Source organism: Nostoc sp., from assembly GCF_036919615.1.
Classification (GTDB): Bacteria; Cyanobacteriota; Cyanobacteriia; order Cyanobacteriales; family Nostocaceae; genus Nostoc.
This window is the reverse complement of record NZ_JBALCN010000042.1, coordinates 1-57,671: the sequence shown is the minus strand read 5'-3', so window position 1 is coordinate 57,671 and position 57,671 is coordinate 1. Positions and strand designations below refer to the sequence as shown.

Below are 57,671 nucleotides of genomic sequence, written 5' to 3'. Positions count from 1 at the left end.
CGGGCTGAAGCTATACCCAAGTTATATGCACTTGCCGTTTTACCCTCTTGGCTACTGGTGCTAGTAATCAACACCACTTTTAAGTTTTTGCCACCAATCCGGCGCAAATTACTGCGGAATTTCTCATAAAATTCTAAATAAGGAGAATCCGCAGAAAGTAACACTGGCACTGCTTCAAGATCCAAATCATTAACCAGCATTAAAGGCAATTCTCCCAACAGTGCCACTTCCCGTTGCTTGAGGCTCTCGCGGATATCTTCCCTGGTTTTGAAAGTACCTTCCAACGCTCCCAACAAAAATATTACCCCACCACCAATCACCAGACCTAAGAAACCACCGACAGCAAGGGTAATAGGCACACTCTTGGGAGGTTTGAGATTGAGCGCAACTGTGGGACGTCTGGCAATGCTGAGGCTGCTTGTAGTTTCTGCCTCTGCAGTTTTAGCATCGGTTAGCTTCACCTGCATTTGATCATAGACGGTTTTTTTGAGTCCAACCTCCTGTTCTAAACGCGATCGCTCTAATTGCTTATTAGGTATCAGAGAATACTCTCGCCGGAGTTGCGCTTCTTGTTGGATTTCTTGAGTTAGTTGTTGTTGCAGTGTCTCCCGTTGAGTTTGCAACGCCACCATTTGGTTTGCCAACTCTTGGCGGGCTGGATCTAAGCTACTTTGGGTGCGAATACCTGTAATGCTACCCCGAAGCGGAGCCGCCGTCCCCTCACCACCTAACACCTCCGCAGCCCGTTGTTGCAGCAATTCCTCAGCAGCTTGTTTCTGACGCAGCAACTGAATCATTGTTGGGTGTTCAGGTCGCAAATCTTTTCTGAGTACGGCGATTTGCGACTCACTTTGATAAATTTGTGCTCGCAAGTTACCAATAATTGGATCGGCACTCAAAGCAGAAGAAATATAAGCCTGTCCGACTGTTAAGCCTAACTTATTTTGTAAACTGCGAACTTGACCATCAACCCCAGAAATAGTTAATTGAATTTGCCGTTGGAGATTTTGGCTAGCAGTAATGGCGCTTAACAAACTGCCATTCTCCGCTGCCAATATTGCCGTTCGCTCTACGCGATCGTACTGTTCCAGCTTCTTTTCAGCAACTTGCAATTCCCGTTTAACTTGTGGTGTGCGATCGTTAATCTTTTGAATAATTGCTTGTAATCGCCCAGTATTGATATCACTGCTCAACTTGATCATTGCTTGCATCAATTCCGCCAAGACCTGTATAGCTCGTTTGGCGTCACTATCTACATATTTCAATTCTAAGATACTAGATTCCAATTCTCCACTCCTAGCATTTTTTTTAGGTAGAGAAAGAACGACACTGTCACCGAGCTTTTTCGGTTTGACATCGACTTTCTCCGCCACTGTTGCAATTATCTGGTTTGATAGTAAAACTTCCTCATTCAGTTCTTTTCCTTGCTGTTGGATTTCATTACCAGTTGCAGAGAAAGAAACTGGTGGGCCACTATAGGTAAGTGCGGCAGATGCTATATAGCTAGTAGGTGGCTCTGGTTGCATAGCCACCACAGTTGACCCTGCTACAATTAAAGCAAAACTAGCTAGTCCAATCCACTTGTACTTATCAAAAGCAATAAGATAACGTTTAACAATTGGTGGGGTCATGGTCGCTTCACTCCAATTTAAAATCACCGTTGGCGCAGCGTCTTTGATAGGAGAAGTTCAGATGCCTGCGGCGGGCTGCACCAACGCCGTCAGCCGGCGCTCTCTTGGAAAATTGCTCCTCTTGGGGAGACCCCAAGACAGTATTTTCCGCTCTGACTTCTCTCAAAATTCAAAATTCAAAATTAGGAAGCACCAAATTAAAGATAGTGGCTTTGATACAAGAACGCTATCAACTTCCTACTATATATCTCGGTTAATTTATTTAAGATTTTTCCATTAATGAATTCAAAGATAAGTTGGAGATATGGCTTCCTCCACTCCCAACTATTTCCAGTTTGCATCCTTGTTCTAAAGTTACTAATTTGAGCGACCGCCGAAGTCGTCAAAAAACCGGAGAAAGGATTGGACGTTGAAGAAAGGTTGGGTAATAGTAGTCAGTAAATTAGTAATCTTACCAATGAGGTTCCGACCAACAACAATAACATCATTATCTTGAAGCGCCACATTTTGAGACGCATCACCGCCTAGAGCTTTTTTAGCATCAAGTTTTTGGGTAACAGCTTTACCTTGTTCAGGATCAAAGCGAACCAGAGCGATATCTCGGAGGTTAGCGGTATCGAGATTTACTCCTCCCAAAGCATCTACAAATGTACTACCATTAGGCAAAGCTTGAGTGGAAATACCTCCTGCAGCGTAGTTTAAAACTCGGACTCTAATCTGTGGTACAGCTAAGGATGAATGTGCCACCAAATTGCGGTCATAGCCGTCATCATTACCAACTTCACGACGGGGCACGAGTATCGCATCTCCATCTTGTAAGCGTAAATTAGGAATTGAACCGCCATTTTGCAGTGCTGCATATAAGTCAATAGTTTGTGAAATCACAGAACCATCGATTAACTTCCGGCGTACTTGCACTCGTCGCAGATCTGCATTCAACGTTGAACCACCAGATGTTAGTAAGGCATCAGCAACGCGGGGTGTTGATGAATTAATCGGATAAATTCCTGGTCGAAATATTTCCCCACTAATGGTAACTTGAACTGGTCGCGCCCCTGCCAAGGATACTATCACGATTGGATCTGGTAAAATGCGACTCAAACCCAAGCGAATTTTTTCTTGAGCTTCTTCCAAGGTTAAACCTTGTAATGACACCGTTCCCACTTGCGGCACTATGATGTTACCTTCTGGACTAATTACAGCTTGAAAACTTAAGTCTTGACGCTGCGTTGCTAAGGCTAAAACTATTACTGGATCAACTACATAACGATTTAAACCCAAGCGAATTTTTTCTTGAGCTTCTTGCAAAGTTAAACCTTGTAAGGAGACTGTTCCCAGTAACGGCACCACAATGTTACCTTCTGGGTTGATTAAAGCTTGAAAGCTTAAATCTGGAAAGCGCTGAACCGCAACACTAATTCCATCTCCTATTCCTAAGCGGTATGGGCCAGGCGGACGCTGAAGCACAACGCCAATTGTATCTCCTGGCCCCAAGAGGTAGCGGCTGAGTTGGGGGGAAATTTGATCATTAGCACCTGGAGGTACAACCTCAGTACCTGGCACAGGCGAGGGGGGTTGCCCTGGTGATTGTCGTTGCGGTGGAAGAGGCTGGGCAACAACAAGTTGGATAGGTGTTGTTAAGAAAACTCCTACTTGAAGACTGACAAAACACAGGGCGCTGAATGCACGCATATAAGAACTGGGATCTATAAACATCGGTGCAGGAAAACTGATATAGGAATTAGTCGCGCCGAGTGGTTATTTTACTCTAAGAATGTCCTAAATGTCTCTTGTATCTGCAAGTATTTACCAAGATAAAAAGAAGAATTTTGCTAAATTTAATTTTTAACTTCATATTGTTAACATCTTTTAGCTGAGTTTCAGCCTGAACACAATTTATAGAGATACTGTTGATAAATCTCTGCACAAAGGTATCTATAACAGACTCTATAAAGGGCCTGCCATCAATACAGCTTGCACTGTTTCTCCGATAGACTGCGCTAAAGACCAAGATGTTTCTACCTGCCCCAAAGGTTCCATTGGAATTAGAATGCTCACACCCACCCAAGGAGTGCGTTGCTTACGCCACTGTGCCAATTGATCCGCCAAGAACCAGTGTAAAGGTGATGGATTTCCGCCGTCTGGCATAGCGTACCATTGCAAGACAGCGAAGGTTTGCTGTGGTGTGGAGGCGCGAAAGAACTTAGCTTCTACTTTAGTTTCGACATTAGATGTCTTTGCAGGTGGTTTCACAGTAAATTCAGCAGAGCGATATTGGGCTACATCCCACTTTCCCCAGCGTGACCTTCCCCAGCCGTTAACGTCTGTCCACTCTACCTCTGGTTGATCCATAGGCCCATTTTGTGGCAGCAAAAGCAGGATTGCCTGGGATTCGGAACCTTCTTTTTTAATTACCTGCAAAGACCATTTATGTTCGCCAATTTGCTGTTGTGCTTGTTCAATAGTTTGCCAACCAGCAAGGGCTAACCCAGTCTTGCGGATCTGTTTTAACTCGTTGAGGGTAGTAACAGGTGGCGGCTGTTTCCATTGCCAGTGTCCTGTCAAGTATCCGGGAACCCCTCCCATTGCCAACAGCAGTAGTAATAGCAAAAGTGCTGCTACCTGACTCAATTGATTTTCTTTGAAAAACTTGGAGAAGGAAATCATCAGTAAAATTCATAATACTTAGGCAAAATTTTACTTTATAAAATCATACTGTGAGTTCAGTAATATTTAGGACTTGGGCATCAGCAACGAAAAGTTCAGAGACTAAGAGTAGAGAAGAAGCAGGACAGCAGGGGAAGAAGAACTATTGATTATTAACCCATGCCCAATGCCCAATGGTTCTAACTTTCTCCTTTTTGCTCAGTTTCTGGAAATGCAGAGAAATAGCTATTAATCCAATTCAGTAAGGGCACTAATGACACCAGCATACAAGCAGAGTAGAGGTCACCACCCCAACCCTCATGGAGCCATTTAAAAGCCGCTTCTTGACCTGTGCCGTGAAAGAAAGTCAGTAAAGTATTACGAATAATATTGGCAGTAGTACTAACAATCGCAGCAACACATAAAAACGATATAGTTGTGCGGCGTGAAGACAAAGCGTCTGTCCAATAAAGCAGCATCAAGCCTACGTAGATAGTCGTGAACAGCATTTTCAGCCCCGCACAATAAGGGGCAACTTCCACAATCCGTCCTCCCACGTAGAGATTTGTCTCAGAGACAGTTACTTCCATACCAAATTGATTCAGTATGAAGCCTGCGGTGCCAGCGATGAAGCTTTGGAGAGGCAAGGTATAGGGAGCAATGAGATAGGGTACTGCTGTTGGGGTTGCCAAAAATACTAGTAGCAGGGGGAATCCTTGCAATCGCAAACCTGGTATTCCCTTAAACCACAAGCATAATCCTGCAAGGATAACGGGCAAGGAAAGGTTAACCCACTCTGTAACACCGCTAAGATAAAACACTGCCCCTAATAACAAGAAAACAGCGCCTAAAGGATGGATCGTATCTGGTAAACGTGTCCACCTTTTCCGGTTCATCCAGCCCAGATAAGCCGCAAATGGTAAACCAATAATCCCGTGGCTGAAATATTCGTGTTCTGTACTGATATTTTTGTGCAGCCAACCATCTACCCAGTGTAGCAATATAGGAGCATAAAGCAGCAGCAAAACGCCTAAAATAACTAGATTTAATAAGCCTGATGCGTTTATATTTTTAACCTGTTGCCGGAGTGCCATGATTTTAAGTAATTCAAAAACTGTCAGTAGTCGCTGGTTAGATTTTTTGCCATTGAATTAACTTCAAGCTACCACGCCCTCAAGTTCAGCAGGAGATAAGTTATCTGCCTCATAACTCATTGAGACTGCATTAGCGATCGCTGCTACAACTTCTTTGATTTGGCTACTGCTCAAACCAGGATACATCGGTAATGATAATATTTGCTTTGACAACTTCTCTGAAGAAGGAAAATCTCCAGGCTGATAGCCTAAGTTGGTGAATGCTGGCTGGAGATGACAAGGAATTGGATAGTGAATGCCAGTTTGAATTCCTACTGCTGTGAGTTTTTCTTCAAGTTGCTGGCGTTTTATTAGGCAAGAATCATCTACTTTAATCACATAAAGATGATACACATGTCCTTTACCACTTTGATTTTCCATAGGGATAATGCCAGCAGTTGCTAAGGGTGCTAGTTCCTTATCATACTGCTGGGCAATAGTCAGGCGATCGCGATTCCACTGTGGCAAATATGGTAGTTTCTGGTGCAAAATTGCTGCTTGTAAAGTATCCAGGCGGCTATTCGTACCTGGTTCAGTATGAAAATACTTTTGCGATGCACCATAATTTCGCAAGCGCATCATCTTCTGGGCTACATCTAAATCTCGGGTCAGCAGCATTCCTCCATCGCCAAATGCTCCCAAATTTTTGCTGGGATAGAAACTAAAAGCTGCTGCTATTCCTACTGAACCAGCGTGATATCCGTCTCTTTCGGCGAGGTGTGCTTGTGCTGCATCTTCAAAAATTAGTAGTTTGTAGGTATCGGCAAAGTTCAATAGTTCACGTGGTGATACCATCTGACCATAGAGATGCACAGGGATAATTGCTTTGGTATCAGGCGTAATTGCCTTTGCTGCTTCTGTTAAGTCAATTAAAGCTGTTTGGCGATCGCAATCTACCAGAATAGGCTTGGCGCCAGCGCGTAGCACCCCAATCAATGTCGCTACAAAAGTGTTTGCTGGTAAAATCACTTCATCGCCAGCACCAATATTACACGCTTGCAATCCGAGAGCGATCGCATCTGTTCCTGATGCCACACCAACTCCATACTCTGCCCCAGACACTGCTGCAAATGCTGCTTCAAAATCTGAGAGTGCTTGCCCTAAAATAAAATCTCCCCGTTCCAATACAGATTGGATTGCATCTTGCAATTGCGTTTGAATTGGTTCATGTTGTAACTTTAGGTCTAAAAAAGGAACTCTAATAGTCATTTTATTCATTACCAGTTGTCCTTAAAAAGAGATTTATTCGTATCCAAAAAATAGAAAAGCCTGCACAATTTTCAGCGTGAAATTGTAATAGATTCAATCTATCGGATGGAGAGTTATATAAACTATCTAGGATTGTCAGCCATCGATGCTAGCTGTTATAAGTAAAAATGGCTATAAAAATTACATAATTATAATTATTATAAGTAAATTTACGTTGAATATTGCCAAAGGAATTTCCCCTTCTGTAGATAAAGAATGACAGACCTTTGGTATTGTATCCTTAGCATTAGGTTACCCTGACTGAATCCAAATCTAACGCAGTCTGATTGCAAAATCTTAAGCAATAGAGACTGCATTAGTGCTAAACAGAGAACATTCAGCACCAGTAAATAGTAACTAGTAAAGACCGCGTTGCCGACTTAATGGAAGGAGTAAAAAATTTTTGCCGCAAATTTGTTTGTCAGAGGCAAAATTAGGGAATGCTTAAAAATAGCAATTGATAACCTAGAATTAGGACTTGTATCAATTACAGGATTGAGAAAATATTAAGGTAGCAGTGGCAATGGTAGAGCCTGAAAACAAATTATTTGCCCTAAAGGATGGTTGGGATTCTCCTGAAACGAGAGAACAACAACGCCTCAAAGCTTTGTCAGATTTAGGTTTGCGGCAACCAGAAACGATTCCGGTTTTTGAAGAAGCCACACAGACTGCTGCCCACTTTTTGGAAGCACCAATTTCCATATTGGGATTTGTGGATCAAGAACGTCACTGGTTCAAGTCGGCAGTGGGCTTATCTAGGCTGGGACTAATGAATCATTTGGCACAAAGCCGCCAACTGTCACGCCAGGAATCCTTTTGCACTCAGGTAGTAGAAAGTTCTCAAATATTTGAAATTCATGATACACATAAACTTACAGATCCAGTCCTTGCTAGCAGCAAGTTGGTGCAGGATTATGGTATTCGTGCTTATTTAGGAGCGCCATTGATTGATGCTGAGGGACATTGTTTGGGTGCATTGGCGGTGATGGATTTAGTGCCGCGCAATTTTACACCCCGAGACATTGAGTTTTTACAAATCATAGCTCGTTGGAGCATGAGTGAATTTGAACGTAACCGACTCCTGCAAGGGAAAATCGACTCAAGGACTTCCAAGAGCGCTCCGATATTTTCACTCAATGACGAACGTAATGCTGAGATTAAAATTACCCCAGCCACTAAAGATAGTGACTCTATTTCTACCAAGCAACTGAAACTGGAACTTTTGGGTCAGCTAACTCAGGAGTTACGCACGCCCTTAACATCTGTACTCGGTATGGCAAGTGTTTTAGGACGTGAGATTTATGGGCCTTTGACAACTAAGCAGAGAGAATATTTGGAAATTATCCAACACAGTGGTCGGTATTTACTTTCCCTAGTAAACGAAATTACCGAACTAGGAACTATGGATGAAAACTCTACTGTGCTGAATATAGCTCCTGTGGATATCGAAATGCTATGCCAACAAGCTATCAATACCTTAGAAGAAGTGGCTAATCGCCGCGAGCAAGATATTCGCCTTTCTATAGAACCGGGACGCAATCGCATTTTGCCTTTAGATAAAGACAAGGTGCGGCAAATCCTCTATCACCTAGTTTTTAGTGTAATTCAACTTTCGGCTACAGGTAGTGTTGTTCGCATTCATGTCTCTTACAAGGAAGATACGCTCAACATTACTATATGGGTTTCCCATCCTTGGCTTGGGGACGGCATAACTGAAGTTGATCCCTACTTTCGTCTCAATTCTTTGTCGCTGCTAGAACTTACAGGTGAAGTAGCAACTTACACTACTCGTGCAGAAAGCCAGCAGCAGCCCGATACTTCATCAGTAGCAGTAGACAATTCAAAAAACTTGAGTGATTCCCACTCAAAATTCTTTGCTGCTAGTTCAGGTATAAATTTAGCCAAATCACATGGAAGTCTTTCTCGTGAAAGCTTGGGTCTATTGCTAAGTTGTCAACTGGCAGAGTTGCATAGTGGACAAATTCTGATTCAAGGTTCACCAGAATCAGGATATCGTTATGTGCTTTCTTTGCCACTGCAACTGGCGACTCCCTCACAAGTAATTAGCGATGTCTGATCACAATCTATAGGGGACAGGTGACAGGTGATAGTGTATTGGAACTAGGGAGTAGGGATTGGGAAAGAGGTATTTTCATCTATTTGTTGTGTACTAAGTACATGAAGAGCTATCTTAACTTAGTATTGGCTGAAGTGGTTTTGGATTAAATTAGTGGCTGATGGCTAGGAATAAGAGTACTATCACGCAATGTGCAATTTCTGTTATTACCTTTTTATAGCCATAGGCATTATGATCAATTCCAAGTTCTGCGTCGGCAGGCTAATTGATCGCAATGTTTTTTATGAATTTAGTCTGGCAACGATTTACTTTATCATCTTTACCGCTCAAAGAATATCTTGCTACCAGTTACGTACATCGTTCTCTGGTCGGGCTGTTAAGTTCTTGGCGGCAAACAAGCGTCTTACTCCAGTGGGGAGATGCGAAAGCAGCTGCTTTACTCAGCTTAGTATATGCGCTTGCACCTTTTGCTTCAAGTACATTGGTGGGCTTGTTGCTGATGGCATGTGTCGGATTTTGGCTGTTGTTGACTTTATCTGATGAAGTAACACCAGCAAATGTCTCGTCAGTCACTCCCATTCACCTGCTGGTATTCTTTTACTGGGGAATTGCCGCAATCGCAACAGCATTATCACCAGTAAAAAAGGCGGCACTTAACGACTTGGGAACGTTGACCTTATATTTGCTACTATTTGCCCTTTGTGCCAGGGTACTGAGGTCACCTCGCCTCCGGTCTTGGATTATCATCCTTTACCTGCACGTATCGTTAATTGTCAGTATATATGGATTGCAGCAATGGTTTTTTGGAGCCACAGCACTGGCAACTTGGGTTGATCCTGAATCTCCTCTGTCTAAAACTACAAGAGTCTACAGTTATTTAGGCAATCCCAACTTATTGGCTGGATACCTCCTACCAGCAGTAATTTTTAGCTTAGTGGCAATTTTTGCATGGCAAAGCTGGCCCAAAAAAGCCCTAGCATTAACAATGTTGATTGTCAATACTGCCTGCCTGATCCTGACTTTTAGTCGTGGTGGTTGGATTGGACTTGTGGTGGCAGTTTTGGCTGTAATGGCATTGCTAGTTTATTGGAAAAGTGTGGAAATGCCTCGTTTTTGGCGTACTTGGTCACTACCGATTGTCTTGGGAGGTTTGATCGGAGTATTAGTGCTAGCGATGATATTTGTAGAGCCAGTCCGGGTACGGGTGTTCAGTATTTTTGCTGACCGCAAAGATAGCAGTAATAATTTTCGCCGAAATGTGTGGGATGCTGTCTTTCAGATGATTCGGGATCGCCCGATTTTCGGCATTGGCCCCGGTCACAACTCTTTTAATAAAGTTTATCCCCTCTACCAACACCCTCGTTACACCGCTTTGAGTGCCTATTCGATTTTGTTTGAGGTGACTGTAGAAACTGGCTTTGTTGGTTTAGCCTGCTTTCTATGGCTAATAATTGTCACATTTAATACGGCATTTCTACAAGTGCGACGATTGCGACAATTCAGAAGTGGAGAGGGATTTTGGTTAATTGGGGCGATCGCTATTTTGTTGGGTATGCTAGCTCACGGCACCGTAGATACTGTCTGGTATCGTCCTGAAGTCAATACCCTCTGGTGGCTGATTGTTGCCTTAATTGCCAGTTACTGGACACCTTTAGCTCAAAACCAGACAAATTCATCTAACTCAGAACCAGCAGTAAACTAACATCAATAAGTTGTCAGTTGTTGTCTTACTGAACAACTGACAACTTTTAAATTTTGAATTGTCTAATTGTCTAATCTCTGTAGTTAGTGGCACTTGGGGCATTAGGGTCGCGATAAGCAGTCGGTTGAGGATCGCGCTTTTTGCCAGCCAACCCAGCTAGACCAAATAAACCAATCAATCCTAGCCAACCCCAATTAAAATCGTTGCGCTCATTAGTGGTCGTTGTTGGAGCAGTAGTGGCCCCGGAGTCATTAGTTGTCTGAGCTTGTGCAGATAGAGTTAAGGGTAAAATTCCCATACTCAAGCTAAGAACGCCAGCCCCAACAAATGTAATGAAATTACCTTTCATAAATCTGAAAATTCCTGATGCCATCCGAAGTTACTCACCAGTGTATCGAGTCTCAACCTTAACAAAATCAATCTGCGGCTATAAACTAGGCATTTTCATAACTCACGCTGTGGATATACAACATGCTTTGACAGCAATCTATTTCTCACTCTGGTGTGGTAGTTTGGCGACACCGACCCTTAATAGTTTTTCATTGCCCGTTGAATGTCACGTTGGTCTTGGCGTCGTTTCAGATCTTCTCGCTTATCGTGGAGCTTTTTACCTTTGCCAAGGGCTATACTCACTTTTACCCAGCCTCGTTTGAGATACATTTTCAAAGGGATTAAAGTTAAACCCTGCTGCTCTACTTTGCCAATTAGCTTGCGGAGTTCTTGGCGATGCAACAGCAGCTTGCGTGTACGCCGTGGTTCATGATTGAAATATTGTCCACTAGCGTTGTAAGGCGAGATATGCACATTGATCAACCATGCTTCACCATTGCGAAGCAAAGCATAACCATCTTGGAGATTGACTTTACCCGCACGAATCGACTTTACCTCGGTTCCTGTCAACTCAATTCCAACTTCGTAAGTTTCCAGAATTTCATATAAATAACGGGCTTGACGGTTGTCGCTAATAACTTTGTAACCTTCGTTCTTGTCGCTCATTGATAATTTTGTGTGCTTTAAATGTACCTAAAAAATTATTTGGATTGCCTTATGAATTATAGGGTGTATCTTAGAACCGCTATAAATGCTGAACTGTATATCACTAATTTAGCTTTTCTAAGTTCGTAATTAAGACTTTTCTGGCAAATTCTAAGTTACCTGGGGCCAAGAATAAGCGTGCCTAATGGTTTTGAATATCCGAGAAAGAAGTAGCAATAGATACTATTACTGATTGCAACTAGCTGTCCTTGATATTGATTTCCTTAGTTAATTTAGCAATATCATAGCGTAGGCGCAGCCAGCCGTAGGCATCGCTGCTGCAATGTCTTAACGATATGGTGCATGAGACATTCCTTTGCCGCGCTTTTCTGGCTGCTTGGAAAACATATCCTCAAACAACTTCCATTCTCGGTAGCTCAATCCTTTCCTGCGGAAAACTTCGCGAACAAAACCTCCAGCCATCAAGTGATACACTCAACTCCGATGGGAAGTAGATTACCACATTCTAGTATTAATGGGATAGATTCCTCTATTTCCAAGAGAAGGCAGTTCTTGCTGAGGACAGTTCGAGCTTGCAGAAACAAGTATAAATTATCCAATCTTGTAAGGTAGGGATCTTGCCCACCTTTGGCTACGAGCACTCGTGTCGCTCACCCCATAATAAGTAAGTAGTCGTAAAAAATTAATTACACAATGTCATTGCAAGTGTCACGTACTCCTACGATGAAGCAAGCTACGCAAAGCGTCTCGTAGATAAGCAATTAGCTTGCGGTTTAGGATTGCAACTTTATCTAGACGCTCGGCTAGCACTTCATACCCAACGGGTTCTTCAAAGGAGTATGCAATGACTGTAAATATTTTTGTCCAGCTACTTAGTTGAGTATTTTTTTATTTGAAAGTTGTTAACCCTCTTTTATTATTATCATCAAATAAAATTTTAAACCCTATTTTCACATTAGTTGGTCTCTGTGGACTAAGCCTGTATAGCTGCAACTTCCAGTCGCCTCGATTGTTCTTTTTCCAGAGTTATTAAAGAGCAATAAACCAAGATAATTGTCCCAAATGCAACCCCTTTTTACCCAGGTTTAATCGAGTAAACTTACAAAAATACCTCTATGCTCTTTACAATCGCTTATTGAAAAGTTAACATTATTTTAGCCATTTAAAAAGAAGTTTAAGATAAGTTTTCTCCCATCTCTTTACCCTCAAACAGATGCTTGAATTTTTACGTTAAACCATAGACTGCAACTATGGAATCGTCTGTCAAGTTTATCTTAACTAAGGCTGGTTAGGATTAATTTTGAGTGATTCATTCATAAGCTAATTTTATAACTAATCCCAGGTAATTAGCTTTTGTGCAGTCTCCAAAAAACGATATCGTAAATAATATTTTTTAGCATAGGTGTAGCTATACTTAGCGATCGCAGAACTTTTCGGTCTACTAACAATGAAATTCAATGTGTTTTCATATTGCTGTAATTATCTACATACATATATCATCATGAGAAATAAATTAGTTGGTCTTGGCGTTGGATTGACCATGCTACTGACAGGGAACGGTAGTATGGCTGGAGTAATTACTATTTTGTGGCTGTATCTCTAGCATTTATTATTAACATTTTCCGATTAGGATTGATGACATTACTAGTGGCAGACTCAATCATCAAGGATTTGAATACTGGTATGGGGAATCTGGAAGTCAAATATTTTCTACAATTTCAATTTTAACTTTCGGGTTTGTCTGTCATTGGATACTAATAGAAAAGAAACCAACATGATTAAACTTACTCAATGAAAAAAAGAAATGAAATTTTTGGTAAATATCCGAATATCATTGCTAGCTGTAACTTGTATTGATTTTTTTTATTTTAGAAAAGTTAATATTTGATACTAATGCTGCTAGTCATCAAGTTAGCAAGTTTGTATTTCCAGCCAATGTCTTATTAATAGACGGTAAAATCTTAGAAAGTCAATTATTAATTGATAAACTGGTACAAAAATCAAGAAAATATGATGCTGTGATTGCTGGTAGGCGCTATCGATATAGCTATAACAGCATTCCTGTGGATATAGAGATGCGTTATGTGGTAGGTACATCAGGGAACACTGAAGAATTAATAATAAATAATACGACTATAAATTTGCCTCCTGGTATAATTAACTTAATAATAATTTACATTAGAGTGAGCATTTACTCTACTTATTTATGAGTTGTTACAAATTACAAAGCTCTCTGTGCCTCCCAAGCAGAGGGAGTTAAAGGTGAGTTACACTTCTTTAACCTTCCTAAGGATTTAAGATTATCTTCATAAATTAACTCTGAAGGCATTCATTAGCTGGTAATCCTGTCATAGTATGAAACATAAGAACACTATTCTTGCCTGTGTTCACTGATGAAGCGCGTAGAAACAAATTTCTGAGTAAAAAAATGCTAGGGGTGTATTGTTCATGCCCTTGACGATCCTTGTAGTGGATGATGATTTGGGCACTCGTCTGTCTGTTAGCGACTATCTTGAACTGTCTGGCTACTCTGTGATCACGGCTAATGACGGTCAAGAGGCTTTGGTTATGGTGGATGAGTATCATCCTGATTTGATTGTCACGGATATCGTCATGCCACAGATGAATGGCTATGAACTGGTGCGTCGGGTGCGTCAACAACCAGTGTTTCGGTTATTGCCTGTAATTTTATTAACAGCCCGAACTAAGACCCAAGAAAGAATTATGGGTTACCAGTCTGGGTGTGATTTATACTTGCCCAAGCCTTTTGAACTTGAAGAGTTAGCAGCAGCAATCCGCAATCTTTTGGAGCGATCGCAAATCATTCAATCGGAGTACCGCTTTTCTTATAAAGAAAATTTGGGCATTTCCACCTCCACAAAAGCGGTGGACGCCCATAATTCTCTGTCCACTCAAACTCAGAAATCCCACTTGCACTCATCCCTAACCCATAGAGAACAGGAAGTCTTAGAGTTATTGACTCATGGTCTTTCTAATGCCGAAATGGGTCATCAGCTACACCTGAGTCCTCGAACAGTGGAAAAGTACGTTAGCAGTTTATTGAGAAAAACCTCAACCAGCAACCGAGCGGAATTAGTGCGTTTTGCGATTAAGCATGGTCTGGTGGAATAAAAAAAGTGAGAAGTTAAGAGTGAAGAGTGAGGAGTTAACAAGAGAAAAGGTAACTCCTGTAGAGACGCGATTAATCGCGTCTCTACTCCTAACAAACGCAATTAATCGCGTCTGTTAACTCCTAACTTTAGCTTATTGGTTTTTGGCTGGTAACGTATGTGAGTAGACCTTCACAAGCATCGAGCAGTAAATCAATAACCTGATTAAATCCCTGTTTACCACCGTAATAGGGATCTGGAACTTCCTTTAGAGTGTGTCGAGAGCAAAACTCGCACATCAAACGCACTTTATGCTGATATTGCTTAGTTTGATCAAGAGTGAGGATGTTCTCATAATTCTCTTGATCCATCGCTAAAATTAAATCAAAGTCTTGAAAGTCTGACTTTTGAAACTGGCGTGCTCGACCCCGCAGTTTAATTCCCAACTTTGTAGCAGCTGCAGCACTCATGCGTCTGTCAGGTTGGCTACCAATGTGATAACTAGATGTACCAGCAGAGTCACAAAGGATGTGTACGCCTTTGGCATTGGCACAGCGATCGCTCAAGCCAGCCTGCTCAATTAGATTATTCATAATGTTTTCTGCCGATGGCGATCGGCAGATGTTACCTAAGCAGACAAACAGCAACTTGTAAGGCATAAATATTCCGCTTCACAGAGTCCATAGCCCAAAGTCAGACAATTTTGGATCATGGAAAAGCCTATTTTGGATTGACCCCGACCACTTTGGGTAGGGGCTTGAAGATTTTAAATTTTGGATTTGTTCCGTCCAAGAATGGACAGGGCATGAACCAAAATAATTTTTAACACTTCGGCTACTTCGACTACGCTCAGTACAAGTGCGCTCAGTGTTAAAGCCGAGCGGAGTCGAGGCTTTAATTCTTCAATCCAAAATCCAAAATCTAAAATCTAAAATTGGCACAGTCAATAATCCAGAGCAATTGATTTTTTGACTCCTGACTTTTGAAGATCAGCTGCTTCTCCTGTTCAAAGACGCTCTTGCTAGCAAGCTTAAAGAGTAAGAGTACAGTTGGGCATCACCCGCCCACCGCACTGGCTACTCTTGACTAAAATCCAGGTAACTCCAACCCACTGGTTAATTCTTCCATACGTTCCCGCATTGTTGCAGTGGACTTGTTGTAGGCTTCTTTCATTGCCACTGTCACAAGATCGGAAAGTACTTCTGCGCCTTCGGTTAAAGCATCTGGAGAAATTTCCACCCGCTTAGGTTCTTGGTTACCACTGACAATCACCTTCACCAGACCACCGCCAGATTCTCCTTGAATCTCCATTTGCTCCAATTCTTCTTGGAGTCGCTTTGCGCCTTCTTGAACTTGCTGCGCTTTCTTAAAAGCTTCTGCCAGTTCCTTCATTTTTCCTAAGCCAAAGCCAAATCCCTGTCCTTTTCCTGTCATAATTATTTGTACGCGTGCGCGTTGAATAACAAATCAAATTCAATTATAGATGCGGTAAGTAATTTGCCTCTTTTTTTACCAATAATTAATGCATTCTGGAATTGGACACTTGTACTGAGCGGCGTCATAAAGCCTGCGGCATAGCTTCGCTTAAAGCGCAGCCTAAGAAGAGAAGTATTGGGTATTGGTTACACCCTATCTCCCTCATCTCCCCAGTTGCCAATCCCCAATGCCCCATTTCTGAGATTGAAAGTTTCAACAAGCACCTTGAAACTCTCCGAGCATTTTGACTTCTGGCTCTAACCGAATAGACCAACGTTCTTGTACCTGATGTTGGATGTGGCGAATGAGACAGAAGATGTCACTAGCTTTTGCCCCACCACGGTTAACGATAAAATTAGCATGAAGTAGTGCTACTTGTGCGCCACCAATTTGGTAGCCTTTCAGCCCAGTTTGTTCAATTAACCAGCCAGCACTGTAAGGTTTGGGATTGCGGAACACACTACCACAACTGGGGAAGTTGTATGGTTGGGTGCTCAACCGATGCTTTTTGTGTTGTTTGGTGATTGCCACAACTTTTGCTGGGTCGGCACCTGGTGCGAGTTGTAAGGTGACTTGGGTGACTATGCGTTGGCAACGTCTCTCTGTTCGCGCAGTATCTTTGCCAGGAGAAGGAGACTCGCCAGCTTGCAATAATGAAGTCCGGTAGCTGTAACCTAACTGTTCTGGAGTAATAGTTTCCAGCGTCCCATCGGGTGAAAGTACCTGGGCACTAACTAACATATCTGCGATACAGCTATTATGTGCCCCTGCATTCATCACCACGGCACCTCCAGCTGTTCCAGGGATACCAACAGCCCACTCCAATCCTTGCCACCCTAATTCTGCTGCCGCCCATGCCAAGCTAGGAATTGATTCTCCAGCAGCAACAGTTAATTGACCTGTATCTGGGTCAAAGTTGCTGAAGCGGAGATGACGAGTAGCAATGACTAAGCCTGATATACCGCGATCGCTCACTAGCAAGTTAGAACCGGCTCCCAGTGTTGTCACCTTTAAATCACGTTCTTTTGCGTATTTAAGACTTGCTTGCAGTGCTTCTAAGTTTCGGGGGGCAACGTACCAATCAGCGGCTCCCCCAACTCTATAGGAAGTAAACGCTGACAAAGAAGCCTGGGGCTTAATCACACAATCAGTACCGGGTAAGTAAATTACTTCGCTCTCCACCGAATTAGTTGTTTGGTGTTTCTTTGTATTCAAAGCAGAAACTGTGCAGACGTTTCCAGCTGCCTGGGAAATTGTCATCTTTACTTTGTATTGGTAAAATTTTTACATTTATTTACCGCAAAGATACGGTAATAGAGTTAAACTATGGAACCGTTGCTAGAGGGGCGCTTTGCTCAGAAATAAAACTTCGCAAAGTCTCCACTTAGGATGTGGCTTTAGCAGGTTCGCAAAGTGTCGTAATTACCTCAGGAATCACTTGATTCAAGTTCCCAGCCCCCAAAAACAGTGCCAAGTCGCCTGGGCGTAGTGTTTGCAGCAAAAACTCACATACTGAGGGTAAAGTTGGTTGATAAACGACTTGCGAATGCTGTTTAGCAATTTCCGCCGCTAGATGTTCACTATTAATTTGCCCTAAATTGGGTTCGCCTGCACTGTAAATATCAGTCAGCACAACCAAATCAGCATGAGTAAAAGACTCAGCAAACTCTTCTAAAAAGGTGAGTGTCCGGCTATAGCGATGGGGTTGGAAGATGGCAACCACTCTTTGCCCTGGTCTTGCCTGTAAACGTGCTGCAGCGAGAGTAGCGCGAATCTCGCTGGGGTGATGAGCATAGTCATCGATGAAGGTAATACCATCAACTTCACCTCGGAACTCAAAGCGGCGTCTTGCTCCTTCAAAGGTGGCGATACCTTTGGCAATTTCTCCAAATTCTAAGCCCAAGGCGCGACCAACAGCCACTGCTGCTAAGGCATTGCTGAGATTGTGCCGACTTAGCAACCGCAACTTCAACACACCCAAAGCTTTGCCTCGTTCCCAAACTAGAGCCGTGGTACCATCAGCACGATAATCAATATTAGTAACGGTGTAGTCAGCGTCGGTATCTGAGTATAAGCTGTAGCTGATTGTAGGTTGTAAGCGATCGCGCACTGTAGCACAGTCAATGCTACCTATTAAAGTTTTACAACCCTCAGCAAATGTCTGGAAGATGTCAATGACTTCTTCTAATGTATCGTAATGGTCAGGATGATCGAGTTCAATATTGGTGATGATGCCAATTTCTGGAGCGTGTTTTACCAAAGAACCATCAGATTCATCTGCTTCGGCCACCAAATATTGGCTTTGTCCCAATCGAGCATTACCTTCCCAAGCATTGACTTCGCCACCCACTAAAATCGTGGGATCTAGACCTGCTTCCAGAAGCATATAGCCAATCATGCTACTGGTTGTAGTTTTGCCGTGTGTTCCTGCTACTGCAATACTGTAGTAATCGGAAATTAAAGCGGCTAGTACATCTGAACGATGTAAAATTGGACAACCTAATTCCAGCGCTGCTTTGTATTCTAAATTATTCGTGTTAATTGCTGTTGAACAAATGACTTGAGGTAGTTTTGACTTAGTAGCAGTAGGTAATTGTTCTTGTGAATTTAATACTACTGCATTAGCCAATACCTGAGGGCGAAAGAATTCAAGATTGCTTGCCTCTTGTCTACCAAAAATATGAGCACCAATAGATTCCAATTTGTGCGTAATGTGGTTTGGACGAAGATCCGAACCCGATACTGGAAATTGACGCTTGGTGAGAACGTATGCCAGAGCAGACATACCTATGCCGCCGATGCCAATAAAATGAAATGGTCTACCACTAAAATCTACAGAATTACTCATTTATTGCTCCTCTTACACCACACCACACCATAATCACAAATGACACGCGTATCATAACAGGAATTTGATTTTTACCGTAACTGCTCCTATATCATGTTTATGTTTAATGCCTAGATGTTCTTTCCGCTCTAGTTTTCCTTGTTCAGAATGATTTTACCTTGCTTGGAGGTTTTTGCTATTTCTGCACTGTTCTTAGAATATTCTGAAAATTTTGGCCGCATCGGGAAAGAAATTCTTGTAATGTCAAATACATATTTTTGGCTACCTTACTGGAATTGGCTACATAATACATTGTTTAGTGAAACTGATTTTAAATTGCATCAAGTCTAGGCGTGAATTGACTACAATAGTACATTGGTAATGAAACTATTTTTCAATTGCATAAAACCCAGGCATAACTGGATGCAGCAATTAGCAATTTTTGGTGGCACATTTGATCCAATTCATTGGGGACACCTGCTCATAGCCCAGACAGCTTTGCATCAAGTATCCGTTGAAAAGGTAATTTGGGTGCCATCTTTAAATCCTCCTCACAAAGAAGCAGCTTTGTTTGAGCATCGTGTGGAAATGCTGAAATTAGCCATAAAAGATAACCCAGCATTTACTGTCTCACTAGTGGAGGCAAATCACTCTGGGACTTCCTATGCCATTAACACCCTGATCGACTTATCTGCTTCTTACCCAAATACTCACTGGTACTGGATTGTGGGCTTGGATACTTTCCAAACCTTACCCCATTGGTATCGTGGACACGAACTAGCACAAATGTGTGATTGGTTAATCGCACCCCGACTGCTAGGTGGTGAGACTATAACTCAAAGCAAATTAATCTGCAAGCAAGTGGAGCAACAATTCAGGGAGCAGTCACACACCATTCACTGGCAACTCTTAAATACACCTTTAGTAGGAGTTTCGTCAAGTCTAATTCGCAAATTTTGCCGCCAAGGCCAGTCAATTCGTTATTTAGTCCCGGAATCGGTCAGATCATATATCACTAACAACAATCTCTACTCGAACAAATCTGAATAAATTATGTGTTTTTTTATTGATCTAACAGTTTATGGTTATAAGTGCTCCCCCCCTTTGCGATATGATTGGGGTCAACGATATCAACATATAAGCATAAATACAGAGGGCAAGACACTGTGATTAGAGTTGCAATCAACGGTTTCGGGCGGATTGGACGTAACTTTGCGCGTTGTTGGGTGGGTAGAGAGAATAGTAAAATCGACCTTGTGGCTATTAATGACACGTCAGACCCTAGAACCAATGCTCATCTGCTGAAGTATGACTCAATGCTAGGGAAGATCAAGGGTGCTGAGATTAGTGCCGATGATAACTCTATCATCGTTAACGGTAAGACCATTAAGTGCGTATCTGATCGCAACCCAGAAAAGTTGCCCTGGAAAGATTGGGGAATTGACCTAATTATCGAAGCAACGGGGGTGTTTACTAGCAAAGAAGGAGCGCTCAAGCATGTGAATGCTGGAGCCAAGAAAGTTCTGATTACCGCTCCTGGTAAAAACGAGGATGGCACTTTTGTGATTGGTGTGAATCATCACGACTATGACCACAACAAACACCACATTATCAGTAATGCTAGCTGTACTACCAACTGCTTGGCACCGATCGCCAAGGTGTTGAATGATAAGTTCGGGATCATCAAAGGTACGATGACCACCACCCACAGCTATACAGGTGACCAGCGCTTGCTAGACGCTTCTCACCGGGATTTGCGACGGGCGAGGGCAGCAGCGATCAATATTGTACCCACCTCCACTGGTGCAGCAAAAGCAGTGGCACTGGTTATCCCAGAGCTTAAAGGCAAGCTAAATGGTGTTGCTTTGCGCGTACCAACCCCGAACGTCTCAATGGTAGATTTCGTAGTTCAGGTTGAGAAGCGTACTATTACTGAAGAAGTTAACCAAGCTCTCAAAGATGCTGCCGAAGGTTCACTCAAAGGCATTTTAGACTATAGCATACTAGAACTGGTATCGTCTGATTATCAAGGTAGTGATGCTTCTTCGATTGTTGATGCCAACTTGACTTTTGTCTTGGGTAATGACCTAGTGAAAGTTATGGCCTGGTATGACAACGAGTGGGGTTACAGCCAACGAGTCTTGGATTTGGCAGAATTGGTAGCCGAGAAGTGGGTTTAATTAAAAAGTTAAGGAGTGAGGAGTGAAGAGTTAGGAATAAGGAGTAAAGAGTGGGAAATTAACACTCATAACTTCTAACTTCTAACTCCTAACTTCTAATTTTTGAAGTGTTGAAATCCCTGACTAAGATTCAGAATTTGTCCAGGAAATTTTTTTTGTTCATCGTGCAAAAGTACTGTTGAGCCCGATGTAATGCTGCCCACGATCGCAGCAGCTTCACCAAGATGTTGTACGAAGGCTGATGCTAACTCTTGTGGCAAGCACAGCACTAATTCAAAGTCTTCGCCACCGTATAAAGCATATTCTAGCGCTTGGTCTTGTGGCAACCAATACTTAAAAGCTTTTGGTACAGGAATTTGTCTGCGTTCTAAGACAGCACCAACGCCACTGGCGCGGCAAATTTGGATAATAGCATCTGCCAAACCATCGCTGCTATCCATACCAGCGACAGGAATTTTGGATTTTGGATTTTGGACTTCGGCAACTCTTAGAGACGCTGTGCGTAGCTTGCTTCTCCGTAGGAGTACGCTCAGTCGAACGATTTTGGATTGGGAATCTAAGATTTTCCAGAGTACTGGTAAGACATCTAATCGTGGTTGTGGGCGCTGGTGTGCGCGGATAAAAGCTGTGCATTCTGCATCTTTGAGGTTTTGTCCCAATTCGGGATGTAAGAGTAGTTTTAAGCCAGCGTGGGAGGCTCCATGAACGCCTGTAACAACGATCGCATCTCCGACAACAGCAGCAGAACGGCGGATAATTCGATTAGGCTGAACTTGGCCAAAAGCGGTAATTGCCAGAGTCGTCACAGGCGATCGCACAATATCACCCCCGACAATTGGGGTATTGTACTGTTGGAGGCATTCTGTCATTCCCTGATATAGTCGCTCAACCCAACTCACCTTAACTTCACCAGGGAGTCCCAATCCGACAGTGATTCCCAATGGGGAAGCACCCATTGCCGCTAAATCTGATAAATTGGCAGCAGCAGATCGCCAACCAGCATCTTCTGGGGAAGTGGTGACGTTGCTAAAATGTACACCATCAATCAATACATCTGTTGTCACCACCAAAGATTGCTCTGGTGCAGTCACAAGCACTGCTGCATCATCGCCAATAATTTCTGGAGGACAGAAGCGCTGCAATCTTTCTAAAAGACCTTGTTCTCCAATATCTTTTACTTGTAGAGAAGATAACTCACTGTTCACAACCAGTTTTCCGTGTTGCAAAATTACTAATAAAACTATGGATTTTACGAAGAAACAGTTTTTACCGCTACTGAGCAAATTGAATCACGGACTTTTCTAGAATTAGCAATTGCAGTTGATCAGGTATTCACTGCTGGGAATGTGAGTCAGGGGAGTTAGAAGGTAGAAGTTAGAAGTTAAGAGTTAGTAATTATTCTCCGTCATCTTCCTCTGCTCCCCCTGCTCTCTTTTTATGCTGCTTGCGGCTCAACTAGATTTTCTATTCCCTGAACCACAGTTGCCGATTCAATTTTGTCACCCGCCTTCAGTTTATCCAAAACTTCTTTGCCTTCGCTGAGATAGCCAAAAACGGCATAACGACCATCCAATAGGTTTCGTCCGGCGGGGGTGAGTTCTGGTTCAAACAGGAAGAAGAAAAATTGCGAAGAACCTCCATTCACTTCACTTTCGGGACGAGCCATCACCACTGCACCAAAGGCAGAGAAAGGCAGAACTGGCATATCAACGTAACGACCAGCTTCTTCGAGAGTAATGCCATAGGTCGGTGCTTTATCGCCCTGAACTAAGATTTCTAAGGGAATAGCGCGATATTTACCTGTGTTTGGATCAATGAAACCCACCTCTTTTCCAGCAGGATCTCCAGTTTGCAGAAAGTAAGATTCTTCAGAACGGGTAAACTCTAAGCCATTATAAAAACCCCTCTGTATCAAATCTACAAAATTACCAGCAGTGACAGGGGCGCTGTAACCGTCTACTACGAGGGTCAAATCGCCTTTGTTAGTTTTGAATTCTACAGTGGCACGACCTTTAAGTTGTGGCAGATTACTGTACTGGGCAGGCACTTCAAAGGGGAATTGTTTCACCATTGACTCTTCTATCTGAGTGACGAGATTCAGCAGTTTAGTTCTCTCTTGCAGAATTTGTTCTTTATCTTTGCTGTTCGCCAATTCTTCCAGTTTACCCACCCCCGATTTCAACTCGGTAATCCAAGCTTCAGCTTGGGGTTGGCGTTCTTCAAGAACGCTTGTTAAGATTTGAGAGGGTTTATCGAGAATGCGGGATGCTTGGCTGATGTCTTTGGAAATAGCACCCCACCGCCGATTCGCTCGCAGTTGGGCAGAGATGTCCTCTAAACTGGCTTGTAATTGCCGTACAGGTTTGTTATCTATCGGGAGTGCATACCGCAACAGAGCCTTGCCGTCGGTAATTGCGTTGCCGGCTGGCAGCGCGGCGCTACTAGAGGGAGTCCACCCAGATGTAGTTATGCCTAAAAATATTGTTACCAGCAATATTGCCATTAGGCTGTTCTTCAGCCAGGATTTTAATAAGTTAAGCATGGGATAACTCAAATGCAGCATTAAATTGTTGACTGGACGTAACCCATCAATAATCTTCCCACGTTAGGTGCTGAGTGGAGCAGAGGGGTAGATGGGTGGAGGACTAATGAATAAATGACAACAACTAATGACAAATGCCCAATGACAACCCTAGAAGGGTACAATAAATGCCGATTGTCTTCCAAAATTTGAAAGTTTCATGATCTCCAGTAACGACTTTCGACCCGGTGTTTCAATTGTATTAGATGGGTCTGTATGGCGAGTGATCGAATTCCTCCACGTTAAGCCAGGCAAAGGTTCCGCCTTTGTAAGAACCAAACTGAGAAATGTCCAAAGTGGGAGCGTGATTGAAAAAACGTTCCGAGCAGGGGAAACGCTGCCGCAAGCCACCCTAGAAAAAAGCACGATGCAGCATACCTATAAAGAGGGCGATGAGTTCGTCTTTATGGATATGGAAACCTACGAAGAAGGCAGATTGACCCGTGCACAAATTGGCGATCGCGTCAAATACCTCAAGGAAGGTATGGAAGCCGAAGTGATCCGGTGGGGCGAACAGGTACTGGGAGTAGAATTGCCTAAGTCTGTGGTTCTGGAAATAGTACAAACAGATCCAGGTTTAAAAGGTGATACTGCCACAGGTGGCTCAAAACCAGCAACTCTGGAAACTGGTGCAGTTGTGATGGTTCCTTTGTTTATTTCCCAAGGAGAACGCATCCGAGTTGATACTCAGGAAGATAAATATATCAGCAGGGAATAACTTTCATCTCTACGGAGATGCTTGCTCCCGATTTAAATCCCTACATAGGGATTAAATCCCTGCCACACTTAAGATGCTAATTTACGGATAGGTCGAGGTAATAAAAACTGTGCCATTGGACTTTAATGAAATCCGCCAACTACTGGCAACTATCGCACAAACAGATATTGCAGAAGTTACGCTCAAAAGCGATGACTTTGAATTAACAGTCCGTAAGGCTGTGAGCATCAGCAATCAGGTGTTGTCGGCAGGTCAAACGACCTTAGGCGGTGTGGTAGGTTCGAGCTTGACATCGGGTTCATCTTTGGGAAACCAGGTGGCCCCAAGTCAGGTAACGGATGTGTCCACAGGTCGCGTGTTTGAGAATACTGGGACTGGCACACAATTGCAGTTGTCAGTAAATCCTCCCTCAAGTATTGACCAGAGATTAGTAGAGGTGCCTTCCCCAATGGTGGGAACGTTTTATCGATCTCCTGCGCCGGGTGAAGTGGCATTTGTGGAAGTGGGCGATCGCGTCCGCAAGGGTCAAACAGTCTGTATCATTGAAGCCATGAAGCTGATGAATGAAATCGAAGCCGAAGTCTCCGGACAGGTGATGGAAATTCTCCTCCAAAATGGTGACGCCGTAGAATATGGTCAACCTTTGATGAGAATTAACCCTGATTAAGTATTAATGTATATATGAAATGAGTCATCGTTAAAACTTTCAGTCCTTGCGGGTTAATCCTGATGAAACAAACGTTGCCTTTACCACCAGAAGTGGTGCAACAAGTAGCTGAATACTTCAGCCTGTTAAGTGAGCCGATGCGCCTGCGGCTACTCCACTTACTACGGGATGAAGAAAAATGCGTGCAAGAGTTGGTAGAGGCAACACAGACTTCTCAGGCGAATGTGTCAAAACACCTGAAGGTAATGTGGCAAGCAGGTATCCTTAGCCGCCGCAGTGAAGGAACTTGCGCCTATTATCGGGTGGAAGATCAAATGATTTTTGATTTGTGTAATCGGGTTTGCGATCGCCTCGCCACAAGGTTAGAACAGCAAGCCCGTAACTTTCGTGTGTTAAATGGTAATCGGTAAGCTTAATAAAAGTTATGAGTTATGAGTTATGAGTTAAAACTTCTCACTCCTGCACAGACGCGATTAATCGCGTCTCTACTCCTAACTTTTTTAAAGCGGATAATTTTTCTGAAAGCTTTCACGAGTTAGTGGCTGTTCTAACTCTAGACCCTCACCACCTAAAACATCCAACGGTTTGCCGTTCACGTCAATGTACACCTTGGCTTTGGGATTTAAAGTTGTCGCAGTATAAACAACTTGTCCCACGCGACCCATCATTGAGGTGCTACCACCACCGCTGGTAAAATCTTCGGATAAATTAACGTGAACCTCATCATTTTCTGCCTTCAGCCCTAACAGCTTGGTTGCTTTAGGGATGGTTGTTGAATCTGTCCCTCCTGTTTGTGGGCCTGCTAACAAACTTTGGAAAGCTGATTCTAAAGCCTGGTTGGGTTGTACAGAAGCTACTTTAACAGGCTGGGGAACCAAAGCAACATTTTTTTCTTTTGGTCTTAGCCAATAAACGTTAGGGGTTTTCTCATTACCTGGTTGCCTAGTTGATGGCTGTGCTGGTTGAGCGATTCGCGCAGAGGGATTTGACGGTGTGGGAGTATTGCTGGAGTGGGAAGTAAACCAAGCCACACCACCACCCACCGCTACAACCGCTGCTGAGACGGCTGCAATTACGCCTGAAGAAATACGATTAGATCCTTGTTGGTCTTTCATGTTCAAAACCTTCCTAACTGAGGGCTGATATGGTAGTTATGTGAGGAGCAGCCTGGTTAAAGACGATACTTACAAGTGAAGAGTTTCCCACAACCTGGAGAAGACTTTATGCCTCAAAATGCAATTATTTTTAATTATGCGAGTCCCTGATTCAATTTTAGAATTTTTACTTCCAATCCGTCACCTGCCAAATTATGTAAATCTCATTCTTTCTGGAGATGATTAAAGATTAAATTTACAAAGCAAAGGAACGCTGGGTATTTCTCACAGAAGTCCCTCCGCAAACCCTGTGCTTGCCTTTACGCCCCTAGAGCGTTTCATCTTTATCCTTTATTGCTGCGGTAATCCACTGTTTAAGTGTTGTTGTAACTTCATCAATGACAATTTCTTGAGATTTACGGGTAGCTCTTTCTACAACTTCGACTTTGCCATTAGCGATCGCTCGCCCGGTTACAATCCGATAAGGGATACCAATTAAGTCAGCATCTTTAAATTTCACTCCCGCCCGTTCATCGCGGTCATCTAGTAAAGTTTCAATTCCCGCTTGATTGAGTTCTGTATAAAGTTTTTGGGCGATTTCGACTTGTTGAGCATCCTTAATGTTAGGAATTGTGACGATCGCGTGATAAGGTGCGATCGCAACTGGCCAAATAATCCCATCTTTATCGTAAGATTGCTCTACAGCAGCTTGTGCTAGTCGTGACACACCTACGCCAAAACAACCCATAATTAGTGGCTTTTCTTCACCCTGTTCATTGGTATAAGTTGCTCCCATCACTTGGGAATATTTAGTACCTAATTGGAAGATGTGACCTGCTTCAATTCCACGGGCGCTTGCAAGAGTTTGTTCTGGGTTATGGATGGCGTGATCGCCTGGTTTTGCTTTCCGTATATCTATTACTTGCTCTGGTAACTTAAATTGCTCACCCCAATTAGCACCAACTACGTGATAGCCAGCTTCATTTGCACCTGTAACAAAGTTTTTTAAATCAACGACTGTTTGATCCACCAAGCGCAAAAACTTGGGATGAATCTGTTTATTGGCGGTAATATACTCATCTGCGATGTCAGGTGCAATGTAACCTAAAGGTAAAGATTTAGCTGTCCATGTTTGCTGCGCTTCAACATTTGGTACATTCAAACTAATAATAGTTTTAGCACCATACTCAGGAGCTAATTTGGTCAATTCATTTTGCAACTTGACCTCATTAATTTCTTGATCGCCTCGGATGTTCACCAGAACCAACACCGTTATCCCATTATCATAAACTGTCTGATAAAGGACGTTTTTCACTAATTGAGTGGGAGAACAGTTGAGGAGTTGACAAACCTTTTCAATCGTTTCTGTTCCAGGTGTATCGCGTTTCTCGTAGGTTGTAAACCGTGAGATTTCAGCATCAATCGGTAAAGAAACAGCCTTTTCTACGTTAGCGGCGTATTTACCATCCTCAGTGTAGAGAACTTCATCTTCACCAGCTTCCGCCAAAATCATAAATTCTGTGGAACCAGAACCACCAATTGCCCCAGAGTCGGCGTCCACTGCCCGAAAAGCTAAACCAGAACGCCGCAGGATATTGCTGTAGGCTTTATACATATCCTGGTAAGTTTCTTTGAGGCTGGCTTCATCGGCATGGAAAGAATAGCCGTCCTTCATGATAAATTCCCGTCCACGCATCAAACCAAAGCGGGGACGAATTTCATCGCGGAATTTAGTTTGAATTTGATAGAGGTGCAGTGGTAGTTGGCGATAAGAGCGAATCATATCACGAGCGATCGCGGTGATTACTTCCTCATGAGTTGGGCCTAATCCTAATTGTTGCTCACGGCGATCGATTAGGGAAAACATAATCCCCTCAGCTTTTGTGTAAGTGTCCCAGCGTTCCGATTCCTTCCATAAATCAGCAGGTTGTAATTGTGGTAGGAGACATTCTTGTGCGCCTGTAGCGTTCATTTCTTCCCGCACAATCTGGGAAACTTTTTGCAGTACCCGCCACATCAGTGGGAGATAAGCATAGAGACCACTACCGATGCGACGAATGTAACCTGCACGGAGTAATAATTTATGGCTGGGAATCTCGGCATCAGCCGGATCATCCCGCAGTGTAACGAATAACATTTGTGAAAGTCGCATCGTTTATTCCCTTTCCAGAATCTCTAATTTGTTTATAAACCACCGGGCGATTAAAATCTCGGTCAGACAAACTCTCGTCCGCCTGGGTGGACTAGGAAGGTATCCTAGTTTTTGAACCTGCGTGGTGCACAAAGCGCAGCGCAATAGGCAGGTTTTGTCTATGTAGCCGAGACTTCAGTCGCCAGGGTATCTTACAGCCGTTAAGATATCGCATGATATAATCTTTGCAACTATTTAATTCTAGGTCTAGGTTATGAGTCCTTTGACATTAAAACTAGACACCGTTCACCTGAGTGACGAACAATTTTATCACTTATGTCAAAATAACCGCGAATTGAAATTTGAACGAACTGCCAAGGGAGAATTAATCATCATGTCCCCCGTTGGAGGTGAAAGCGGCAATCGAGAAGCAGATTTAATTATTGATCTGGGAATCTGGAATCGGCAAACTGGCCTCGGTTTTACCTTCAGTTCTTCTACTATATTCAAATTACCCAATGGTGCTGATCGTTCTCCAGATGCCGCTTGGATTCAACAAGAACGTTGGCAAGCACTTACATCTAAACAAAGACGCAAATTTCCCCCCATTGCACCCGATTTTGTTATTGAATTAAGGTCAGCAACAGATGATTTAGAAATGTTGCGTTCCAAAATGCACGAATATATGGATGCAGGCGTGCAATTGGCATGGTTAATTAACCCCCAACAGCAGCAAGTAGAAATTTATCGCCAAAACCAAGATGTGGAAGTGCAAAATCTGCCCACACAATTATCAGGTGAAAATGTATTGCCAGGATTTAGCTTGAGTCTATCCTGTTATTAAGATTTGCAAGTGCTGCTAAACCTCCACTATCTGCCCATACTTTCCATTGCAGTAGAAAATACTTTATAAATCTGCGTAGGTGCGGTTGATTAAAATAACCTGCGTAGACCGACTAAGAAGGTATCCTAGTTTTTGAATCTGCATGGTGCGTTCTGGGCAGTGCCATAGGCAGATATTGCCGCGACTTCAGTCGTCAGGGCATCTTACAGCCGTTAAGATATCTTAAAAGAAATAACCACCAGGTGATAATAAATCACGGCATTTTTAGGAGAAACTACTTTGGCAGATGTAATTTATCAAGCACAGGCACCCTTAGAATTTATTCCTCCAGCGTTTAACCCTTTATTGCTACGAGTTGTCGATCTGTTGCTACCCAGTTGGATAAACTGGCAAACAGCTATTACCCAAATTGAAGCAGACAACGTAGAGGTTCTGGTGGATCTCTATCGCCAGTTTCAGGAGGGTAAGATCCGTTTTATGCTGGCATTTCGCCATCCGAAAACAGACGATCCACTTTGTTTAGGTTACTTGCTGTCTCAACTCGTACCAAAGGTAGCACGATCGCAAGGTACAGCGTTAGAACTTCCGATTCACGCTCATTTTATCTACGATCGCGGCATTCCTCTATGGGCAGGTGCCCATGTTGGCTGGATTGCTTCTCATTTAGGTGGTACTCCGATTCAACGGGGTAAAGCTGACTGGACGGGGTTACGTTCGGCGCGTGACTTGTTTGCCAATGGGAAATTCCCGATGGCGGCTGCGCCAGAAGGTGCTACCAATGGTTTATCAGAGAATATTAGCCCCTTAGAACCTGGTATCGCCCAATTAGGCTTTTGGTGTGCCGAAGATTTGCACAAAGCTGGACGCGATCAACAGGTTCTAATTGTACCAGTTGGGATTAAATATAGTTACGTTGATGCTCCTTGGGATGCGATCGCCAATCTTTTAAGTGAATTGGAAGCGGCTAGTGGTTTACCTGTGAATCCACCAGAACATGCTTCTGTAGAGTCGCTTTATCCCCGGTTATTGACTTTGGCAGAACATTTACTTTCGCTGATGGAACAATTTTACACGCGCTTTTATCATCAAAAGCTGCCGGATGCCAAAACAGTAGCAGGAGAAATCGAAGATAGAAATGAAGCGTTAGCAGTTCTTTTGCAAGCTTTATTAAATGCAGCGCTACAAATATCAGAACAGTATTTTGACTTGCAGCCAAAAGGGAATTTGACTGACCGCTGTCGGCGAGTAGAACAAGCGGGTTGGAATTATATATTTAGAGAAGAATTTAAGGATGTAAAAGGAGTGTCTGCTGTAGAAAAAGCTTTAGGCGATCGCGTTGCGGAAGAAGCAAATGCGCGGATGTGGCATATGCGTTTAGTAGAAAGTTTTGTGGCTGTTTCTGGTAATTATATTCGAGAAAACCCAACGGTAGAAAGGTTTGCTGAGACAACTTTAATTTTATGGCAGATGATCGCTAAAATCAAAGGTGATAAAGCTGTACAGCGTCCGCAATTGGGTAAGCAAAAAGTCAAAATTACTGTGGGTGAACCCATATCTGTTTCTGAGCGCTACCCCGCGTATAAAGAAAATCGTTTGGGTGCTAGACAGGCTGTTGCTGAAGTAACGAATGATTTACAACACGCGATGGAAGGATTGATTTGATTAGGAAGGTTGCATCTTTAGCTAGGAACCAGAATAAAAGTGTCAGTCGTCAGCAGGCTGATTGATTTCGACCCCTAGCTCCTGACTCCCTTAACTAGCAAGAGTGCAATGTAAATGCCCAAGTGTTCATCCGAATCGGATATTACTTTCTAAAGTAGATCAAAAACTTTCGGAAACTGACGCAATCATGAGGGTTTCAGGCATCGTGAATTTGGGGGAAGCAGCGTTAGTTTCAAGGCGATCGCTTTGTGTTAATTCCGAATGTCGCCGGAAACGCTGATTAATCAGTTATTTTATTATATCTAGCTGTTTTGTTGAAATGCCCATGTGGCAGGGGTTCTAAAAAACGTTGTGATCTACTGAATGTAGAAAAAAACTTCTAGCAATCGCGGGTTTAGATGCCCTGTACGGAGATGCTGACGGGACATGGTTTATTAAGCTTACACAAACCCAAAAGTTTTTCAAAACTATCTAAATAAATGGATGCAGAAAATCTTAGGCTACTAGGTCTACTTGGCTTTGCTACGATTTCACCTTTAATACAATTAGGTTAGTTAAAAGCAATTTTAACTAAATATGTAATTGGTTATTTGAGTTTTATAAAATTACCGTTAAGTTATCCAAATTAGATTTTCAGAAGAATCACGCTTTTTTATTTTTGGAATTCAAATTACAAATAGAGAAGTCCAGGAAATTGTGATTCCCTAAATCAATCAGGTTATAAATAATGAAAACTCAGAGCTTATTCAATTTACTGAAGATTGGCATTACTACTTTTGGAATCTTCTTTGTAGCTGGTCAAGGAGCATATGCCTCCGACTTAAAGGGAACAGCATTTAGCATATCTTTGGAGTGTCTGAACGACACTACCGGTCTTTTTATGGGTCAAACCCCCACTGATACTAGTGGCTGGCAGTATGCACTTGATTCAAACACAGATGGGATGAACGGGAATTACTGGGTTGGTGCTGCGCCAGGGAAAGTAAATCCTTACGATATCTCTGGTATGGCTATCAAAGAAACTGCTACCAGCGTCATTGTGGCAATCAATGGCAATATGAAGTTAACAGGAGAGGCTGAAGCGGGTGCTAGCGGTGGTCAGATTGGATATGGTGATTTGTTCTTCAACATGGCCGGTAAGACCTTTGAAGATGCTATGAGCAGTGGAGATTTGTTTGGTATTCATTTCTCCTCAGTGAATGCTTCCGGGGTACAACAACTAGGTGTTTATAGTGGTGTTCAGGCAAAGACAGTTGCTGATAGCAAAGAAGGCTACAGTGTTGGATATGGTGGTTTGACAGGAGATGGATGGATTTCTTACGAAACTCAGGTAAAACAAGGTGGTGGTGTTGTCGGTTATGGTGATTTGACCAGTAGTTACTTTACCAATAACGGCAAAGACAAGACATTTAATCTTAATGTCATCAACTCTGGAAATTATCTTAATGAAATCTCGTTTATAGCAAAGGGTGATGTAACGCAGCAGTTGCTAACCACTGGCTATGATGCCAACAAATTCAACGGCACACAAACCATTGCATTTGAATTTAAGAAATCTACTATTCTCAAATCGACTCCTGAGCCTGCTAGTCTTGCTGGTTTAGGAATCGTCGGTCTGGCCTTAGCTGGCAGTAAACGGCGCAAGAGGTCTATTGTAGCAATTGGGTAGGGACTATTTGCAATAGAACTTGATTTATCTTCAGTGATTATGGACACGAGAAAAGACTACATTTTTCTCCAAAAAATGATCGCCTGAGTAATAGAATTTTGGATAAAGGTTAAGCAAAAAGTATCCCAATCTCTATAGATTTCGCCACTCAACATTAAATAATTAAATTTCAATGCTCTTACTTTCTAGTAAGAGCATTTTTTATCTCAGAGACTGAGGGTTTAGGCATACTTGACAAATTAGCACTTAATATTATCGCTAAAACTGCATTTTTATTGAGAATTAACGACGAACTAATCAGGGTTAGAAAAAACAAGAGCGATCGCTCTCACAAATGTTAAGAAAGATCCGGGTAATGGATAGACTACAAAGAAAGGGGGAGCTAAACTCCCCTCTCTCGAAGAGGGGTTGGGGGAGAGGTTCTTCTAGGATAACTGAATTGGTGTTCTAGCAGTGCAGCAGGTATAACTTAGCCGATCGCAGTTTGACAAGGGTGCTACACAGACGATACCAACAACAAATAGGGGTAAAATTTTACCCCTACAAAATTGTGTATTATTTTAAGAATAGCTAGAGAAGGTTATTACTCTTGAGTTAAGTGACTTTCTAGCAAAGATGCGATCGCTTCCGGTTGAATATTCTTGTATTTCTTTTTACCAAGTTCTAAAACACAGTTGGGGGCGCTGCTACAGCATTTTTGGCAACCAGTATGTTCAATGGTAACTTTGTCTAACAAACCGCGATCGCCTAAAGTTTTTTCTAATTCTGATAAAAACCCTTTACCACCACGCTTGAGGCAACCGGACTTTTGACATACCATAATTCTCGCTTTGGTTTCAGGCGGTAAATCTTGATTTGGACACGCATCAATTGGTGTCACCCGATAGGCTTTGATTTTAATTTTACTTGTGCGTGAGTCTACCTTACTATGACCACAAACGCGAATTTGCTGGCCAGGAACTAAAGATGAACTTAGAGAACGGCGCAACTCTTTAGGCAGTTTAATTTCCACATTTCCAGATGGAACTGCCAATTGCAAGTATTTATATTTTCCTGGATCACCACCAACAAAACCTAGTAACTGTCCCTCAAGATTCAATTCTGATAATGTCAGATACTTGTTACCCATGATTGATAAAAATTTAGGAGTAGAGACGCGATTAATCGCGTCTGTGCAGGAGTTAGGAGTTAAAAGTTATGAGTTAATAATTATAAATTATCATTCATAACTCCTAACTTTTTTTTACGAGAGGCGTTTAGCTTCTACAGTTTGCGGTAAATTTGCTGTGTCTGGCAAATCACGAAATTCCAATTCCCAACCATTTGCTAGGGTGAGAATCTTGCCATCATTTCCATCGGTTTGTTTGACTACTTCTTCTTCAAGGTCTTTTTTAGCAACGTAAACTACTAAGGTACCGGCGTCATTCATGCGTAGCATTACTTTCATGAGATTCCTCAACAGATTCTAGTTCTTTTTTCATACAGCCGACGACGAACCCTGTTTCTAGGAAATGCACAGCATAGATATATGAACTCTGCAAATATGTGCCTATACTTGCTATGTAGCCGATATCTCCTTTGTTCACTAAAACTTGCCCGACTTCTTTACCAGGAAAGGTCCCATCGTTTTTTAGCAGTTTCCGAACTCTTACTTTTTCACCAATTTCAAAAGCAGGTGGCAAGTTTAGTTCTAATTCATCGCGTTGCATGAGAGTACCTCTGTTCTCTGACCAAATTCAATAGTTCTTCTGTCGTCAAACTGCGTTTTTTCTGTACGGATTGATGGCGCACTGCGTCTAAAACAGACTGGGTTTCTTGGGAGTTCAAGAAAATGCCATGCTGCTCTAGTAAGTTTGAAACCAAATGCCGTCCAGAATGTTTACCTAAGACTAAACGCCGTTCCCAACCAACTTCTTCGGGAGCAAATGGTTCGTAGGTAATGGGGTTTTGCAGTACTCCGTGAGCATGAATGCCAGATTCGTGAGCAAAGGTATTTTCGCCGACGATCGCTTTCCAGGGTGGTACATCTGCACCTGATGCAACTGCAACTAGTTGAGACAGTTCCAGCAAACTGCGAGTGTTGATGCCCAAATCAACGCCGTAGATGCGTTTGATAGCCATGACAACTTCTTCTAGAGCTGCATTTCCCGCCCTTTCACCTAATCCGTTGACTGTGGTATTCACTGATAATGCTCCAGCTTTTATACCTGCAAGGGCGTTGGCAGTTGCCAGACCAAAATCATTGTGGGTATGGATTTCTAGGGGAATCATCAAAGCTGAAACCAGCCGTTTGACCTTTGTGTAGGTTGTGAAAGGGTCGAGAACTCCTACGGTATCGCAGAAGCGGAAGCGGGATGCACCCCATTCTTGAGCATAAAGTGCTACATCTAAGAGGAAGTTTTCATCAGCTCTGGAAGAATCTTCTCCGCCGACTGCTACCCAAAGACCTTGATCGACTGCGAAACTGATACAGTCTTTGAGTTTTTGCAAACTTACTCGCCATTGACCGTGGAATTTGGCGGCGATTTGGATACCAGAGACGGGAATGGCAATATGCACCCGGTTCAGACTACAGGCTATGGAAGCCTTAATGTCTGAGATGACAGCGCGGTTCCAGCCTAGGAGTTTTGCTTGTAAACCCAAGTTACAAATTGCTGCGATCGCTCGTGTTTCTTCGTCACCCATTGCCGGTATACCGACTTCTAATTCGGGAACACCAATGGCATCGAGAAACTTAGCGATCGCAACTTTTTCTTCTAGGTTAAAGGCAACACCTGCGGCTTGTTCGCCATCACGTAATGTAGTGTCATTAATGATGATTTGATTCATTGCAAATATCCCTCTCTTGGAAGTATTCTTAATATCCTTTCTCTCTACAATCCCCAGCGATGGCAAATGCTAAAAATATCACAATTCATAATGTAGGATACATGATCCTTAATTATTGACCGATTTGTAGCATCACATCTGTATGGCAAGGAACTAAAACCATGTATAATTTACTAATCGTTTTTACCAAGGTTGGTTGAATTTTGGTCGACTAGCAATGAACTAATATAACTATTAGCAAATCCGGAACAAAGTAAGACACAGAATCCAGCAATTAAGGATGTAATCATCTTAGTAACCTCAGATTTTCTAGAGCATTGGGGTGTAATTTAGGCAGGTAATGCTACTCAAAGGTAATGGGTACAAATTAGCTAACTTTGTTCTGCTAGCCAGTCAAAAATCTTTCCTAGCTGCTCCAAGTCAACTAAACCATACTGCCAGAGGAGCATCGGTAGTGGGCCATTTTCTAATTCACGGTGTCGCAGAGCCACAGCAATATCGGCATTTGAAAGTTCAAGTTCATTGTGCAAAAAATTGAGGAGTTTTATATTTCTGTTCCGAGTCGCCATAATCGAACTTTCAATTTCTTAATTTGGGAAATAATTAAAAATCAGAAATTACAATTTTTATTTGGTAATTTCGCCTTCTTAATTGTCGCTAGATGTCAGGGAATTTTTAGATTTAGCAGACTAAACAAAATCTAAAACTCGGCTAATCCTTCTCAGTCTGCAACAAAATCTGCTAGCGCACAGTAACTTCAACTTCTAAACATCGAATAGTTTTGTGCATCTATGAACAAAAAGTATGAAGTGCAGTGCTTGCGTCATGAATTCAAGATTAATAGTGTCTGAATTAGGTCTGACAAAAACAATTCATTTTTCATCACTGTAATGCCAGCAACGCTCTAGCCACTCTAATAATTCGTGACGAGAAGCAAGAAATTGCATAACTGTACTGCGAATTAGAATTACTTCTAGCAAATTGTTCACTTGCACTCGTAAAGAACCATCGGGGGGACAAGAGCTATTAATTTTTAACTCTTGCAAACGGTGATAGATTCGCCAGCGATCGCTCAAAGGAATCTGCAAAACTTGATCACCTAAGGGGTCGGAACTAAGTTGTGAGGCGTCTAATTTTCTCATATTGGCAAAGGGGAGTGGGGTAGATGAGGGAGATGGGGGAGATGAGAGAGAATAATTACTAACTCCTGTACAAATGTGATTAATCGCGTCTCTCCTGTACAGACGCGATTAATCGCGTCTCTACTCCTAACTCCTGTCTTAAAGTTTGCAGTTGTTTTTCGAGTTGCTCAATGCGTGAGAGCAAAGAACGAATCACGGTTGCTTCCACATCGGGTAGCTTTCCATGCTCTAAAGGAGAAAGGTTGGCGCTTTCATTCCGAGAAATAATTCGACCGGGAACTCCTACCACAGTGGAATCGCTGGGGATATTCTGTAAGACAATGGAACCTGCACCAATGCGGACGCGATCGCCAATTTGCAGATTACCTAAAACTTTCGCACCCGCCCCGATCACTGCATTTTTGCCCACTGTGGGATGACGCTTACCACTTTCTTTACCAGTTCCGCCAAGGGTAACGCCTTGGTAAATCAGTGTATAGTCGCCGACGATCGCAGTTTCGCCAATGACAACACCCATTCCGTGGTCGATAAACACACCTTGACCAATCTCTGCACTTGGGTGAATTTCAATTCCGGTCAAAAATCGTCCCAAATGAGAAATAAACCGGGGGATAAAGCCTACACCTCGACCATGTAACCAGTGAGCAAGACGATGCAAACAGAGTGCGTGCAATCCGGGGTAGCAAAACACCACTTCTAACCAATTACGTGCTGCTGGATCGCGCTCAAAGATAATGCGAAAATCACTCAATAATGGCTCAAAAAAAACGCCAGAGAGTAAATTTTTTAGCATGGATGTATGTGCAGAATCCTGCGTTTTGGTAGTCTGGGAATCGCTAATACTGTCTAAAGACTGTTGCATCGGTAATGTCTATCTGGTAAAAAGAGTCATCTGCTATTTTTATGCTTATATCAGGTGACTTCCAACTCGATAGGAAACCCAATGCTGATTGGATTTATTGGATTGATTAAGATTGTACTCAAACGCCGAAACCCTGACTTAAGATAAACTTAAAATATGTCTTGGGGTAGGGGCGCTAGTATTTAATCATGGGGGTACTAGTATTTTTGGGGCAGGGGTTAAGAATTTCTGTACTCGCTACAAGAAACTTTACCTGTAAGCGTTTGCTAAGATTTAGTCAAGATATTTTGCAATATATTAAGCTGTACTCAGATGCACTCAAAGATCAGTTAGATGAGGCTACAAATTGATTTTTTGTATATGTTACTACTATTAGTATCCTATTATTTAGTTAGGCGAAAGACAAGTTTCTTTATTTTCTTTTAGGATTTGCTGTCTGTATGTACATATACGTTTAAAAATATAGTTATAGCTCATATTGACTATTTTATTATATAGATGTGTTGAAGTTGCGATGCCTTCGGCAAGCCGCTTCTCTACGAGAGGCTACGCCAACGCGTCTACGCCAAAACTGAGCATTTAAATTTTCGAGACTGATTCATCCAGTTCAAAGACTCGGCCACGGAGTTCAAAGGTGGATTCATCCAGTTCAAAGACTCGGCCACGGAGTTCAAAGGTGGATTCATCCAGTTCAAAGACTCGGCCACGGAGTTCAAAGGTGGATTCATCCAATTCAAAGACTCGGCCACGGAGTTCAAAGGTGGATTCATCCAGTTCAAAGACTCGGCCACGGAGTTCAAAGGTGGATGAACAAAGTAAGGGTGTACATCTGTACGCCCTTAAAGCAAATTTATTTATAGTGCTTCTGTGTTGAGTGCAATAGAGACCTAACCCCCAACCCCTTCCCTACAAGGGAAGGGGAGTAAGATTCAAAGCCTCTCTTCTTTTAGGAGAGAGGAATGGAAGTGAGGTGAAAGTGTATTGGATACAAACGAGAAGCCCTATATTACAAAGATTTTTGAAAATGATATCAGACTCGCCGATGAGTATTAATTTATCAAGAGACGGGAGTTTTTGCAGATTTACCTTTACTAATAGCTTTAAAGCGTTCGCCCAATTGTTCAGCGACAGTTTTTAAGCCTGGAGTCTTTTTTGATGCTGTCTTGACGTAATCATAAACAGTCAAACTGCTAGTCATAGCTTCACTACCGACTGCCATTAGAGTATCATCAACCTGTTCACTGAGTTGCTGGATTGAGATTAAAAGTTCGGTGAGCGCAGCGGCTAATTGATAATCCCGAACAAGTTCCTCAACGTCAAAAGTGGCTGGAAGGATTTCGGGGTTAGACTGAGCAGCGGTGACGCTATTGTTCACAAAGGCTAGGCTTTTGTCGCCCATTTTTACCAACTTCCGCCGTTCTTCCGTGCTGAGAGTAATCAAGAAGGGGAGCTTTTGTTGGACTTTCTGTAGCGCCGCTTTAACTTCTTGGATATCTTGTGGCGAAAGGGAGGCTACAATATTTTGATAGGCCATCGTATATTTACCTTAGGAGTTCTAGTGGTTAAGTAGCAAGTTTTGCTAAATATAGAATTCCCATTAGTGGATGCGATCGCACATCATAACCTATTTATTTATCTGTTTTAGCGCCGATGCTGAGGGATACTGACCAGATGCAATCAAAGCTTGTCGTTCTAGAATTCTTTCATCGCCGTTAAAATCTAGGATGCGTGCGGTGACTTCACCGATGTCTGTTTTATGCACAATTACAGCTTCATCTAGTCGAAAATGCTCACCCCAAAAGTCTCTGCGTGGGTTAAAAAACCGCACAAGTTCGCCAGTTTGCCAATTAATTGACCCCAAATCCGTCCCCTTTTGCAGGTTACAGAAAATACAGGTATAGCAGAGATTATCTGCTGTTGTAGCGCCGCCGTGTTTGACACTGATGATATGGTCAACTTGACAGCTTAAGCCCTCTACTTCTGGATATAAACAATACTCGCATAGATAGGCAGCGCGATCGACAACTAAACGCCGCAGTTCTGCATTAATATATAAACGAGACATTTTGAATACTTACTTAGGCTTAATGTACTGATGAGCTTTTGCTTTTGCCAACCTCATAATATGCTCTAGCGTGAGGAAATGATCTAACTCTCGCTTATCGCTTTCTGTAAGACCTTCAGTTTTTGCGCGGTAAACGAGATCCTCTAAACGGTCTTTGGCTGCATCTGAGAGTTTGAAATCGATAACGCTTTGGGGAGTGGTGCCAGCAGCAATAAACTCTATAATTTCATCGTAGACTTTGGCTGTATTTACAGATGTAGTCATGAGATTACCTCTTTTTATTTAACTTTGAGAATCTTGCTTGCTTTGATTTGCTTGCTCAATGCGTTGCCTAATCGCTTCTTCTGCAATGCGAATATTTTCTTCTATTGGCGTACCATCTTCAGCTACCATTGGCCCGTACCATGTTGCTTCTGAGTCAGGAGTGCGGCGGCCATACAAAACACGCAAAGGCTCGACATCTTCCCGGTGTGCAAGTGCGTAAGCTATTAGTTCTTTGTTAGTCATTGCTTCAAAATTCGGTCGCATTTAAAAACCTCCAGTTTCCATTAGCGGGTACAATGATTTGGAGTTCTTCATTGACAAAAATAAATACAACTCCGGTTTGGTCATCAAAGCGAAATAGCTCAATACTCCGATAGGTATTAGATAACATCTGGCAGACACGTAGACAGGCTATAGCTTGTGCGTATGTTGGGTAAATCGTCTGTTCCTCAATTGTGACATGGATAATAGTAAGCCTTTCTTTTGCGGTTTCTACTGTGAATAGTAAATCAGCTTACATTTATCCTTCCAACTGCTTTAACTTCTTCTGAGCAAATTCCCGCACTTGCTCATCTGGGTCATTTTTGGCGCGATCGCGCAACAGTGGTAAAGTTTGGGGATGCTGAGGAAATTGCTTGATAATTATCTCTAGTGCAATATACCGAGGATTAGTTTCATCCTTTTCCTTGCGCTCAAAGGGGTCATTAATAGCGCAGTTGTGGTAGATGTCAAACAACTCAGGCTGATATTTAAAGTATTTAGCTAATTTTTGGACTGCTACACCTCGCACAGTCCAGTGCTCATCCTGGGTAGCGTGTTCTTTGAGGATGGTTTTGGTGTCGGGGTCATCTTTGAAGTGATTCGCTAATTCTTGGACTGCTGCAAATCGGACTACGCAGTTATCATCGTGGGTAGCGCATTCTTTGAGGATGGATTTGGTGTCGGGGTCATCTTTGAAGTGATTCGCTAATTCTTGGACTGCTGCACGTCGCACATTCCAGTTATCATCGTGGTTAGCGCGTTCTTTGAGCCAGGTTTTGGTTTCGGGGTCATCTTTGAAGTTGTCCGCTAATCCTCTGACTGCTGTACTTCGCACATACTCATGATCATCGTGGGTAGCGCGTTCTTTGAGCCAGGTTTTGGTGTCGGGATCATCTTTGAAGTTGTTCGCTAATCCTCTGACTGCTGTACTTCGCACATACTCATGATCATCGTGGGTAGCACGTTCTTTGAGCCAGGTTTTGGTGTCGAGATCATCTTTGAAGTTGTTCGCTAATTCTCGGACTGCTTCACCTCGCACATCTTCGTGATCATCCTGGGTAGCGCGTTCTTTGAGCCAGGTTTTGATGTCGGGATCATCTTTGAAGTTGTTCGCTAATTCTCTGACTGCTGTACTTCGCACATACTCATGATCATCGTGTGTAGCGCATTCTTTGAAGAAGGTTTTGATATCGGGATCATCTTTGAAGTTGTTTGCTAATCCTCTGACTGCTTCACCTCGCACATCTTCGTGATCATCCTGGGTAGCGCGTTCTTTGAAGAAGGTTTTGGTGTCGGGGTCATCTTTGAAGTTCTCGGCTAATGCCCAGACTGCTTCACCTCGCACATCTTCGTAATCATCCTGGATAGCGTGTTTTTTGAGCCAGGTTTTGGTATCGGGGTCATCTTTAAAGTTCTCGGCTAATGCCCAGACTGCTGCACGTCGGACAAACCCGTTATCATCCTGGGTAGCGCGTTCTTTGAGCCAGGTTTTGGTATCGGGGTTATCTTTGAAGTTTTGGGCTAATGCCCAGACTGCTGCACGTCGGACAAACCCGTTATCATCCTGGGTAGCGCGTTCTTTGAGCCAGGTTTTGGTGTTAGGAGATTCTTGCCAGGTCGTTGTAATTGCTGTGACTGCTTGAGTGCGAATTTTCCTAACTAGCCAAGTTTCTTCTCTATATGGCTGGGGGTCGTAATAGTACCAGAGGTCATATTTAGTTAAGTCTTGTAGCTCGTTAAATAATTTAGTAGCTGTTGACGCAATTACCGAGCGATTTCTCACCTCTACAAGACACTTAGCCGCTAAAAAGAGATTGACAAACTTTTCCTCTTCGTCATCTTGCGCCATTAAATAATCAAGAATCTCCCCAACAAATCTTGGCTCAATCATTCCCGCAATTAGCAGCAAGACTTCATGCCAACTTTCATCTTGCCAGTGTTTGCCAAAAACTTCATCCTTAAGTTCCTCAATAGTCAGCGTTTGCGTTTCTTTAAACTGCCAGACAAACTCCCAAGCACAGAAATATTCTAAAAATGTCCGATGTACAAAAGCATAATAATCTGCACCCAGGAAACATAACATAAAGTTGCGAGTCCGCAGTTGATTAATTATCACCCGCGCCACTTCTCTGGGTTTATCAAATTCTATGGTTTTGAGATAATCAATTAAAATTTTGACTAAATCATTTTCATTAATCAAATTACCTGCCAAATCTTTCTCACCAGTTTGCATCAGATAAGCAACCTGACGCAGCATCGCTTGCTTATCTTTATAATCAATAGTCTTGGGGTCTAACCTCTGATCTTCTATCAAAGCGCGTTCCACATCCCATTGATGCAGCAATACCCGCGATGCTTGATTATAAAGCTCGGCTCTATCTCTTGGTAGCTCTTGATTCCGATTAAGAATTGCCATCATCGTTAACAGCAGAGGATTTCCCGCCAATTCTGTAATAGATTTGGAAGCTTCAATTCCTCTTTGTAGCCGTTCCCGTTTTCTCACCTTATCTACTGCATCGGTAAAAGTTAACTCATGCCAACGGTTGATAAAATCCTGAATTTGTTCTGAGTCTAAATCTTGTAATATAAAGTGGCGAAACTCAGCATTAAGCAATCGTTGCGGTTTATAGCCAATAATTCGAGAAGTGACAATTACCTGCACATCAGGATAGTCATTAGTAAAGCGATGAATATCAGTAATTACATCCTCTCGCTTACCAGGGTCAAATACCTCATCCAAACCATCAAACATCACTAAGGCATTACCAGCTTTTAATTGTTTATCTAGTTCAAGCTGATTGAGATGATGAATTGCACCACTACATTGATGGAAGAATTCTAGAAAATTATTGCACTCCTTATCTTCCCGTCGCCGCATATAAGTGCGTAATTCAATTAGCAAGGGAATCGGTAATGAGATAACATTATCCAGTGGAGACTCTGCCCAATTCAAAGCCAGAAATTGCAACAAAGTAGACTTCCCAGAACCAGGATCGCCCAAAATAACAATGTATTTATAATCTTGCTTTTTATTGACAACATCTAAAACTGAATGGATCGGCTGTTCAAAATAAACCCGTTTGTGGCGTTCTAATTCTTCTAATTCAACTGCTTCTATTTGGTCACTTTCTCGCAGCCGTCTAAGATGTTCTTTAGGCAGTTCGTGAACTTGTGGTAATACTTGATGAGCTTCACGGACATTTTGAGCAGTAAAAATCCGCCATAACTTCAGTTCGTTATAGGCATAGCCGCTAGTATCTAAGCTATCTAACTTGAGATTGGCATAACATTCGCGGATTCCTTCTTGATATTTAGTTAAATTAAAATTTACAATAACACCAGCAATTTCTTTGGTATTTGTTTCAATATCAGATAATTTTTGTAATTTGAGGAGATGGTGTAATTCTTTTGAATCTAAAAGAAGTTCTTGGACTTGTGTCAAATACTGTTCTGTAAATGATTGCCAGTTAAACTTAGATGGCAGAGGTTTTAATTGCAGTCTGTTCCAACTATCTTCTAGCATTTTCGCGTCTAGAGATTCACAATTAATATCAAAAGCCTTACCAATAGTTTCTGTAACCGACTTATCGCTGATAAATTTCTGGATGTCTTTGGTGTACTCTTTAATCTCAGCTTCAGCAAGTTTGCAACGAACCTTTAACTGCTGTTGCATGAGTTGCAAAAATTCCTTTAACGCTTTCCCCGCAGCAATTTCTATGTCTTCCTTCTTAAGTTTCTGAACAATCTTGCCAGGGATGCCTTTTAATAAATCTTTAGCCCAATCTTTAGCAGCATCCTTGGCTAAGTCTTCCAGAATGGGTTTAAAAATAAACCCGGCAACCTGAGTTACACCCCAAATAGCTAACAAGTCTGGCATAATACTCGCTTCTGTTGAGAGTTTGATTACGAGTATATCCACTAGCTTGAATAATGTTTCCGAATTTCAGGGAATTTGGAAAACCTCTCTCTAAATCTCTCTCCTAAAAGGAGAGAGACTTTGAATTTTCCTCCCTTCCGGCGTCGGTAAGGGGGTTAGGTTTCGCGTTGGTTTTTCAGATCAATTGGAAACTGCGATCGCAATTTTCCCCACTGCACGCCCCGTTTCGCTATAATCATGAGCCGCTGCTAGTTCTTGTAAGGGATATGTGCGATCAATCACCACACGAATTTTACCCGCTTCAATCAATTCTTTCAGGTAAACCAAATCTTGAGTGTTAGGTTTCTCAAAGAAAAACTTAGCTTTTTGACCCGGAAGGAACGTTGTTAAGACACTCTGGACAACGGTTTCAGGGCTAGGTTGCGTGGTGATATAAATTCCGTTGGGTTTGAGGACGCTTTTGGTTTGAGAGAGCGATCGCTTACCCACTGCATCAAAGATAATCTCATACTGCGCTGTATCTTGGGCGAAATCTTGCTGCGTATAATCAATCACGCGGTCTGCTAAAAGAGATTTCACCAAATCTAAGTTTTTGGTACTGCTAACTCCCGTCACCACTGCCCCTAAAGCCTTAGCAATTTGTACTGCAAAACTGCCTACACCGCCCGCAGCACCATTAATCAAAACAGTTTGTCCTGTTTGAATATTCCCCTGATCTCGTAGCCCTTGCAAAGCCGTGAGCGCTGCTAAAGGAACACTTGCAGCTTCTTCATAGGACAAGTTCGTTGGTTTGAGAGCCACCAAGTTTTCTGGAACAGCTGCAAATTCCGCGTAACCTCCTCCAGGAAAGCTAGTACTTCCATAGATAGCATCTCCTGGTTTAAAACGTGTGACACCAGAGCCAACCTCTACGACTTCTCCCGCCACATCAAACCCCAGAATCTTCGGGAATTTGCTGCCGATAATCAAACTCAACATCCCTTGACGGATTTTCCAATCAATCGGATTAACGCTACTAGCACGAACTTTTACAAGTAACTGCATTGGCTGAATTTTCGGCTGCTCCACGTCTTCATACTGCAACACCTCAGCCGCGCCATACCGACGGATAACGACTGCTTTCATCACATTCCTCCTGCTACCCTGTTTGACTCGTATAACTCAAACAGCCTATTTTCCTGATAAATCCAGTGTAGCGATGTCTACGGTGGTCACTGAGCAGCTAGCTAGTGAGCGCACTTGTACTGAGCGCAGATGTAAAGCCTGCGGCATAGCTTCGCTTAAGGCGCAGCCTCTCCAAGAGTTGTAGCCGAAGTAGTCGAATCATGTCGTACCCCTTTGTGGAGGCAAGCTACGCGCAGCGTCTCGTAGAGAAGTGCGGGCTGTTCGGCGTCGCATAGGGATTTAACGAAGATGCTAGGCGTAGGCGTAGTCAGAGATTTCCTAAAATAGGAATATCAGTTTAAAACTACACCTGTATGCCAGCTAGAGACATCTATCACAATAATGTCAAAAATGCTTTGATTAAAGACAAATGGACAATTACTCATGGACAATTACTCATGACCCACTGACCCTGAAGTTTGGTAAAAAAGATTTGTATGTTGATTTAGGTGCTAGACAGATGTTAGCAGCGCAAAAAGCAGAATCCAAGATTGCAGTTGAGATTAAAAGTTTTATCGGTAGATCGGATGTTGATGATTTAGAAAAAGCGTTGGGTCAGTATATTTTATATCAAGATATATTGATTGAATTGGAGCCAGAAAAAGTACTATATCTTGCAGTGACTAACAGTGTTTTTGATGATTTATTTGAAGAACCTATCGGCAAACTGTTACTAAGAAATCATCGTTTAAAACTGATTACCTTTGATCCAAAACTGGAGGTCATTAAACAATGGATTATACCAAGTTAGACCACTATCGCCAAGTAATTGAAACTATCCTGACTGAATATGCTTCACTACCCTATTCTTATGCCAATATTCAATCAGAAGTGGTATTTGATCGAACACGCGATCGCTATTTGTGGATGGATATAGGTTGGGATGGCGATCGCCGCATTCATGGCTGTCTGGTTCATATTGACTTAATTGATGGCAAAATCTGGATTCAACGGGATGGCACCGAAGAAGGCATTGCCGCTGATTTAGAACGGGCTGGAATTCCTAAAGAACATATTGTTCTGGGGTTTCGTCCACCGGAGTTAAGACCCTACACAGGTTATGCACTTGCTTAAGGAGCGATCGCTCTTTAAAAGGCAACAGGGAACATTCTCTTTATTCTTCAGTGGTAAATACAACACCTTCATACAGTAGTTCAATCGGACAGCAGCCTACATGAATGCATTCTCATACTCCGTATGAGGACGAGCAAAGCCTCATCAGGCTAATTGCTTCATAAAAATGCCTGATTACTTTCTCAAAATACTTAAATGCTTACTCAAAATAACCTTTGACTTACTCAAAATGACCTTTGACTTTCTCATTTTGGTGTTTTCTGCAAGTCAAATAAACTTTGACTTATTCAAACCCCAGTTTGCTTTCTAATTTCAGTATTTTCCGCAAGTCGAAGAAACTTTAACTTATTCAAACCCCAGTTTGCTTAATCATTTTGGTGTTTTCCGCAAGTCAAATAAACTTTGACTTATTCAAACCCCAGTTTGCTTTCTAATTTCAGTGTTTTCCGCAAGTCGAAGAAACTTTAACTTATTCAAACCTCAGTTTGCTTAATCATTTTGGTGTTTTCCGCAAGTAAAATAAATTTTGACTTATTCAAACCCCAGTTTGCTTTCTAATTTCAATGTTTTCCGCAAGTAAAAGGCAGAGCGAAAGTCAAAATTATTTTTAAAATCCTTGATTTTCTGTTAATTGTTTATCAATAAGCTGACACCACTGACAAATTAAAACCTTGCCAATATGCAGTACCTTAACAGGCAAGGATTTTATGACTTGTGTACACCACCGTAGTCTTTTAGGAGAGAGACTTTAAATTTTCTCCCTTAGAGCGTCGGGAAGCGGGTTAGGGAGTTAGGTTTTTCGCCAAGGTTCGTAAAGAGCAATTAAGAAAATTCATTGCGATTGCTCAATCATGTTAGATTGGAGTTTGTTGTTTTTCTCAAACACAAAATCCGAGAGTTTCCTACCCATCTCCTCATTGTGGGAATGAAAAAAAAGAACTGGAAAGTTAAGCTTTTTGAAAAACATGTGCAGCAAGACATCTATTTCTACAAGCCTGTATAGCTTGCCAGATATAATTTAGAACCATAATTGAAGATCATTATTAAAGCAAAAATTAAAAAAATATGAAGTGCATTTTTACCCTCAAAAAAATGATATGTTAGATACAGAATTGAATTTCGCACGTTTCTGGAGTAGAACGATATAGACTACTCCAGTTTTTCACCCTCAAACCCTTGGCATTTATTGCTTTTGACGGAATTTGAGGGCAATCTGAGTACACATTTAAATAACCCAAACCCAGTTGCAAGTAGATTAAATTCCTTGCTAGGATTGAGTTCGGGCTGAGTACAAATAAATCCTGAACCCCTGTCTATAAACACTAGAACCCCAACCAAAAAATACTAGAACCCCTACCCGAAAAATAAATTTTTAATTCTTGTAATGCTTGAAGAATTAGGGTTTTTATTAGTTGAGTACAAGCGTAATAAATCCAATAAATTCTATCCTAGAGAGACGCACTGTCTGGGTAGGAGACGGCTGCTATAAATCTTATATCGCCAATCACTTAACGCCTCAATACAAAACGAAGCGAAGAGTGAGTGGAGGGATGAGATAGCACCATGCCTGAAGTGAATAGAAGTCGCGGCTGTAAGCACAAATTTTACCCAAGAACCGAACATTGACACACACCAGCCGAACATCACATATTTATCGCCTGCCTTACTTGATAACAAGTCGCCCAAACCCAAGCGTTTGCAGGCAGTGTGAAAGACGCGACTTCAATTCCTGGGCATGAAGAGTAGCAACAGCATCTCCCACAGTGGCAGCCAAGTCCACCGACCTTTTGCAAAACTCAATGACATCACCGTCTACACGACTCCTCAACTCTAACGCTACGGAATCGCCAACCCAAGCAAAATCAGGTGGTTGCGGCTGCGACAGCACCAGTAGCGCCACCGTGGAAAGGGATGAAACGCTCGAAGAACGCATTGCTAAACATCCCTGCTACAGCGAAGACGCTCATCACCACTACGCGCGGATGCACGTTGCAGTTGCTCCAGCCTGCAACATTCAATGCAACTATTGCAACCGCAAATATGACTGTGCTAACGAAAGCCGTCCTGGAGTAGTTAGCGAGTTGCTAACACCAGAACAAGCAGCACACAAAGCTTTGGTCATTGGCGGCAAGATTCCCCAAATGACAGTTGTGGGAATTGCTGGTCCTGGCGACCCACTGGCGAACCCAGATAAGACTTTCCGCACATTTGAGTTGATTGCAGAGCAAGCACCAGATATCAAGCTGTGCTTATCAACCAATGGTTTAATGTTGCCTGACTACGTTGATCGCATTAAAGAATTAAATATAGATCACGTTACGATCACCATTAACATGGTAGATCCAGAGATCGGTGCTCAGATTTATCCTTGGGTTCACTACAAGCGCAAGCGTTATAGAGGTCTTGAAGGCGCGACAATTCTCCACGAAAGACAGATGGAAGGATTGCAAGCCCTCAAAGATGCTGACATCTTGTGCAAAGTTAACTCCGTGATGATTCCCGGAATTAATGACCAGCACTTAGTCGAAGTGAATCGAGTCATTCGTGAAAAAGGTGCATTCTTGCACAACATCATGCCATTGATTTCTGCACCAGAACATGGCACACACTTCGGTTTAATCGGTCAACGTGGCCCCACACCCAAAGAACTCAAAGAAGTTCAAGACAATTGCTCCGGTAACATGAAAATGATGCGTCACTGTCGCCAGTGCCGCGCCGATGCAGTCGGATTATTGGGAGAAGACCGCAGCCAAGAATTTTCCAAAGAGAAATTCTTGGAAATGACTCCAGACTATGACATGGAGAAACGTCAAGAAGTTCACGACGGTATTGAGAAGTTTAAAGAAGAACTTAAAGTTGCTAAAGACAAGGCGCTAGTCGGCAAGAAATTTGCTAACAATCCTAAAGTCCTAGTTGCAGTAGCAACCAAAGGCGGCGGATTGGTTAACCAGCACTTCGGTCATGCCAAAGAATTCCAAATTTACGAAGTGGATGGAAAGGAAGTTCGCTTTGTCGGTCATCGCAAAATTGACCAATATTGCCAAGGTGGATACGGCGAAGAAGCTTCTTTTGAGCATATTATGAAAGCGATCGCAGATTGCAAAGCAGTTTTAGCCTCTAAGATTGGTAACAGTCCTCAAGAAAAATTGCAAAAAGCTGGAATACAGAGCGTTGAAGCTTACGACGTGATTGAGAAGGTTGCTTTGGAGTTTTACGAGCAATACGTTAATGAATTAGGGAATAAGGAATAGGGAATAGGGGAGCCACTGCGTTGCCGGGGTTCCCCCGGTTGTACCCCTACGGGTAAGCAAGCTACGCGCAGCGTCTCCGATAGGAGAAGCAAGTGGCGTCATGGGGTAAACAGGGCATGGGACAAGAATTATCCCTAATAGCCCTGCCCTAAACCCAATCCTCAATGCCCTGTTTGCCCAATACCCCTTGCCCAAAAAAGGAGAATAATAATGGCTTACAAAATTATTACTAGCCAGTGTATTTCCTGCAATCTCTGTCTATCAGGATGTCCCACAAACGCAGTTAAAGTGGTTGACGGACAGCACTGGATTGACCCTGAACTTTGTACAAATTGTATTGGTAGCATTCATACCGTGCCTCAGTGTAAAGCTGGTTGTCCTACCTGTGACGGTTGCGTTAAGCAGCCTAGCGATTATTGGGAAGGCTGGTTTGCCAATTACAACCGCGTAGTCGCTAAATTAACAAATAAACAAGATTACTGGGAACTTTGGTTTCAAAGCTATTCCCAGAAATACTCCGAACAGTTGCAAAAGCGTCAGTCCCAAACAATGGGAGCAGAAGCTTTAATAAATCGTAATTCGTAATTGAAGACAACAATGCAAAATAACTGCATCTATCTCGATAATAATGCCACCACTAAGGTAGACTCAGAAGTTATAGAGGTAATGTTACCTTACCTGACAGACTTTTACGGCAATCCCTCCAGTATGCATACCTTTGGTGGGCAAGTCGGTAAAGCACTGAGAACAGCAAGAGAACAACTTGCAGCCATCCTGGGAGCCGATGAGTCAGAAATTGTCTACACAAGTTGTGGAACTGAAGGAGATAACGCGGCGATTCGAGCCGCACTGTTAGCGCACCCAGAAAAGCGACACATCGTTACCACCCAGGTTGAACACCCGGCAGTACTTAATGTCTGCAAACAATTAGAAACCCAAGGTTACAGTGTTACCTATCTTTCAGTAAATCATCAAGGGCAGCTGGATCTAGATGAACTAGAAGCTTCCTTGACGGGTAACACCGCCTTGGTGACAATTATGTATGCTAATAACGAAACCGGCACGATTTTCCCGATTGAGCAGATTGGGTTACGGGTGAAAGAATATGGCGCTATCTTCCATGTAGATGCGGTGCAAGTAGTGGGAAAAATCCCCTTGAATATGAAGACTAGCACCGTGGATATGTTAACCGTGTCTGGTCATAAGCTGCACGGGCCTAAAGGAATTGGTGCTTTGTATATCCGGCGCGGGGTTCGCTTCCGTCCCTTCATACTTGGGGGACACCAAGAACGCGGACGTAGGGCGGGAACAGAGAATGTTCCGGGAATTATTGCCTTAGGCAAAGCTGCGGAACTTGAACTGTTACACTTAGAAGAAGCAAATAAAAGAGAAACAAGGCTGCGCGATCGCCTAGAACAAGCTTTACTCACTACAATTCCCGATTGTGTAGTTAACGGTGACCCTACGCAGAGATTGCCCAACACCACCAATATCGGCTTCAAGTATATTGAAGGTGAAGCTATCTTACTATCGTTGAATAAATACGGTATCTGTGCCTCATCCGGTTCTGCTTGCACCTCCGGTTCACTGGAACCTTCCCACGTCCTTCGGGCAATGGGCTTACCCTACACAACTTTGCACGGTTCCATTCGCTTCAGCCTTTGTCGCTACACCACAGAAGCCGAAATTGATCAAGTGATAGAGGTAATGCCCAGTATTGTGGAACGTTTACGCACCCTCTCACCCTTCAAAAATGATGATGCAGGCTGGCTGCAAGAACAGGAGCAAGCACTGGCACATCGCTAGGAACTAGGAATTTGAGATTTTGGATTTGAAGTTTTAGATTGAAATCCAATCCAAAATCCAAAATCTCAAATCCAAAATTGTCTGCCAATCCCCAATACCTCAATCTCAAATCCAAAATCTAAAATCTAAAATTCATTATGTGGGACTACACTGATAAAGTATTAGAACTGTTTTACGATCCCAAAAATCAGGGAGCAATCGAAGAAACGGGTGAATCTGGAGTTAAGCTTGCAACAGGAGAAATCGGTAGCATTGCTTGCGGCGATGCTCTAAGATTGCACCTGAAAGTGGAAGTAGAATCTGATAAGATTCTAGATGCTCGTTTTCAAACCTTTGGTTGTACTAGTGCGATCGCATCTTCTAGTGCATTAACCGAAATGATCAAAGGTTTAACCTTAGATGAAGCCTTGAAAGTGTCCAACAGAGACATTGCAGATTACCTGGGTGGTTTACCAGAAGCGAAGATGCACTGCTCTGTCATGGGACAAGAAGCGCTAGAAGCCGCTATCTATAATTATCGCGGCATACCTCTAGCTACCCATGATGATGATGATGAAGGTGCATTAGTTTGCAGTTGCTTTGGGATTAGCGAGGCCAAAATTCGCCGCGTCGTTCTAGAAAATAATCTCACTGGTGCCGAAGAGGTAACAAATTATGTGAAAGCTGGTGGTGGATGCGGTTCCTGTTTGGCAAACATTGATGATATAATTAAATCAGTGCAACAGGAATTCGCCGCATCTGATCTCAACAATTACGGCGTAAAAGTTGCCACAGAAATTGTTACGTCTAAAGAGCGATCGCTAACTAACGTGCAAAAGATTGCCCTAATTCAAAAAGTTCTGGATGAAGAAGTCAGACCCGTACTCATCGCTGACGGGGGAGATGTAGAACTCTATGATGTAGAAGGCGATCGCGTTAAAGTTGTCCTGCAAGGTGCTTGCGGTTCCTGTTCAAGTAGTACAGCAACCCTAAAAATTGCGATCGAAGCCAGATTACAAGAGCGTGTCAGCAAGAGCCTTGTAGTCGAAGCAGTTTAGGAATTGCTGTAGGACTTAACGTACTCTACAAATACGCCCTAATATGCATTCAGCCAGAAACAGAAAGTAGGATTTGAACCGAATCATTGTCTCCACTCAATGCTTCATACCAATTCGCCAAAAGAAAGTGACAGATTCAAACCTAACTTTCTTAATTACGAATTACGTAGACACCCGAAGGATTGCTTCCCCCAAGGGATTACGAATTACGAATTGGTATCAGTCCTACTACGATTCCTGCTAACAGCATATAGGCAAAGAGATTAAGTGCCTAAAAAGCAAATTTCATCATCTAACTCGCTTCAAAGGAACAGAATATGAGCACATTGTACGACAAACTTGGTGGACAACCAGCTATTGAACAAATAGTAGATGAGCTCCACAAACGCATTGCGACAGACAGCCTCCTCAATCCCATTTTTGCTGGTACAGATATGGCCAAGCAACGTAATCATCTAGTTGCTTTCTTATCTGAGATTTTTGAGGGGCCAAAGCAATACGCCGGTCGTCCAATGGACAAAACACACGCTGGAATGAATTTACAGCAACAACACTTCGATGAGATCGCAAAACTCCTGAGTGAATCAATGGCTGTGCGTGGAGAGTCGCCAGAAGATACCCAAGCTGCACTAGAGCGTGTCTCAAATTTCAAGGGCGCTATTTTGAACAAGTAATAGGACTGATGCATTGATTGTTGACAAATAGCAACATCAAGTCCTATTTAATTTTTCAAGCTGAAACACATTATGACGTATTTGTAAATTGCGTAAGCTCTTAGTCATTAGTCAGGATAAATGATTAATGACTAAGGACAAAAGAAAACAAAGAAAACAAACAAAAATTTAACGAGGAAATAGATGTACCTGCTTTCAATAATTTTAGCTGTGGAGCGATCGCCCCCAGCAGGCACCTATGCCAACGCTACCAACGATGCTCTACACGTGCTCACTACTGTCGCTCAACAGAAGTGAACGCAACAGACCAACGCAAAGACCCACCAACCAACCAATTGCAGGGAAATACGAATCATAACTGAAGAAAAGATTAGACAGATAGCTTTCTATGGTAAGGGCGGTATCGGTAAATCTACCACTTCCCAAAACACCTTAGCAGCTATGGCAGAAATGGGTCAACGCATCCTCATCGTCGGTTGCGACCCTAAAGCTGACTCCACCCGTTTGATGCTGCACAGCAAAGCTCAAACAACCGTTCTTCACCTCGCCGCAGAACGTGGCGCAGTAGAAGATATCGAACTCGAAGAAGTGATGCTCAAGGGTTTCCGTGACGTTCTTTGCGTAGAGTCTGGTGGTCCAGAACCCGGAGTAGGTTGTGCAGGTCGTGGTATCATCACCGCCATCAACTTCTTAGAAGAAAACGGTGCTTACCAAGACCTAGACTTCGTATCTTACGACGTATTAGGTGACGTTGTGTGCGGTGGTTTCGCAATGCCTATCCGTGAAGGTAAAGCACAAGAAATCTACATCGTGACATCAGGTGAAATGATGGCGATGTATGCTGCTAACAACATCGCTCGTGGTGTTCTTAAGTATGCTCACACAGGTGGCGTGCGTTTGGGTGGTCTGATTTGTAACAGCCGTAAAACTGACCGGGAACACGAATTGATCGAAACCTTGGCAAAACGGTTGAACACCCAAATGATTCACTTCGTACCCCGTGACAACATCGTTCAACACGCAGAATTGCGCCGGATGACTGTTAACGAGTACGCACCTGACAGCAACCAAGCTAACGAATATCGGACATTGGCTACCAAAATTATCGACAACAAAAATCTGGCTATTCCTACACCTATTGAAATGGAAGAACTAGAAGACTTGTTGATTGAGTTCGGTATTCTCGAAAGCGACGAAAATGCTGCAATGTTGGTTGGTAAGACTGCTGCTGAAGTTCCTGTAGTATAAATCGCTGCTAAGAAGTAATGCTTTAGCACAAGGAAAAAGTAAGAGTCCCCTATCTTACCTTTGACCCTCTCTTTTTATCTCCCCCTAACCTTAGAGGGGACTCCTAGTCCCCCTATGCCCCTATCCTTAAGAGTCACAGAAACAAAGTATGACACCTCCAGAAAACAAAAACATCATCGAAGAAAGAAAAGAACTAATTAAAGAAGTTCTCAGTGCTTATCCTGAAAAAGCCGCTAAAAAGCGGGAAAAACACTTAAACGTATATGAAGAAGGTAAGTCCGATTGCGGCGTAAAATCTAACATCAAATCCCTGCCTGGGGTAATGACCGCTCGTGGTTGTGCTTACGCCGGTTCTAAGGGTGTGGTCTGGGGTCCTATTAAAGATATGATCCACATCAGCCACGGGCCTGTGGGTTGCGGTTACTGGTCTTGGTCTGGTCGTCGTAACTACTACATCGGCACCACAGGTATTGACACCTTTGGTACGATGCACTTCACTTCCGACTTCCAAGAACGAGATATCGTCTTCGGTGGTGACAAGAAACTTACCAAGCTGATCGAAGAACTTGATGTACTTTTCCCCCTCAACCGTGGTGTTTCCATTCAATCTGAATGTCCCATCGGTCTAATTGGGGATGACATCGAAGCTGTTGCTCGCAAGACATCGAAAACAATTGGTAAGCCAGTTGTACCTGTGCGTTGCGAAGGCTTCCGGGGTGTTTCCCAATCTTTGGGTCACCACATTGCTAACGACATGGTTCGTGACTGGGTGTTCACCAGATCAGACCAAGCCAAGAAAGACGGTACACTTCAGTTTGAAGGTACCCCTTATGATGTAGCAATTATTGGTGACTATAACATCGGTGGTGATGCTTGGGCTAGCCGTATCCTGTTAGAAGAACTCGGCTTGCGCGTAGTCGCTCAGTGGTCAGGTGATGGCACCATCAACGAAATGTTGATGACCCCCAATGTGAAGATGAACCTCATCCACTGCTATCGGTCGATGAACTACATCAGCCGTCACATGGAAGAAGCTTACGGTATTCCCTGGTTGGAATACAACTTCTTCGGCCCCACCAAGATTGCTGAATCTTTACGGGAAATCGCTTCCAAGTTTGACGAGACAATCCAAGCAAACGCTGAGAAGGTAATCGCCAAGTATCAGCCCACAATGGATGTGATTCTTGATAAGTATCGCCCCCGCTTGGATGGTAAGACCGTTGCCATCATGGTTGGTGGTCTACGTCCTCGCCACGTTGTCCCAGCTTTCCAAGACTTGGGCATGAAGATGATTGGTACAGGTTATGAGTTCGCTCATAATGACGACTACAAACGTACCACTGGCTACATCGAAAACGGCACCATCGTTTATGACGACGTTACCGCTTACGAATTCGAGGAATTTATCAAAGCCCTCAAGCCCGACCTTGTAGCCTCTGGTGTGAAAGAGAAGTACGTCTTCCAGAAGATGGGTCTGCCTTTCCGTCAAATGCACTCTTGGGATTACTCCGAACCTAGCGATCGCTCCTACAATTCAGATAATGCAAGGTTTTTTAGCGGTGGGAGAAAAAAGAGCTTATTTTTAGCCTAAATCAAAGTTGCAGGGTTATTTAGGAACAATCTGTTTTGATGCTTCAGATAGTATAACTCTTATTCAGTCTGCTTTTAAGATTTTGTTTGCATTTTGCTCAAAGAAAAACTGTAAAATGAAAGACTATTTTAAATGATGATTTTTTAGATTAAAAATAGCCCTACAATTTATTATAGATAGAACTTTTCCTTATACACCTTTGGTAAAGGCAAACAGCAGAAATAAACCAAAGCCACCAGAATCTTAGTAGGAAAAGATCATATGAAGTAGTCTTTCGTAGCGATGTCTATGACGATCTATTCGGCGTTGCCCCAACTAGACAACATGCCACTGCATATTCAGAGATGATATGTGCGATGTACAAGAAATAGACATAGCTCTGAATGGCGAATGTGATCGTCAAATAACAGATTCTGAAGCTACTTGATAATGCAGTTTAATTGGAAACTTACCTACGAACCCACCTTTTGTAATGCTTTTGTAATGCTACTGTGCAAAAACAGGAAGACCCGCCACCGATACCATTTGAGATATATTATTGATGTATTGTGTTTTTTAACGCTCCAAGGAGACTCAAGCTTCTTGGCATATTCAATAGACCTGTTGCAAAAGTCAAAAAATCAGGAATGTCATATTGAGCGGAACGCAGTGCAGAGAAGAATCTTACAAGATGTTTAGCTCCGCTCAATATGACAATTTAAGCATTTATGCAAGAGGTCTAATCATTAGCGAGAAGCTGCAATACAATAGTGTTACTTAATACACTTGAGGGACAAAGAACTGCTCATTGCGGGGGGCGCGAACATAATTATCACCTAAAGGTCTAGACGGAAGCTCTAAGGGAGGAGGCGTCATATCTTCGTAAGGAACTTTGCTCAACAAATGATGAATACAGTTGAGCCGCGCACGTTTTTTATCATCCGCTTCAATCGTAAACCAGGGGGCTTCTGGAATATTCGTGTACGCAAACATGGTATCTTTTGCTTTGGAGAATTCTACCCAGCGATTACGTGATTCCAAATCCATCGAGCTGAGTTTCCAGCGCCTTGCTGGATCGTAACTGCGAGAGAGAAAGCGTTGCTCTTGCTCCTCATCGCTAACAGAGAACCAATACTTGATTAAAACAATGCCTGAACGTACCAGCATTCGTTCAAATTCAGGGCAAGATTGCATGAATTCTTGATATTCTGCTTCAGTACAAAAACCCATCACCCGTTCAACTCCGGCTCGGTTGTACCAACTGCGATCAAACAGTACAATTTCGCCTGCTGTAGGAAGATGTTGCACGTAGCGCTGAAAATACCACTGAGTTTTCTCACGATCAGAGGGGGTTCCCAAAGCAATTACACGACAGCCACGAGGATTGAGTGGCTCGGAAATGCGTTTAATTACTCCTCCTTTGCCGGCAGCATCGCGCCCTTCAAATATTACGACAACCCGATAGCCAACGTGCTTAATCCAGTATTGCATTTTGACTAACTCAATCTGGAGTTGCTCTAGTTCTGTTTCAAAAGTCTTTTTGGGAATTTTTTTGGTAATAGCTTCAGTGCTAACTTCAAAAATCCCTTTTGATTTTTTAGATTTTTTCTTGTCTTTTGCCTTTGCTAGGTTTTCTATTAAATCTGTAGTGGGTTGAGCTAGACCATTATTTTGCTGGTTTTTAATTTCATCAATTGACATCGCAGTTACTCCATGCATTGAATTGGCATAATTGCTTATCTATCAAGTATATATTTTCTTAGGTGTAAATATACACCTTCGCAAGTATTAATTTTCAATTTTTAGTTTAATTGCACAACGAGTATTCAGCTACTAATGTATTGCCAGACCATTTATTATCGATGTTGGTCAATGGGCTTTGTCTGACTTGTTAACCAATAATCGGCTATTGCGATCGCACCAATAGCAACATTCAGATAGATTGTAATTCCGCCTAACTTTGGCTCAGGAGTATTGCCGAGAACTAGATCAAACCTGTAGGAAGTTCCAGTTCCTTACTTTTCACGGGATGTGGAAAAGAAAGAGTGGTTCGCGATAGACTATCGCGAACCAATTGCTATTCTTTATTATATTTGGAAGTTTCTTCGACTAAATCTTTTAAACCCTGTTTGAGAGTCTCAATCGAACGATCTAA

Annotated in this window: 53 protein-coding genes (1 of these 53 running past the window's edge); 22 read left to right on the top strand and 31 right to left on the bottom strand. The window is 42.6% G+C overall.

Annotated elements, in window-relative coordinates:
* The 5 genes from V7K48_RS13945 to V7K48_RS13925 all read right to left on the bottom strand — a co-directional run.
* Positions 1-1,631: the 5' portion of a GumC family protein gene (locus V7K48_RS13945; protein WP_335073334.1), read on the bottom strand. It extends 544 nt beyond the left edge of the window; only the first 1,631 of its 2,175 coding nucleotides appear in the window; the start codon lies at positions 1,629-1,631; its stop codon lies off the left edge, out of view.
* Positions 1,632-1,988: 357 nt separating this feature from the next.
* Entirely contained in the window at positions 1,989-3,347 is a 1,359-nt protein-coding gene (locus V7K48_RS13940) for a polysaccharide biosynthesis/export family protein (protein ID WP_335073332.1), read from the bottom strand.
* A gap of 231 nt (positions 3,348-3,578) precedes the next feature.
* On the bottom strand, positions 3,579-4,298 hold the full coding sequence (locus V7K48_RS13935; RefSeq protein WP_335073330.1) for a cyanoexosortase B system-associated protein: 720 nt from the start codon (positions 4,296-4,298) through the stop codon (positions 3,579-3,581).
* 179 nt (positions 4,299-4,477) lie between these two features.
* Positions 4,478-5,371, bottom strand: coding sequence for a cyanoexosortase B (crtB, locus tag V7K48_RS13930; RefSeq protein ID WP_335073328.1), 894 nt, complete (start codon positions 5,369-5,371; stop codon positions 4,478-4,480).
* Between the two features lie 63 nt (positions 5,372-5,434).
* Positions 5,435-6,628: a DegT/DnrJ/EryC1/StrS family aminotransferase gene (locus V7K48_RS13925; protein ID WP_335073326.1), complete on the bottom strand. Its 1,194-nt coding sequence runs from the start codon at positions 6,626-6,628 to the stop codon at positions 5,435-5,437.
* Between the two features lie 553 nt (positions 6,629-7,181).
* Between V7K48_RS13925 and V7K48_RS13920 the strand changes: the two genes are divergently transcribed.
* Both V7K48_RS13920 and V7K48_RS13915 read left to right on the top strand, forming a co-directional pair.
* On the top strand, positions 7,182-8,735 hold the full coding sequence (locus V7K48_RS13920) for a GAF domain-containing sensor histidine kinase (protein ID WP_335073324.1): 1,554 nt from the start codon (positions 7,182-7,184) through the stop codon (positions 8,733-8,735).
* A 283-nt stretch (positions 8,736-9,018) separates the two neighbouring features.
* Positions 9,019-10,437, top strand: a complete 1,419-nt coding sequence (locus tag V7K48_RS13915; RefSeq protein WP_335073322.1) for an IctB family putative bicarbonate transporter — start codon at positions 9,019-9,021, stop codon at positions 10,435-10,437.
* Positions 10,438-10,507: 70 nt separating this feature from the next.
* On the opposite strand, the gene V7K48_RS13910 is transcribed toward V7K48_RS13915, so the two are convergent.
* The 3 genes from V7K48_RS13910 to V7K48_RS13900 form a co-directional block, all read right to left on the bottom strand.
* Complete coding sequence (locus V7K48_RS13910) at positions 10,508-10,786, bottom strand: WGxxGxxG family protein (RefSeq protein ID WP_335073320.1); 279 nt, start codon at positions 10,784-10,786, stop codon at positions 10,508-10,510.
* Between the two features lie 179 nt (positions 10,787-10,965).
* On the bottom strand, positions 10,966-11,433 hold the full coding sequence (smpB, locus tag V7K48_RS13905; protein WP_334976830.1) for an SsrA-binding protein SmpB: 468 nt from the start codon (positions 11,431-11,433) through the stop codon (positions 10,966-10,968).
* 327 nt (positions 11,434-11,760) lie between these two features.
* Complete coding sequence (locus tag V7K48_RS13900) at positions 11,761-11,895, bottom strand: hypothetical protein (protein ID WP_335073319.1); 135 nt, start codon at positions 11,893-11,895, stop codon at positions 11,761-11,763.
* Positions 11,896-13,286: 1,391 nt separating this feature from the next.
* Between V7K48_RS13900 and V7K48_RS13895 the strand changes: the two genes are divergently transcribed.
* Together V7K48_RS13895 and V7K48_RS13890 are read left to right on the top strand one after the other, a co-directional pair.
* Entirely contained in the window at positions 13,287-13,643 is a 357-nt protein-coding gene (locus tag V7K48_RS13895; RefSeq protein ID WP_335073317.1) for a hypothetical protein, read from the top strand.
* A gap of 238 nt (positions 13,644-13,881) precedes the next feature.
* Positions 13,882-14,565, top strand: a complete 684-nt coding sequence (locus tag V7K48_RS13890; protein WP_335073315.1) for a response regulator transcription factor — start codon at positions 13,882-13,884, stop codon at positions 14,563-14,565.
* A 127-nt stretch (positions 14,566-14,692) separates the two neighbouring features.
* Here V7K48_RS13890 and V7K48_RS13885 read toward each other — a convergent pair whose 3' ends face one another.
* The 4 genes from V7K48_RS13885 to murC all read right to left on the bottom strand — a co-directional run bounded on the left by V7K48_RS13885 (position 14,693) and on the right by murC (position 18,867).
* Positions 14,693-15,202: a low molecular weight protein-tyrosine-phosphatase gene (locus V7K48_RS13885; protein WP_335073313.1), complete on the bottom strand. Its 510-nt coding sequence runs from the start codon at positions 15,200-15,202 to the stop codon at positions 14,693-14,695.
* A 427-nt stretch (positions 15,203-15,629) separates the two neighbouring features.
* The gene (locus V7K48_RS13880) at positions 15,630-15,977 is read right to left on the bottom strand and encodes a YbaB/EbfC family nucleoid-associated protein (protein WP_094349894.1); all 348 of its coding nucleotides are present in this window, start codon (positions 15,975-15,977) and stop codon (positions 15,630-15,632) included.
* A 255-nt stretch (positions 15,978-16,232) separates the two neighbouring features.
* Entirely contained in the window at positions 16,233-17,279 is a 1,047-nt protein-coding gene (murB, locus tag V7K48_RS13875) for a UDP-N-acetylmuramate dehydrogenase (RefSeq protein ID WP_335073311.1), read from the bottom strand.
* Positions 17,280-17,403: 124 nt separating this feature from the next.
* Entirely contained in the window at positions 17,404-18,867 is a 1,464-nt protein-coding gene (gene murC, locus V7K48_RS13870) for a UDP-N-acetylmuramate--L-alanine ligase (protein ID WP_335073309.1), read from the bottom strand.
* A 402-nt stretch (positions 18,868-19,269) separates the two neighbouring features.
* Between murC and nadD the strand changes: the two genes are divergently transcribed.
* Together nadD and V7K48_RS13860 are read left to right on the top strand one after the other, a co-directional pair.
* The gene (gene nadD, locus V7K48_RS13865; protein WP_335073307.1) at positions 19,270-19,896 is read left to right on the top strand and encodes a nicotinate (nicotinamide) nucleotide adenylyltransferase; all 627 of its coding nucleotides are present in this window, start codon (positions 19,270-19,272) and stop codon (positions 19,894-19,896) included.
* A 116-nt stretch (positions 19,897-20,012) separates the two neighbouring features.
* Positions 20,013-21,026 (top strand): type I glyceraldehyde-3-phosphate dehydrogenase, encoded by a 1,014-nt coding sequence (locus V7K48_RS13860; RefSeq protein ID WP_335073305.1) that lies wholly within the window; start codon positions 20,013-20,015, stop codon positions 21,024-21,026.
* A 95-nt stretch (positions 21,027-21,121) separates the two neighbouring features.
* Here the strand turns inward: V7K48_RS13860 and thiL are convergent, their stop codons facing one another.
* Positions 21,122-22,231 (bottom strand): thiamine-phosphate kinase, encoded by a 1,110-nt coding sequence (thiL, locus tag V7K48_RS13855; protein ID WP_335073303.1) that lies wholly within the window; start codon positions 22,229-22,231, stop codon positions 21,122-21,124.
* 230 nt (positions 22,232-22,461) lie between these two features.
* Complete coding sequence (locus V7K48_RS13850) at positions 22,462-23,568, bottom strand: peptidylprolyl isomerase (RefSeq protein WP_335073301.1); 1,107 nt, start codon at positions 23,566-23,568, stop codon at positions 22,462-22,464.
* Between the two features lie 199 nt (positions 23,569-23,767).
* On the opposite strand from V7K48_RS13850, the gene efp reads away from it, so the two are divergent.
* The 3 genes from efp to V7K48_RS13835 all read left to right on the top strand — a co-directional run bounded on the left by efp (position 23,768) and on the right by V7K48_RS13835 (position 25,402).
* Complete coding sequence (efp, locus tag V7K48_RS13845; RefSeq protein ID WP_334976818.1) at positions 23,768-24,325, top strand: elongation factor P; 558 nt, start codon at positions 23,768-23,770, stop codon at positions 24,323-24,325.
* A gap of 109 nt (positions 24,326-24,434) precedes the next feature.
* On the top strand, positions 24,435-24,992 hold the full coding sequence (accB, locus tag V7K48_RS13840) for an acetyl-CoA carboxylase biotin carboxyl carrier protein (RefSeq protein ID WP_335073299.1): 558 nt from the start codon (positions 24,435-24,437) through the stop codon (positions 24,990-24,992).
* Between the two features lie 62 nt (positions 24,993-25,054).
* Positions 25,055-25,402, top strand: coding sequence for an ArsR/SmtB family transcription factor (locus V7K48_RS13835; protein WP_273768314.1), 348 nt, complete (start codon positions 25,055-25,057; stop codon positions 25,400-25,402).
* 90 nt (positions 25,403-25,492) lie between these two features.
* Here V7K48_RS13835 and V7K48_RS13830 read toward each other — a convergent pair whose 3' ends face one another.
* Positions 25,493-26,107: a GerMN domain-containing protein gene (locus V7K48_RS13830; RefSeq protein ID WP_335073297.1), complete on the bottom strand. Its 615-nt coding sequence runs from the start codon at positions 26,105-26,107 to the stop codon at positions 25,493-25,495.
* 307 nt (positions 26,108-26,414) lie between these two features.
* Positions 26,415-28,238 (bottom strand): proline--tRNA ligase, encoded by a 1,824-nt coding sequence (locus tag V7K48_RS13825; RefSeq protein WP_335073295.1) that lies wholly within the window; start codon positions 28,236-28,238, stop codon positions 26,415-26,417.
* Between the two features lie 253 nt (positions 28,239-28,491).
* On the opposite strand from V7K48_RS13825, the gene V7K48_RS13820 reads away from it, so the two are divergent.
* From V7K48_RS13820 to V7K48_RS13810, 3 genes are all read left to right on the top strand, one after another.
* Positions 28,492-29,061, top strand: a complete 570-nt coding sequence (locus V7K48_RS13820; protein WP_335073293.1) for a Uma2 family endonuclease — start codon at positions 28,492-28,494, stop codon at positions 29,059-29,061.
* A 279-nt stretch (positions 29,062-29,340) separates the two neighbouring features.
* Positions 29,341-30,723, top strand: coding sequence for a 1-acyl-sn-glycerol-3-phosphate acyltransferase (locus V7K48_RS13815; protein WP_335073291.1), 1,383 nt, complete (start codon positions 29,341-29,343; stop codon positions 30,721-30,723).
* 727 nt (positions 30,724-31,450) lie between these two features.
* Positions 31,451-32,392, top strand: coding sequence for a PEP-CTERM sorting domain-containing protein (locus V7K48_RS13810; RefSeq protein ID WP_335073289.1), 942 nt, complete (start codon positions 31,451-31,453; stop codon positions 32,390-32,392).
* Between the two features lie 583 nt (positions 32,393-32,975).
* Here the strand turns inward: V7K48_RS13810 and V7K48_RS13805 are convergent.
* The 14 genes from V7K48_RS13805 to V7K48_RS13745 form a co-directional block, all read right to left on the bottom strand.
* A complete protein-coding gene (locus tag V7K48_RS13805) occupies positions 32,976-33,521 on the bottom strand; it encodes a (2Fe-2S) ferredoxin domain-containing protein (RefSeq protein WP_335073287.1) in 546 nt (181 codons plus the stop codon).
* A 114-nt stretch (positions 33,522-33,635) separates the two neighbouring features.
* Positions 33,636-33,839, bottom strand: a complete 204-nt coding sequence (gene nifT / locus V7K48_RS13800; RefSeq protein ID WP_298921155.1) for a putative nitrogen fixation protein NifT — start codon at positions 33,837-33,839, stop codon at positions 33,636-33,638.
* Positions 33,814-34,101, bottom strand: a complete 288-nt coding sequence (locus tag V7K48_RS13795; protein ID WP_334811376.1) for a nitrogen fixation protein NifZ — start codon at positions 34,099-34,101, stop codon at positions 33,814-33,816. Before V7K48_RS13795 ends, nifT begins: the two co-directional genes overlap by 26 nt.
* On the bottom strand, positions 34,088-35,221 hold the full coding sequence (gene nifV / locus V7K48_RS13790; protein ID WP_335073285.1) for a homocitrate synthase: 1,134 nt from the start codon (positions 35,219-35,221) through the stop codon (positions 34,088-34,090). The genes V7K48_RS13795 and nifV overlap by 14 nt, the downstream gene beginning before the upstream one ends.
* Positions 35,222-35,592: 371 nt before the next feature.
* Positions 35,593-35,790 carry a DUF2949 domain-containing protein gene (locus V7K48_RS13785; protein ID WP_292795422.1) on the bottom strand — a complete coding sequence of 66 codons (198 nt, stop codon included), beginning with the start codon at positions 35,788-35,790 and terminating at the stop codon, positions 35,593-35,595.
* 303 nt (positions 35,791-36,093) lie between these two features.
* Positions 36,094-36,363 (bottom strand): Asr1405/Asl0597 family protein, encoded by a 270-nt coding sequence (locus V7K48_RS13780; protein ID WP_335073284.1) that lies wholly within the window; start codon positions 36,361-36,363, stop codon positions 36,094-36,096.
* 79 nt (positions 36,364-36,442) lie between these two features.
* Positions 36,443-37,225 (bottom strand): serine O-acetyltransferase, encoded by a 783-nt coding sequence (gene cysE, locus V7K48_RS13775; RefSeq protein ID WP_335073282.1) that lies wholly within the window; start codon positions 37,223-37,225, stop codon positions 36,443-36,445.
* A gap of 1,057 nt (positions 37,226-38,282) precedes the next feature.
* Positions 38,283-38,759, bottom strand: a complete 477-nt coding sequence (locus V7K48_RS13770) for a hypothetical protein (RefSeq protein WP_335073280.1) — start codon at positions 38,757-38,759, stop codon at positions 38,283-38,285.
* Positions 38,760-38,849: 90 nt separating this feature from the next.
* Entirely contained in the window at positions 38,850-39,290 is a 441-nt protein-coding gene (locus tag V7K48_RS13765; RefSeq protein ID WP_335073278.1) for an HNH endonuclease, read from the bottom strand.
* Positions 39,291-39,299: 9 nt separating this feature from the next.
* Positions 39,300-39,554, bottom strand: a complete 255-nt coding sequence (locus tag V7K48_RS13760; RefSeq protein WP_335073276.1) for a hypothetical protein — start codon at positions 39,552-39,554, stop codon at positions 39,300-39,302.
* 18 nt (positions 39,555-39,572) lie between these two features.
* Positions 39,573-39,818, bottom strand: a complete 246-nt coding sequence (locus V7K48_RS13755; protein ID WP_174710332.1) for a DUF6887 family protein — start codon at positions 39,816-39,818, stop codon at positions 39,573-39,575.
* Positions 39,802-39,993, bottom strand: coding sequence for a DUF6888 family protein (locus V7K48_RS35010; RefSeq protein WP_442942359.1), 192 nt, complete (start codon positions 39,991-39,993; stop codon positions 39,802-39,804). The genes V7K48_RS13755 and V7K48_RS35010 overlap by 17 nt, the downstream gene beginning before the upstream one ends.
* An 81-nt stretch (positions 39,994-40,074) precedes the next feature.
* Positions 40,075-43,692, bottom strand: coding sequence for a HEAT repeat domain-containing protein (locus tag V7K48_RS13750; RefSeq protein ID WP_335073274.1), 3,618 nt, complete (start codon positions 43,690-43,692; stop codon positions 40,075-40,077).
* A 180-nt stretch (positions 43,693-43,872) separates the two neighbouring features.
* A complete protein-coding gene (locus tag V7K48_RS13745) occupies positions 43,873-44,817 on the bottom strand; it encodes an NAD(P)-dependent alcohol dehydrogenase (protein WP_335073272.1) in 945 nt (314 codons plus the stop codon).
* Positions 44,818-45,170: 353 nt separating this feature from the next.
* On the opposite strand from V7K48_RS13745, the gene V7K48_RS35005 reads away from it, so the two are divergent.
* From V7K48_RS35005 to nifD, 10 genes are all read left to right on the top strand, one after another.
* Positions 45,171-45,266, top strand: coding sequence for an element excision factor XisH family protein (locus V7K48_RS35005; protein WP_442949438.1), 96 nt, complete (start codon positions 45,171-45,173; stop codon positions 45,264-45,266).
* Positions 45,227-45,607: an element excision factor XisH family protein gene (locus tag V7K48_RS13740; RefSeq protein WP_335073270.1), complete on the top strand. Its 381-nt coding sequence runs from the start codon at positions 45,227-45,229 to the stop codon at positions 45,605-45,607. The genes V7K48_RS35005 and V7K48_RS13740 overlap by 40 nt, the downstream gene beginning before the upstream one ends.
* On the top strand, positions 45,589-45,930 hold the full coding sequence (locus V7K48_RS13735) for a XisI protein (protein ID WP_335073268.1): 342 nt from the start codon (positions 45,589-45,591) through the stop codon (positions 45,928-45,930). The genes V7K48_RS13740 and V7K48_RS13735 overlap by 19 nt, the downstream gene beginning before the upstream one ends.
* Before the next feature lie 1,799 nt (positions 45,931-47,729).
* The gene (gene nifB / locus V7K48_RS13730; protein ID WP_335073266.1) at positions 47,730-49,181 is read left to right on the top strand and encodes a nitrogenase cofactor biosynthesis protein NifB; all 1,452 of its coding nucleotides are present in this window, start codon (positions 47,730-47,732) and stop codon (positions 49,179-49,181) included.
* Between the two features lie 210 nt (positions 49,182-49,391).
* On the top strand, positions 49,392-49,766 hold the full coding sequence (locus V7K48_RS13725) for a DUF362 domain-containing protein (protein ID WP_335073264.1): 375 nt from the start codon (positions 49,392-49,394) through the stop codon (positions 49,764-49,766).
* 12 nt (positions 49,767-49,778) lie between these two features.
* On the top strand, positions 49,779-50,987 hold the full coding sequence (gene nifS / locus V7K48_RS13720; protein ID WP_335073262.1) for a cysteine desulfurase NifS: 1,209 nt from the start codon (positions 49,779-49,781) through the stop codon (positions 50,985-50,987).
* Positions 50,988-51,124: 137 nt separating this feature from the next.
* On the top strand, positions 51,125-52,024 hold the full coding sequence (gene nifU, locus V7K48_RS13715) for a Fe-S cluster assembly protein NifU (RefSeq protein ID WP_335073260.1): 900 nt from the start codon (positions 51,125-51,127) through the stop codon (positions 52,022-52,024).
* Between the two features lie 317 nt (positions 52,025-52,341).
* Positions 52,342-52,698 (top strand): globin domain-containing protein, encoded by a 357-nt coding sequence (locus V7K48_RS13710; protein WP_335073259.1) that lies wholly within the window; start codon positions 52,342-52,344, stop codon positions 52,696-52,698.
* Positions 52,699-53,052: 354 nt separating this feature from the next.
* Positions 53,053-53,946, top strand: a complete 894-nt coding sequence (gene nifH, locus V7K48_RS13705; RefSeq protein ID WP_334722735.1) for a nitrogenase iron protein — start codon at positions 53,053-53,055, stop codon at positions 53,944-53,946.
* A 148-nt stretch (positions 53,947-54,094) separates the two neighbouring features.
* Complete coding sequence (nifD, locus tag V7K48_RS13700) at positions 54,095-55,537, top strand: nitrogenase molybdenum-iron protein alpha chain (protein ID WP_335073257.1); 1,443 nt, start codon at positions 54,095-54,097, stop codon at positions 55,535-55,537.
* 756 nt (positions 55,538-56,293) lie between these two features.
* Here the strand turns inward: nifD and ppk2 are convergent.
* Entirely contained in the window at positions 56,294-57,217 is a 924-nt protein-coding gene (ppk2, locus tag V7K48_RS13695; RefSeq protein WP_335073255.1) for a polyphosphate kinase 2, read from the bottom strand.
* Positions 57,218-57,671 lie beyond the last annotated feature (454 nt).

Coding starts and splice junctions, on each gene's coding strand:
- V7K48_RS13820 (WP_335073293.1), top strand. CDS start 28,492: ATGAGTCCTTTGACATTAAAACTAGACACCGTTCACCTGAGTGACGAA.
- ppk2 (WP_335073255.1), bottom strand. CDS start 57,217: ATGTCAATTGATGAAATTAAAAACCAGCAAAATAATGGTCTAGCTCAA.
- V7K48_RS13825 (WP_335073295.1), bottom strand. CDS start 28,238: ATGCGACTTTCACAAATGTTATTCGTTACACTGCGGGATGATCCGGCT.
- V7K48_RS13835 (WP_273768314.1), top strand. CDS start 25,055: ATGAAACAAACGTTGCCTTTACCACCAGAAGTGGTGCAACAAGTAGCT.
- V7K48_RS13920 (WP_335073324.1), top strand. CDS start 7,182: ATGGTAGAGCCTGAAAACAAATTATTTGCCCTAAAGGATGGTTGGGAT.
- V7K48_RS13880 (WP_094349894.1), bottom strand. CDS start 15,977: ATGACAGGAAAAGGACAGGGATTTGGCTTTGGCTTAGGAAAAATGAAG.
- smpB (WP_334976830.1), bottom strand. CDS start 11,433: ATGAGCGACAAGAACGAAGGTTACAAAGTTATTAGCGACAACCGTCAA.
- V7K48_RS13795 (WP_334811376.1), bottom strand. CDS start 34,101: ATGCAACGCGATGAATTAGAACTAAACTTGCCACCTGCTTTTGAAATT.
- V7K48_RS35005 (WP_442949438.1), top strand. CDS start 45,171: ATGCCAGCTAGAGACATCTATCACAATAATGTCAAAAATGCTTTGATT.
- nadD (WP_335073307.1), top strand. CDS start 19,270: ATGCAGCAATTAGCAATTTTTGGTGGCACATTTGATCCAATTCATTGG.
- crtB (WP_335073328.1), bottom strand. CDS start 5,371: ATGGCACTCCGGCAACAGGTTAAAAATATAAACGCATCAGGCTTATTA.
- V7K48_RS13940 (WP_335073332.1), bottom strand. CDS start 3,347: ATGTTTATAGATCCCAGTTCTTATATGCGTGCATTCAGCGCCCTGTGT.
- V7K48_RS13755 (WP_174710332.1), bottom strand. CDS start 39,818: ATGCGACCGAATTTTGAAGCAATGACTAACAAAGAACTAATAGCTTAC.
- V7K48_RS13740 (WP_335073270.1), top strand. CDS start 45,227: ATGGACAATTACTCATGGACAATTACTCATGACCCACTGACCCTGAAG.
- cysE (WP_335073282.1), bottom strand. CDS start 37,225: ATGCAACAGTCTTTAGACAGTATTAGCGATTCCCAGACTACCAAAACG.
- murB (WP_335073311.1), bottom strand. CDS start 17,279: ATGACAATTTCCCAGGCAGCTGGAAACGTCTGCACAGTTTCTGCTTTG.
- V7K48_RS13900 (WP_335073319.1), bottom strand. CDS start 11,895: ATGGCTGGAGGTTTTGTTCGCGAAGTTTTCCGCAGGAAAGGATTGAGC.
- V7K48_RS13805 (WP_335073287.1), bottom strand. CDS start 33,521: ATGGGTAACAAGTATCTGACATTATCAGAATTGAATCTTGAGGGACAG.
- V7K48_RS13915 (WP_335073322.1), top strand. CDS start 9,019: ATGAATTTAGTCTGGCAACGATTTACTTTATCATCTTTACCGCTCAAA.
- V7K48_RS13935 (WP_335073330.1), bottom strand. CDS start 4,298: ATGATTTCCTTCTCCAAGTTTTTCAAAGAAAATCAATTGAGTCAGGTA.
- V7K48_RS13925 (WP_335073326.1), bottom strand. CDS start 6,628: ATGAATAAAATGACTATTAGAGTTCCTTTTTTAGACCTAAAGTTACAA.
- V7K48_RS13850 (WP_335073301.1), bottom strand. CDS start 23,568: ATGCTTAACTTATTAAAATCCTGGCTGAAGAACAGCCTAATGGCAATA.
- V7K48_RS13830 (WP_335073297.1), bottom strand. CDS start 26,107: ATGAAAGACCAACAAGGATCTAATCGTATTTCTTCAGGCGTAATTGCA.
- nifT (WP_298921155.1), bottom strand. CDS start 33,839: ATGAAAGTAATGCTACGCATGAATGACGCCGGTACCTTAGTAGTTTAC.
- nifV (WP_335073285.1), bottom strand. CDS start 35,221: ATGAATCAAATCATCATTAATGACACTACATTACGTGATGGCGAACAA.
- efp (WP_334976818.1), top strand. CDS start 23,768: ATGATCTCCAGTAACGACTTTCGACCCGGTGTTTCAATTGTATTAGAT.
- V7K48_RS13710 (WP_335073259.1), top strand. CDS start 52,342: ATGAGCACATTGTACGACAAACTTGGTGGACAACCAGCTATTGAACAA.
- nifD (WP_335073257.1), top strand. CDS start 54,095: ATGACACCTCCAGAAAACAAAAACATCATCGAAGAAAGAAAAGAACTA.
- V7K48_RS13885 (WP_335073313.1), bottom strand. CDS start 15,202: ATGCCTTACAAGTTGCTGTTTGTCTGCTTAGGTAACATCTGCCGATCG.
- V7K48_RS13785 (WP_292795422.1), bottom strand. CDS start 35,790: ATGGCGACTCGGAACAGAAATATAAAACTCCTCAATTTTTTGCACAAT.
- V7K48_RS13760 (WP_335073276.1), bottom strand. CDS start 39,554: ATGACTACATCTGTAAATACAGCCAAAGTCTACGATGAAATTATAGAG.
- murC (WP_335073309.1), bottom strand. CDS start 18,867: ATGAGTAATTCTGTAGATTTTAGTGGTAGACCATTTCATTTTATTGGC.
- nifS (WP_335073262.1), top strand. CDS start 49,779: ATGCAAAATAACTGCATCTATCTCGATAATAATGCCACCACTAAGGTA.
- V7K48_RS13770 (WP_335073280.1), bottom strand. CDS start 38,759: ATGGCCTATCAAAATATTGTAGCCTCCCTTTCGCCACAAGATATCCAA.
- V7K48_RS13890 (WP_335073315.1), top strand. CDS start 13,882: ATGCCCTTGACGATCCTTGTAGTGGATGATGATTTGGGCACTCGTCTG.
- V7K48_RS13750 (WP_335073274.1), bottom strand. CDS start 43,692: ATGCCAGACTTGTTAGCTATTTGGGGTGTAACTCAGGTTGCCGGGTTT.
- V7K48_RS13810 (WP_335073289.1), top strand. CDS start 31,451: ATGAAAACTCAGAGCTTATTCAATTTACTGAAGATTGGCATTACTACT.
- V7K48_RS13725 (WP_335073264.1), top strand. CDS start 49,392: ATGGCTTACAAAATTATTACTAGCCAGTGTATTTCCTGCAATCTCTGT.
- V7K48_RS13735 (WP_335073268.1), top strand. CDS start 45,589: ATGGATTATACCAAGTTAGACCACTATCGCCAAGTAATTGAAACTATC.
- V7K48_RS13780 (WP_335073284.1), bottom strand. CDS start 36,363: ATGAGAAAATTAGACGCCTCACAACTTAGTTCCGACCCCTTAGGTGAT.
- nifU (WP_335073260.1), top strand. CDS start 51,125: ATGTGGGACTACACTGATAAAGTATTAGAACTGTTTTACGATCCCAAA.
- nifB (WP_335073266.1), top strand. CDS start 47,730: ATGACATCACCGTCTACACGACTCCTCAACTCTAACGCTACGGAATCG.
- V7K48_RS13745 (WP_335073272.1), bottom strand. CDS start 44,817: ATGAAAGCAGTCGTTATCCGTCGGTATGGCGCGGCTGAGGTGTTGCAG.
- V7K48_RS13765 (WP_335073278.1), bottom strand. CDS start 39,290: ATGTCTCGTTTATATATTAATGCAGAACTGCGGCGTTTAGTTGTCGAT.
- V7K48_RS13910 (WP_335073320.1), bottom strand. CDS start 10,786: ATGAAAGGTAATTTCATTACATTTGTTGGGGCTGGCGTTCTTAGCTTG.